At 70.5% G+C, this 46,399-nt stretch carries 35 protein-coding genes, 1 tRNA gene, 2 rRNA genes and 1 pseudogene (1 of these 39 only partly in view); 18 read left to right on the top strand and 21 right to left on the bottom strand.

Annotated features, from left to right (window positions below):
- Window positions 1-50: 50 nt before the first annotated feature.
- The 3 genes from ABL310_RS06700 to ABL310_RS06690 all read left to right on the top strand — a co-directional run bounded on the left by ABL310_RS06700 (window position 51) and on the right by ABL310_RS06690 (window position 3,285).
- Window positions 51-2,856: ribosomal RNA gene (locus ABL310_RS06700) — 23S ribosomal RNA — on the top strand.
- 107 nt (window positions 2,857-2,963) lie between these two features.
- Window positions 2,964-3,079 (top strand): 5S ribosomal RNA (gene rrf / locus ABL310_RS06695).
- 129 nt (window positions 3,080-3,208) lie between these two features.
- Window positions 3,209-3,285 (top strand) — tRNA-Met (locus ABL310_RS06690).
- On the opposite strand, the gene ABL310_RS06685 is transcribed toward ABL310_RS06690, so the two are convergent.
- The 3 genes from ABL310_RS06685 to ABL310_RS06675 form a co-directional block, all read right to left on the bottom strand.
- Window positions 3,264-3,671 carry a hypothetical protein gene (locus tag ABL310_RS06685; RefSeq protein WP_349370914.1) on the bottom strand — a complete coding sequence of 136 codons (408 nt, stop codon included), beginning with the start codon at window positions 3,669-3,671 and terminating at the stop codon, window positions 3,264-3,266. The two genes, ABL310_RS06690 and ABL310_RS06685, sit on opposite strands and share 22 nt — an antisense overlap.
- Before the next feature lie 142 nt (window positions 3,672-3,813).
- The gene (locus ABL310_RS06680; RefSeq protein ID WP_349370913.1) at window positions 3,814-4,089 is read right to left on the bottom strand and encodes a hypothetical protein; all 276 of its coding nucleotides are present in this window, start codon (window positions 4,087-4,089) and stop codon (window positions 3,814-3,816) included.
- A gap of 81 nt (window positions 4,090-4,170) precedes the next feature.
- A complete protein-coding gene (locus tag ABL310_RS06675; protein ID WP_349370912.1) occupies window positions 4,171-4,863 on the bottom strand; it encodes a helix-turn-helix domain-containing protein in 693 nt (230 codons plus the stop codon).
- A 156-nt stretch (window positions 4,864-5,019) separates the two neighbouring features.
- Between ABL310_RS06675 and ABL310_RS06670 the strand changes: the two genes are divergently transcribed.
- The 5 genes from ABL310_RS06670 (at window position 5,020) to ABL310_RS06650 (ending at window position 9,378) form a co-directional block, all read left to right on the top strand.
- Window positions 5,020-6,456, top strand: coding sequence for an FAD-binding oxidoreductase (locus ABL310_RS06670; RefSeq protein ID WP_349370911.1), 1,437 nt, complete (start codon window positions 5,020-5,022; stop codon window positions 6,454-6,456).
- Window positions 6,457-6,495: 39 nt separating this feature from the next.
- Entirely contained in the window at window positions 6,496-7,431 is a 936-nt protein-coding gene (locus ABL310_RS06665) for a carbon-nitrogen hydrolase family protein (protein ID WP_349370910.1), read from the top strand.
- 36 nt (window positions 7,432-7,467) lie between these two features.
- Window positions 7,468-8,037, top strand: a complete 570-nt coding sequence (locus ABL310_RS06660) for a hypothetical protein (RefSeq protein WP_349370909.1) — start codon at window positions 7,468-7,470, stop codon at window positions 8,035-8,037.
- A gap of 81 nt (window positions 8,038-8,118) precedes the next feature.
- On the top strand, window positions 8,119-8,364 hold the full coding sequence (locus tag ABL310_RS06655) for a hypothetical protein (protein ID WP_349370908.1): 246 nt from the start codon (window positions 8,119-8,121) through the stop codon (window positions 8,362-8,364).
- Between the two features lie 417 nt (window positions 8,365-8,781).
- Entirely contained in the window at window positions 8,782-9,378 is a 597-nt protein-coding gene (locus tag ABL310_RS06650) for a hypothetical protein (RefSeq protein WP_349372149.1), read from the top strand.
- A gap of 60 nt (window positions 9,379-9,438) precedes the next feature.
- Here the strand turns inward: ABL310_RS06650 and ABL310_RS06645 are convergent.
- From ABL310_RS06645 to ABL310_RS06630, 4 genes and pseudogenes are all read right to left on the bottom strand, one after another.
- Window positions 9,439-9,519, bottom strand: a pseudogene (locus ABL310_RS06645) (transposase); the annotation flags it as partial.
- A gap of 118 nt (window positions 9,520-9,637) precedes the next feature.
- Window positions 9,638-10,519 carry a hypothetical protein gene (locus ABL310_RS06640; RefSeq protein WP_349370907.1) on the bottom strand — a complete coding sequence of 294 codons (882 nt, stop codon included), beginning with the start codon at window positions 10,517-10,519 and terminating at the stop codon, window positions 9,638-9,640.
- 49 nt (window positions 10,520-10,568) lie between these two features.
- Window positions 10,569-11,324: a polysaccharide deacetylase family protein gene (locus ABL310_RS06635; RefSeq protein WP_349370906.1), complete on the bottom strand. Its 756-nt coding sequence runs from the start codon at window positions 11,322-11,324 to the stop codon at window positions 10,569-10,571.
- Window positions 11,325-11,783: 459 nt separating this feature from the next.
- Window positions 11,784-12,959 (bottom strand): glycosyltransferase, encoded by a 1,176-nt coding sequence (locus tag ABL310_RS06630; RefSeq protein ID WP_349370905.1) that lies wholly within the window; start codon window positions 12,957-12,959, stop codon window positions 11,784-11,786.
- A gap of 309 nt (window positions 12,960-13,268) precedes the next feature.
- Here ABL310_RS06630 and ABL310_RS06625 point away from each other — a divergent pair, with 309 nt between their 5' ends.
- Together ABL310_RS06625 and ABL310_RS06620 are read left to right on the top strand one after the other, a co-directional pair.
- Window positions 13,269-15,068 carry an ABC transporter ATP-binding protein gene (locus ABL310_RS06625; RefSeq protein ID WP_349370904.1) on the top strand — a complete coding sequence of 600 codons (1,800 nt, stop codon included), beginning with the start codon at window positions 13,269-13,271 and terminating at the stop codon, window positions 15,066-15,068.
- A 33-nt stretch (window positions 15,069-15,101) separates the two neighbouring features.
- Window positions 15,102-16,214, top strand: coding sequence for a glycosyltransferase (locus ABL310_RS06620; protein ID WP_349370903.1), 1,113 nt, complete (start codon window positions 15,102-15,104; stop codon window positions 16,212-16,214).
- A gap of 243 nt (window positions 16,215-16,457) precedes the next feature.
- On the opposite strand, the gene ABL310_RS06615 is transcribed toward ABL310_RS06620, so the two are convergent.
- Both ABL310_RS06615 and ABL310_RS06610 read right to left on the bottom strand, forming a co-directional pair.
- Window positions 16,458-17,336 (bottom strand): capsular polysaccharide synthesis protein, encoded by an 879-nt coding sequence (locus ABL310_RS06615; protein WP_349370902.1) that lies wholly within the window; start codon window positions 17,334-17,336, stop codon window positions 16,458-16,460.
- A 107-nt stretch (window positions 17,337-17,443) separates the two neighbouring features.
- Window positions 17,444-18,205, bottom strand: coding sequence for an FkbM family methyltransferase (locus ABL310_RS06610; protein WP_349370901.1), 762 nt, complete (start codon window positions 18,203-18,205; stop codon window positions 17,444-17,446).
- On the opposite strand from ABL310_RS06610, the gene ABL310_RS06605 reads away from it, so the two are divergent.
- From ABL310_RS06605 to ABL310_RS06595, 3 genes are all read left to right on the top strand, one after another.
- Window positions 18,128-19,717, top strand: coding sequence for a glycosyltransferase family 61 protein (locus tag ABL310_RS06605; RefSeq protein WP_349370900.1), 1,590 nt, complete (start codon window positions 18,128-18,130; stop codon window positions 19,715-19,717). The genes ABL310_RS06610 and ABL310_RS06605 overlap by 78 nt on opposite strands.
- 4 nt (window positions 19,718-19,721) lie before the next feature.
- Window positions 19,722-21,674, top strand: a complete 1,953-nt coding sequence (locus ABL310_RS06600) for a glycosyltransferase family A protein (RefSeq protein WP_349370899.1) — start codon at window positions 19,722-19,724, stop codon at window positions 21,672-21,674.
- Between the two features lie 122 nt (window positions 21,675-21,796).
- Complete coding sequence (locus tag ABL310_RS06595) at window positions 21,797-23,173, top strand: polysaccharide biosynthesis/export family protein (protein ID WP_349370898.1); 1,377 nt, start codon at window positions 21,797-21,799, stop codon at window positions 23,171-23,173.
- An 18-nt stretch (window positions 23,174-23,191) separates the two neighbouring features.
- On the opposite strand, the gene ABL310_RS06590 is transcribed toward ABL310_RS06595, so the two are convergent.
- The 4 genes from ABL310_RS06590 to ABL310_RS06575 all read right to left on the bottom strand — a co-directional run bounded on the left by ABL310_RS06590 (window position 23,192) and on the right by ABL310_RS06575 (window position 28,568).
- Window positions 23,192-24,442 carry an O-antigen ligase family protein gene (locus tag ABL310_RS06590; protein ID WP_349370897.1) on the bottom strand — a complete coding sequence of 417 codons (1,251 nt, stop codon included), beginning with the start codon at window positions 24,440-24,442 and terminating at the stop codon, window positions 23,192-23,194.
- Window positions 24,443-24,536: 94 nt separating this feature from the next.
- Window positions 24,537-26,921, bottom strand: a complete 2,385-nt coding sequence (locus tag ABL310_RS06585) for a Wzz/FepE/Etk N-terminal domain-containing protein (RefSeq protein WP_349370896.1) — start codon at window positions 26,919-26,921, stop codon at window positions 24,537-24,539.
- Window positions 26,922-26,936: 15 nt separating this feature from the next.
- Complete coding sequence (locus tag ABL310_RS06580) at window positions 26,937-28,028, bottom strand: glycosyltransferase family 2 protein (protein WP_349370895.1); 1,092 nt, start codon at window positions 28,026-28,028, stop codon at window positions 26,937-26,939.
- A 240-nt stretch (window positions 28,029-28,268) separates the two neighbouring features.
- Complete coding sequence (locus ABL310_RS06575) at window positions 28,269-28,568, bottom strand: hypothetical protein (RefSeq protein WP_349370894.1); 300 nt, start codon at window positions 28,566-28,568, stop codon at window positions 28,269-28,271.
- 469 nt (window positions 28,569-29,037) lie between these two features.
- Between ABL310_RS06575 and ABL310_RS06570 the strand changes: the two genes are divergently transcribed.
- Window positions 29,038-29,712, top strand: coding sequence for a sugar transferase (locus ABL310_RS06570; protein WP_349370893.1), 675 nt, complete (start codon window positions 29,038-29,040; stop codon window positions 29,710-29,712).
- Here ABL310_RS06570 and ABL310_RS06565 read toward each other — a convergent pair.
- The 5 genes from ABL310_RS06565 to ABL310_RS06545 all read right to left on the bottom strand — a co-directional run bounded on the left by ABL310_RS06565 (window position 29,690) and on the right by ABL310_RS06545 (window position 34,780).
- Window positions 29,690-30,667 (bottom strand): glycosyltransferase family 2 protein, encoded by a 978-nt coding sequence (locus ABL310_RS06565; RefSeq protein WP_349370892.1) that lies wholly within the window; start codon window positions 30,665-30,667, stop codon window positions 29,690-29,692. The two genes, ABL310_RS06570 and ABL310_RS06565, sit on opposite strands and share 23 nt — an antisense overlap.
- Complete coding sequence (locus ABL310_RS06560; protein WP_349370891.1) at window positions 30,664-31,857, bottom strand: glucosyl transferase; 1,194 nt, start codon at window positions 31,855-31,857, stop codon at window positions 30,664-30,666. Before ABL310_RS06560 ends, ABL310_RS06565 begins: the two co-directional genes overlap by 4 nt.
- The gene (locus tag ABL310_RS06555) at window positions 31,854-32,864 is read right to left on the bottom strand and encodes a glycosyltransferase (RefSeq protein ID WP_349370890.1); all 1,011 of its coding nucleotides are present in this window, start codon (window positions 32,862-32,864) and stop codon (window positions 31,854-31,856) included. Before ABL310_RS06555 ends, ABL310_RS06560 begins: the two co-directional genes overlap by 4 nt.
- Entirely contained in the window at window positions 32,861-33,670 is an 810-nt protein-coding gene (locus ABL310_RS06550) for a family 16 glycosylhydrolase (protein WP_349370889.1), read from the bottom strand. The genes ABL310_RS06555 and ABL310_RS06550 overlap by 4 nt, the downstream gene beginning before the upstream one ends.
- A 147-nt stretch (window positions 33,671-33,817) precedes the next feature.
- The gene (locus ABL310_RS06545; RefSeq protein ID WP_349370888.1) at window positions 33,818-34,780 is read right to left on the bottom strand and encodes a glycosyltransferase; all 963 of its coding nucleotides are present in this window, start codon (window positions 34,778-34,780) and stop codon (window positions 33,818-33,820) included.
- Window positions 34,781-35,147: 367 nt separating this feature from the next.
- Here ABL310_RS06545 and ABL310_RS06540 point away from each other — a divergent pair, with 367 nt between their 5' ends.
- Window positions 35,148-36,263, top strand: a complete 1,116-nt coding sequence (locus ABL310_RS06540) for an alpha/beta hydrolase (protein WP_349370887.1) — start codon at window positions 35,148-35,150, stop codon at window positions 36,261-36,263.
- A gap of 1 nt (window position 36,264) precedes the next feature.
- Here ABL310_RS06540 and ABL310_RS06535 read toward each other — a convergent pair whose 3' ends face one another.
- Together ABL310_RS06535 and ABL310_RS06530 are read right to left on the bottom strand one after the other, a co-directional pair.
- On the bottom strand, window positions 36,265-36,474 hold the full coding sequence (locus ABL310_RS06535) for a hypothetical protein (protein WP_349370886.1): 210 nt from the start codon (window positions 36,472-36,474) through the stop codon (window positions 36,265-36,267).
- 25 nt (window positions 36,475-36,499) lie between these two features.
- Window positions 36,500-38,161, bottom strand: coding sequence for a methyl-accepting chemotaxis protein (locus tag ABL310_RS06530; protein WP_349370885.1), 1,662 nt, complete (start codon window positions 38,159-38,161; stop codon window positions 36,500-36,502).
- Between the two features lie 390 nt (window positions 38,162-38,551).
- On the opposite strand from ABL310_RS06530, the gene pepN reads away from it, so the two are divergent.
- The 3 genes from pepN (at window position 38,552) to ABL310_RS06515 (ending at window position 44,926) form a co-directional block, all read left to right on the top strand.
- On the top strand, window positions 38,552-41,191 hold the full coding sequence (gene pepN, locus ABL310_RS06525; RefSeq protein WP_349370884.1) for an aminopeptidase N: 2,640 nt from the start codon (window positions 38,552-38,554) through the stop codon (window positions 41,189-41,191).
- 1,334 nt (window positions 41,192-42,525) lie between these two features.
- Window positions 42,526-44,499 (top strand): biotin carboxylase N-terminal domain-containing protein, encoded by a 1,974-nt coding sequence (locus ABL310_RS06520; RefSeq protein ID WP_349370883.1) that lies wholly within the window; start codon window positions 42,526-42,528, stop codon window positions 44,497-44,499.
- A 4-nt stretch (window positions 44,500-44,503) separates the two neighbouring features.
- The gene (locus ABL310_RS06515; RefSeq protein WP_349370882.1) at window positions 44,504-44,926 is read left to right on the top strand and encodes a hypothetical protein; all 423 of its coding nucleotides are present in this window, start codon (window positions 44,504-44,506) and stop codon (window positions 44,924-44,926) included.
- A 235-nt stretch (window positions 44,927-45,161) separates the two neighbouring features.
- Here ABL310_RS06515 and ABL310_RS06510 read toward each other — a convergent pair whose 3' ends face one another.
- On the bottom strand, window positions 45,162-46,399 hold the 3' portion of the coding sequence (locus ABL310_RS06510) for a branched-chain amino acid ABC transporter substrate-binding protein (RefSeq protein WP_349370881.1). The gene runs 28 nt beyond the window's last position; only the last 1,238 of its 1,266 coding nucleotides appear in the window; its start codon lies beyond the right edge, outside the window; it ends in the stop codon at window positions 45,162-45,164.

Raw genomic sequence — 46,399 nt, 5'->3', positions numbered from 1 at the left:
GGTCCGTGGTCGTGTTCCTCTCGAGGGATGCGCGCATGGATCATGGGAGCGATCAAGTGTCTTAAGGGCATTCGGTGGATGCCTTGGCGCTGAGAGGCGATGAAGGACGTGGTACGCTGCGATAAGCCTCGGGGAGCTGCGAACGCGCTTTGATCCGAGGATTTCCGAATGGGGAAACCCACCTTCGATTCCTCGTTGCTTGGATGCGAGCCTGGTGCCCGCATCTGAGTAACGTGGGGTCATGTGAAGGTATCAGATCCTGAATCCATAGGGATTTGAGGCGAACCCGGGGAACTGAAACATCTCAGTACCCGGAGGAAAGGACATCAACGAGACTCCGTTAGTAGTGGCGAGCGAACGCGGACCAGGCCAATGCCGTCTCGATTCTCAACCGGAACCGTCTGGAAAGTCGGGCATGATGGGTGACAGCCCCGTACGGGTTCAGGGATCGAGCGGATACGAGTAGGGCGGGACACGTGTAATCCTGTCTGAACATGGGGGGACCACCCTCCAAGCCTAAGTACTCCTCAGCGACCGATAGCGCACCAGTACCGTGAGGGAAAGGTGAAAAGCACCCCGACGAGGGGAGTGAAACAGATCCTGAAACCGGATGCCTACAAACAGTGGGAGCCCAAGGTTCGTCCTGGGTGACCGCGTACCTTTTGTATAATGGGTCAGCGACTTGGCGTGTCGAGCAAGCTTAAGCCGTGAGGCGTAGGCGCAGCGAAAGCGAGTCTGAACAGGGCGTTCAGTTCGGCGCGCCAGACCCGAAACCGGGTGATCTAGCCATGAGCAGGTTGAAGGTGCGGTAACACGCACTGGAGGACCGAACCGGTGTCCGTTGAAAAGGCCTCGGATGACTTGTGGCTAGGGGTGAAAGGCCAATCAAACCCGGAGATAGCTGGTTCTCCGCGAAAGCTATTTAGGTAGCGCCTCGCATGAATGCTCCAGGGGGTAGAGCACTGGATGGGCTAGGGCTGTCCACAACGGTACCAAACCTAACCAAACTCCGAATACCTGGAAGCACTGTGCGGGAGACACACGGCGGGTGCTAACGTCCGTCGTGGAGAGGGAAACAACCCTGACCTACAGCTAAGGCCCCCAATTCGTGGCTAAGTGGGAAAGGATGTGAGGACCCCAAAACAACCAGGAGGTTGGCTTAGAAGCAGCCATCCTTTAAAGAAAGCGTAACAGCTCACTGGTCTAGTCAAGGGTCCTTGCGCCGAAAATGTAACGGGGCTCAAGCCACGAGCCGAAGCTTGGGGTGCATCTTCGGATGCGCGGTAGCGGAGCGTTCCGTAGGCCTGTGAAGGGAGACCCGCGAGGGCTCCTGGAGGTATCGGAAGTGCGAATGCTGACATGAGTAACGACAAACAGCGTGAGAGACGCTGTCGCCGAAAGTCCAAGGGTTCCTGCGTAAAGTTAATCTGCGCAGGGTCAGCCGGCCCCTAAGGCGAGGCCGAAAGGCGTAGTCGATGGGAATCAGGTGAATAGTCCTGAGCCAGCGGGTGGTGACGGATCCAAGACGTCGTAGGGCCTTATCGGATTGGCTCTGCGGCCGGCGGGTCCCGGGAAACAGCCCCCGCGCGAGACCGTACCCGAAACCGACACAGGTGGACTGGCAGAGCATGCCAAGGCGCTTGAGAGAACGATGCTGAAGGAACTCGGCAAATTACCTCCGTAACTTCGGGATAAGGAGGCCTTCCGTTTGGGCAACCAGGCGGGAGGGGCACAGACCAGGGGGTGGCGACTGTTTAGCAAAAACACAGGGCTCTGCGAAGTCGGCAAGACGACGTATAGGGTCTGACGCCTGCCCGGTGCCGGAAGGTTAAGAGGAGAGGTTCACGCCTTGAATCGAAGCCCCGGTAAACGGCGGCCGTAACTATAACGGTCCTAAGGTAGCGAAATTCCTTGTCGGGTAAGTTCCGACCTGCACGAATGGCGTAACGACTTCCCCGCTGTCTCCAGCATCGGCTCAGTGAAATTGAATTCCCCGTGAAGATGCGGGGTTCCTGCGGTCAGACGGAAAGACCCCGTGCACCTTTACTGTAGCTTTGCGCTGGCATTCGTGTCGGCATGTGTAGGATAGGTGGAAGGCTTTGAAGCGCGGGCGCCAGCTCGCGTGGAGCCGCCCTTGAAATACCACCCTTGGCGACATGGATGTCTAACCGCGATCCGTCATCCGGGTCCGGGACAGCGCATGGCAGGCAGTTTGACTGGGGCGGTCGCCTCCCAAAGAGTAACGGAGGCGCGCGACGGTGGGCTCAGACCGGTCGGAAATCGGTCGTCGAGTGCAATGGCATAAGCCCGCCTGACTGCGAGACGGACATGTCGAGCAGAGACGAAAGTCGGCCATAGTGATCCGGTGGTCCCGCGTGGGTGGGCCATCGCTCAACGGATAAAAGGTACGCCGGGGATAACAGGCTGATGATCTCCAAGAGTCCATATCGACGAGATCGTTTGGCACCTCGATGTCGACTCATCACATCCTGGGGCTGGAGCAGGTCCCAAGGGTTCGGCTGTTCGCCGATTAAAGTGGTACGTGAGTTGGGTTCAGAACGTCGTGAGACAGTTCGGTCCCTATCTGCCGTGGGTGTCGGAGATTTGAGAGGATCTGTCCCTAGTACGAGAGGACCGGGATGGACGCACCTCTGGTGGACCTGTCGTGGCGCCAGCCGCGGTGCAGGGTAGCTATGTGCGGACGGGATAACCGCTGAAGGCATCTAAGCGGGAAACCCACCTCGAAACGAGATCTCCCTCGAGAGCCGTGGTAGACCACCACGTCGATAGGCCGGGCGTGCAAGCGCAGCAATGCGTTGAGCTTACCGGTACTAATCGCTCGATCGGCTTGATCGCCTCCCATGATCCCTGCGCGCCCGAGGCGCGCGGAAACGAGAACGCGGTTCCTCGGAACCGGACCAGAGACACCTCATCACCTATGCGCGCTGTCTGTCCTTCGCCGGCCCGGTGACCGGAGCGAGGAGCATAAAACCCGATCCCATCCCGAACTCGGCCGTTAAACTCCTCAGCGCCGATGGTACTGTGACACAAGTCCCGGGAGAGTAGGTCGTCGCCGGGCCTGCAAAGGACAGACAACGCGCACCCCAGCCGAAAACCCCATCCTCTTCACGACGCCAGAACCCGCCGGCCCCGATCCCGCGAAAGGGACACATCGGGGCCGTTCGCGTTCGAGGCGAAAACGCCCTGCCGCGGGGTGGAGCAGCCCGGTAGCTCGTCAGGCTCATAACCTGAAGGTCGCAGGTTCAAATCCTGCCCCCGCAACCAAAACACGGAGCCCCGCAGGCGAAAGCCGCGGGGCTTTTTGCTGTCCGGGCCCTGCCCTCCCCGGCGATCGCGCAGAGCGTCAGGATCCGCGCCAGATCGCCGTGGAGCGTCAGCGCGACGCCGCCCCCCTCTCTCGGGACGACCACGATCTTCTCGATCATCGAGCGGATCGGCGCCATCGCATCGTCGCGGTGCTCCGCGTCCTCGAGCAGCCCTTCGAGCGCGGCAACGCGCTTCGCGTAGTCGGCGGGGTTGGGATGCACCAGCACCGCCGGCTTCGGCCGGGCGGCGAGTTGCGTCTTCAGGCGCGCCTTCTCGGCCTCCAGCTCGGCGAGGCGCGTCTTCATCGAGGGCTGGTACAGCCCGTCCTCGATCGCGCGCAGCATAGCGGAACGATTGCGCTCGACGCCCGTGAGGGCCGCCCGTGCTCCTTCCACGCCGGCGCGGCTCGCGGCCGCGATCCGGCTCGTCTCCTCCTGGAAGGCGCGCGTGAGCTCGGCGACGAGGGCGGGCGTGAAAAGCACTCCTTCAAGGGGCGCATGCCTCGGTGGCGCGGCGGATGCTCTCCTCGAGTTGCAGGGTGAGTCCGCCAAGCTCGTGATCTCCCCGCGCGCGGATGTCGGCATAGCGCCGCTCGTTCACCCCGAGCCGGGCCAGCCCGTGCTCGTCGAAGAGCGCGCGGATCGCCGTCGCGGTCGCCGGGATTTCGTCGGGCGCGCGTCCGAGGCGGTCGGCGACGACCCGCAGCGCCGAGAGGGTGTCGCGGCGCCGGAGGTCCGGCTCGCCGGCTTCGACGCGCCGCATCACGTCGCCAGGGAGACGCGCCCGCCGGGGCGGAAGACACGCGTCGGATCGCACGACGCCGAGGCCGTCGCGGGATGGCGCTCAGGCCACGTGCTTTCGCTCACGGGCGAAGGGGCTCAGCCCGAGCCACGCCTGCATCGATCGCGCGATCTCCGGGCTGCCGTCGAAATGGATCTTGTCGGCCGCCGTCTCGACCCGCTCGAGCCCCATCCAGATCGCCGTCATGGTCCGCAAGTCCGTCGTGAGGTAGAGATCCACCTCGAAGCCGGGATCGGACGAGCACAGGTCGACCTCTCCGGAAGCCTCGACCACGAGCCACCACGAGCGGCATGAAGGCGCGACGTCGGGATAGCGGACCCGGATCACCGTTCGGGCGCATGGAAGTGGCGTCGGGTCGAGGTTGCGCCGCATGTCCCACATCAGGAGCGAGGGGTCGAGATTGGCGAGCGAGGCCTCGGACTCGACCCATCTCTGTCCCCACAGGCCGAAGATCTCGACCACAGGCTGGAGATCGCGTCCTGCTTCGGTGAGCTTGTAATCGAAGATCCCGCGCTCTCCGCGAACGGCGACTCGGTCCACGATGCCGGCCTGCTCGAGCTCCTTGAGGCGCTGCGACAGCAGCGTGGGCGACATTCGCGGAACGCCGCGCCTGAGGTCGTTGAACCGCGTCGATCCCGCGACCAGTTCGCGTACGAGCACCATGGTCCAGCGCGTGCAAAGCAGCTCGGCCGCCATCGCGACCGGGCAGAACTGCCTGTAGCTTCCCTGGGTCATCGGCACTCCTCCTGGCCCGTCCAGGCTCGGCGCTCCCCATCACCGCGCCAAGTCCAGAAACTGTATCGCGGAGTCCAGTCTCGCCACTGGTCGGGCGGCGTGCGCCGGGTCCAGCGTTCGAGGACTTGAGCCAATCTAGCACGGGGAGCTTCCGCCATGACGACGTCTTTGCGAAGCCTGACGAGCGGCAGCGTGGATATTTCAGATAGCGCCGTCGCCTCACTGAGAGGAAGCCTGCACGGAACGGCGCTCCTCGCCGGGGATCCGGGCTTCGAGGAGGCCCGCACCGTCTGGAACGGCATGCACGATCGCAGGCCGGGTCTGGTGATCCGAGCCCTCGACCGCGACGACATCGCCACCGCGGTGAGCTTCGCCCGCGACAACGGGCTGCTCATGGCGATCCGGGCCGGCGGCCATCAGATCGCGGGACACGCCGTCGTCGAGGACGCCATCATGCTCGCTTTGTCGGGCATGCGTGCGATCCGGGTCGATCCGGAGGGGCGCACCGCCCGCGTCGAGGCGGGCTGCCTCCTGGCGGACGTCGACCGCGAGACGCAGGCCCACGGCCTCGCCGTCCCCGTCGGCATCAATTCCACCACGGGCATCGCGGGGCTGACGCTCGGCGGCGGCTTCGGCTGGATCACCCGCAAGTTCGGCATGACGATCGACAATCTCGTGTCGGCCGAGGTCGTGCTCGCCGACGGCTCGATCGTGCAGGCGAGCGCGACCGAGCATCCCGACCTGTTCTGGGCGATCCGCGGCGGCGGCGGGAATTTCGGGGTGGTCTCTTCGTTCGAATTCGCGCTCCATCCGCTCGGCCCGCAGGTCATGTCCGGCCTCGTCGTGCATCCGATCGCGGACGCGCCGGCTCTGCTCGCCGCCTTCCGGGACATCTGCGCCGGTGCGCCCGACGAGCTGACGGTGTGGGCCGTCATGCGCAGGGCTCCGCCGCTGCCCTTCATTCCCGAGGGCTGGCACGGGCGTGAGGTGCTGATCTTCGCGGCCTGCTACGCGGGCGACATGGAAGCGGGGGAGCGGGCGATGGCCGGCCCGCGCGCGCTCGGCGCGCCCATCGCGGACGTGATCTCGCCGCACCCCTTCGTTGGCTGGCAGGCGGCCTTCGATCCGCTGCTCGCGCCGGGCGCGCGCAATTACTGGAAGAGCCACGATTTCCTCGACCTGTCCGACGACGTGATCTCCGTCGTGCTCGACGCGGTGCACAAGCTGCCCGACCCGATGACCGAAGTCGTCCTCGCCCATCTCGGCGGCGCCATGGCCCGCGTCGCCCCGGACGCGACCGCCTACCCGCAGCGCTCGGCGCATTTCGTGATGAACGTCCACACCCGCTGGTCGGACCCCGCCGAGGACGCCGCCTGCATCGGGTGGGCGCGCGACCTGTTCGACGCGGCCGCGCCGTACGCGGCCGGCAGCGTCTACGTCAACTTCATGCCGGAGGACGATGCCGATCGCATCGCGGGCGCCTACGGCGGCAACATGGAGCGGCTCGGACGGGTCAAGGCGCGCTACGACCCGGCGAACCTGTTTCGGACGAACCACAACATCCCGGCCGCGGTCGCGCTGGCGGCGGAGTAGGCGCAGTCGCCGGGCGAGCGCTCATTCCAGGAGGACGACATGCTCCAGATCGCCGTCGTACAGCAACCACCCGTCTACCTCGACCTGAAAGCGTCCATGGCACGCGCCGTGGAGCTCGTCGCCGAGGCGGCGGCGCGGGGAGCGCGCCTCCTGGTCTTCCCGGAGGCTTGGCTCCCGGGCTATCCGACCTTCGTGTGGCGCCTGGCGCCGGGGGCCGGGATGAGGAAGGTCGACGCGCTCTTCGCGCTGACCCAGGCCAACTCCGTCGATCTCGGCAGGGGCCGCCTTCGTCCCCTGCAGGAGGCGGCGAGAGAGCACGAGATCGTCGTCGTCGTCGGCTACCAGGAGCTCGACGGCGCGATCAGCGGCAGCACACTGTTCAACAGCTGCGCGATCATCGACGCGGACGGGCGCATCCTGAACAATTACCGCAAGCTGATGCCGACGAACCCGGAGCGGATGATCTGGGGGTTCGGCGACGGCTCCGGGCTGAACGTCGTCGAGACCGCAGTGGGCCGGATCGGAGCGCTGATCTGCTGGGAGAGCTACATGCCGCTCGCGCGGTTCGCCCTCTACGCGCAGAACCTCGACATCTACGTCGCGCCGACCTGGGACAGCGGGGACACCTGGATGGCGACGATGCAGCACATCGCGCGCGAAGGCGGCTGCTGGGTGATCGGCTGCGCCACGACGCTGGAGGAGGCGGATATCCCGCCGTCGCTGCCCTACCGGGACGAGCTGTTCCCGACCGCCGGCGAATGGATCAATCCCGGCGACGCCGTGGTCTACGAGCCCTTCGGAGGCGCCGTAGCGGGTCCGATGCGCAAGGAGAAGGGCCTGCTCGTCGCCGGGATCGACGTGTCCGCCGCGCACGCGTCGCGCCGGAAGTTCGACGCGAGCGGTCACTACGCGCGGCCCGACGTCTTTCAGCTGAGCGTCGACCGCCAGCCCCGCAGCGCGATCAGCCTGAACTAGCGATTTTGCCGAGAACCCCACGAATGGGAGGATACCATGCACCGACCTTGTCTCGTCGCGATCATCGTCCTGGCGGCCACCCCGGCGCTCGCGCAAACCCCGCCACCGGCTCCGGCTGCACAGGCCCGGATCGCGGAGGCGCTCGCGGCCGCGCCGGCTCAGGTTCGCCCAACCGCGACGGTGGTGGATCTCGACGGAACCGTGCTGCGCGAAGGTACCGGCGCCTTCACCTGCATGCCGGCGCCGGATGGCTTCGGCGGCGCGATGTGCCTCGACGCGCCGTGGACCGCCTTCATCGGGGGCCTGACGAGCGGCGCGCCCGTCGAGGTCGATCGCCTGGGGATCGCCTACATGATGGCCGGCGACAGCCCGACCGGCGGCGCGAGCAACATCGACCCTGCCGATCCCATGCCTACCGCCGACAACCAGTGGATCGTCGAGGGACCGCACGTGATGATCCTCGCCCCGGAGCCCATGCTCGCGGGCCTGCCGACGACCCCGGTCGCCGACGGCCCCTACGTGATGTGGCCGGGCACGCCCTACGCCCACGTCATGCTCCCCGTCGGCGCGCGTCCCGAGCAGCGCGCCATCTCGACGCCGAACTGACGCCGCCGCCCCCCTCTGCCGGGGCGCGGATCCTGCCTCCGCACCCGGCATCGCCCACTCGCACGCGGAGCCACGAACGACATGCCGACATGCTATCTGCTCACAGTCAGCCGCCTCTCCGCCGCGGAGAAGCCGATGTGCTTCGTGTCGGTCGCCGAGACCGAAGCCGATGCCGTCGCGAACGTGGTCGAGGGGTACCGGGACTTCCTCGGACGAGAGCAGCGCCCCTTCGTCTCGGGAAGCCTCCTGCCCGATGCGGCGCGACGTCTCGCCATCCCGATCGATCGAAGCGGGCACGTTTCGTGCGCCTCCGCGTACATCGGCTGAAGATTCGCCGGAGCGAGGGTGAGCGCCGGGGCAATGGAACCTGGGTTCGGACCGGCGGCGGGACCGAGTGCGACGCCGAGGTCACTGACGACACCAGCGGTCGCGCTGCAGAAGCAGGCCGCGCCCGAGCCCCTCTCCTCGCCCGCCGGTGACCATCCACTGCTCCGGCATCCACGCCGCCGTCTCCGCCTCAACCCGGAAAAGGGCACCGCCCGCAGTGGCTCGCGATCCCGCAAGGTCGCCAGCGTAGAGCCCGAGAGCCGAGGATCGCCGTCGTCCGTGCCGGCAAGCCGTCCTCATGTCCACGGTCTCCAGGCGTCGTCATGGAGCAGAGCCTACGTCGAAGAGGAACTCGCCGGAACTGTCGGGAGGCACACGTGTTAGCCGGCTCACCTCTCAGAGGGGAGACGGCCTTTGTTGGTCATGCCGAAACGTTATGCGGTTGCATTTCTCAAACGCTCCCGCCGCATCTTGCGTGAGTTCGTCCCCGAACGGCTCCACGTCACCAGCCTTCCTCACCGTCTGCATCTTCGCCGCGAGGGCGCGACAGAGGGGCTCGTGGACATCAGTGTCAACCTTCCAGCATGTTGGGCGTCGGCGACTGACGACGAGAAGGCCCTCCTGCGCCGCTATCTGCCGGTGAAACGCCCTGCCGCGTCACCTGAAGACTGCGCTATCGCCAAGGTATCGGCCAGTGTTCAATGGCGTATGCCGAATAAACGCGGGGACGCGATGATTCGAGCCTATCGCGCACGCAGCATTGCACAGGGCCGATCGCAGGCTGACACCGACCTCAGGATCGAGCGCATTATCGACTACGCTGACGCGGTGCAAGCGGGCGCGTGTTTTCCTCCAATCATCCTCTACGTCGACGGAAGGCATCTGATCATGCTTGACGGTGCCCGCCGCGCGCTCGCCCATCTCTTGGCTGACTGCTCGAACATCGACGCTATCGTCGCCATGCCGACGATGTGCCTTGGAGAGACACCGCATAGGCTCGCGCGTCCGACTTAACGAGTGCTGATTGATGTCACCCTTCGTTCCAGCAGGAAGGCTCTGGCCTCGTAAGCGGCAAGCGGCGCGCCCGTCGCCGCGGTCGGAGCCGGCGAAGAGCCATGCCTTGCGCCCGACGGCCACGCCACGGAGAGCGCGCTCGCAGCGGAAGGCGAGACGCTCCGCGGCGGGTCGGCCGTTGACCAGCCCCCGATCACACGCCTGTCTGTTCGACGAACCGCCTTGCACAGACGGGGGCATCCATACATGAGTCCGCACCCTAGCTACGTCGACCGCGAGACCTGACCCACGCGAGCAAAGCGACGCGAGGCCAGATCAAGCTGTACGATGCTGGCTTGTAGGCGCCTTCTTCGATCAGCGCCCTGCGCGTCGGCGACTTCGCGGCAGCGCGCTCGGCGTCGAGGCGTGTGGCGCAGATGAAGAGCCGATAGGCGCCATGCTCCAGGGGCCTCTGCAGATAGGCGAGCCGCGGGCTGATGGCGGGCAGGGCGGGATCGTAGAACCAGCTGGTGGCGATCATGCCCGCCCTGGTTCGATCGCGTGCGAGCAGATCGGCCACTCTGCGATAGACGGCCTCGCGACCCGCCTCGTTGAAATCTGCCGTGTCACGAGCATCCAGATGGATCTGCAGCATCGGCCGGAAGCTGCCGGCGGTCAGATACCGGGCCAGGCTCGTGACGCCATCCCGATGGCCGATCTGGCGCAAGGCCAGCCTCGGACCGATCCGTGAATACAGGTCGACGATCTCCGCTCCGCCGGGCACGCTCGCGCCCAGCGCAAGCCGCGCGTCCTTGGCGTAATGATCGAGGTCGTATTCCGGCTCGTCCTCCCGGAGGAAACGCGCCATCTTTCCGACGGCGTCGGGATAGAGCTCGAGGATCGACCCGGGCAGCCGCAGCGCGGGGATGCGCTCCGGCAGCCGCAGGGCGAGCGCGGCGACGATGCGCCTGCGGGCGGCGCCGCGGGGCCGGCCTGGATCTCGCACCTCGACGACGCGATCGAGGACCCGCGCCGGCGCCGTGAAGTCCCAGTGCCGCGCAGCCGCTTCGGCGCGGGCGATGATGTCTTCGTAGTCCGCTCGCGACAGCGTGAGGTCGCCGGCGACGTGCTCCAGGGTCTCACGATCGTCCGGTTTGATCACGGTACGGCTCCTCGCTCCGACGGCCGACGACCCCCGCTCCGGGACCGGTTCATGCTCGGCCGGCTTCCGGCTCGCCCCGCGCGACGTCGACGACCGGCAGGATCTCCAGCCCGGCCTGCTTGGCGTTCACGATGAGCTCGTCGAGATCGCGCGCTCGGCACCCCCAGGGCGAGGGCCTGTCGCTCACGTCGTGGGTGAAGACGCTCAACCATCGTCCGCTCGAGGCGGCCTCGCCGATGAGACTCGGGATGTCGTGCTCGGCCATCTGTCGCTTCTCGAAGGCGACGCTCTTGATCTCGCTGGCGTCGATCCAGGGACCATTCGAGCCCGGCGCGATGCCCCGCCCCACGCGATAGCGCGCGGCGATCGCCATCTTGGCACCCACGGACACCGAGCCGAACGGATAGGCGAAGGTCTCGATCCTCGTCTGCGGAAGAATCGAGCGGAGGAAGCTTTCGTTCCGGGCGACGGACGCGACGAAGTCTCGCCTGCTTCGATCGAGCACGGAGGCGTGCTCGAAGCCGTGGCTGCCGACCTCGTGGCCGCAGGCGGCAACGGCTTCGAGATCCTCGGGCGTGAACTGGTCGAGATCGAGGTATCTGCGGCCGCACAGCCCTCCACTGGCGTAATAGGTCGCGCGCACTCCGTGGCCGGCCAGCACCGCGCCTCCTTCCGACCACGCGCTTCTGGGAAAATCATCGAAGGTGATGCTCAGGGCGCCCCGCGCCGGGCGCAGTCGTCTCGGCTTGACCGGAAGCGACCGGGCCAGCTTGGCTCGCGCACGCGAGAGCAACGCGCCGCTCATCGTCGCGACCTCTGCGTGGAGCCCTCGCGGGCTGGACCACAGGCCGGAGGCCATTGCGCCGACGTCGTGTCGCCGCCCACGACGAAGACGAGGGCGGCGAGCGAGGCGGTTTCAAGGGTGCTCGGCCGATACGTCCCGATTTTCCAGAATGGTCGTGGTTTCCAGCTCATGACGGACCCGACGCAGGGCCGACGCCTTCGATGACGCCGGTGATCGCCGTCTCGTGCCGCGGCCCGATAGGGGGTGGGAGATCGTATGGAGCGAGGCTGCGCAGTGGCTGCGGGAACGGCAAGCACGCATTCTCGGCGGTGTTTACGAGGCAGACGACTCGCCGCAAAAGGAGACCTCGGCGCTTCGGGCGTCCGCGTGGGAAACAGGCGTGATCAACCGTGGTTCCCTCTGCGGATTCCGCCTGCTGCCGACCGCGGGCATGGGTGATGGCGAGGAGCGCGGGACGGATCATGACGCAGGCGAACGAACGAGGGCCGCGAGCTCCCGCTCGAGCTTCTCCGTCTGACGCATCACGTCGAAATCCTCCTCGACGCGCCGCCGCGCCGCCCGCGCCATCGCGGCCCGTCGCTCCGGCGCCATGTCGGCGGCCTCGATCAGGCGATCGGCCAGCGCTTCGACGTCGCGTTCCGGGGCGAGCAGCCCGGTCTCGCCGGCGGCGACGAGCTCGGGGATACCGGAATGCACGGTGCTGACGACGAGGGCACCCGAGGCCATGGCCTCCATGATCGAGACCGGTATGCCCTCCGCGTCGCCGTTGCGCGCGGTGACGCTCGGCAGGAGGAAGACCTCGGCGTCGGCCAGGCGCTCGCGCACCGTCGCGGCGGGGCGAGACCCGAGGAACGTCACCCGATCGTCGAGGCGAAGAGCCCGGCCGAGCGCTTCGAGCTCCGCGCGCCCCTCCCCGTCGCCGATGATCCGATAGCGCCAATCGTGCTGCGGCCGGCGCGCCTTCATCACTGCGAGGGCCCGCAAGGCGTAGGCGATCCCCTTCTTCTCGGTGAGCCGGCAGACCGAGAGCAGATTCAGGGGCCCCTTACCCCGATTGCGCGGCGCGAACGGAATATGGTCGAGCCGCGCGCCGACATGGTGGACCCGCATCCGCTCGGCCGGCGCCCCCGCGGCGACGAGCGCGGCGCAAAAGGCGGCGTTCACGGCGAGGTGGCGCGCGCCGTGAGCGAACAGATCGGCGTAGAGCGCGCCGATCCGCTCCGGGGGAACCGTCGCGACGTCGTGGCCGTGAAAGATCGTGACGAGAGGCGGCAGGCCGTTCACGCGCCGCATCAGCCGCGCGACGCGCGCGCCCTCGTAGCCGAAATGCGCGACGATCACGTCGACCTTTGAGAGCCGTCGCGCGGAGAGGAGATCGAGCGCTGCGCCGGCGCGGTGCCGCCAGCGGGGCGGGAGCCGCGCGACGGCTCCGTCGAGCGGGCTCGCGGCCCTCCACCACGTGCGCGTCCGCGGCGCCGCCGCCCGGAGCTCCTCCGGAATGGCGCCTCGGCCGCCAGCGCGCCGCCGGCAGAGCACCTCGACATCGTGGCCACGCTCGCGCAGGCACAGCGCCTGATCCGACACGAAAGTCTCGGACAGGCGGGGGAACTCGTCTGCGACGATGCAGATCTTCAAGGGCCGTCCTTCCTGGGTGCGTGCCTGGATGCACGCCGGGGTGTGACACGCGCCGCGGCTGCCGGGCCGGCGCGGCCGAGACCGGCTCTATCAAGGACGAGAGGGCGGGAGAGTTCCCGCCCTGCCGGCCGTCGCGGCGACCACGACGGAAAGCGGACCGCGGGACGACGCGTTGCGCCAACGAGAAAACACGCGCGCGCTCGCCGGCAATGGAACCTTGTCGCGGACCGTCGCTTTCCGACGAGCGCTTCACCGCGCCACTTCGGTCGCTCCGGCCGCCGTCCCCCGGGAACCAGGACCTGCCCCAACGTGAAGAACTCGCTCGCTCAGCTTCTCGCGCTGCTCCGCCCGAAGGACAAGCGCAACGGCCTCGTTCTGCTCGCGATGATGCTCGTCAGCGCCGTCCTGGAGGTCGTCGGCCTCGCAGCGGTGCCGGCGTTCGTCGGCGCTCTCGTCGATCCCGAGCGGCTCGGGACCATTCCGTTCGTGGGCGAAGACCTGCGCGAACTCGGCAGCGAGTCCCCGAAGACGCTGGTCGTCTGGGGCGCGGCCGCGTTGTTCGGGATCTTCGCCGCGAAGAACGCGTTCCTGGCGCTGAACCACTACTCCCAGATCCGATACACGCTCAACCGTCGCGTCGAGCTCGCCAACCGGCTGATGCGCGCCTACATGCGCGCGCCGTATGTGTTCCACCTGAGGCACAACACGTCCGAGCTCCTGCGCAACGTCGAGCACGAGACGAACGTGATCGCGCAGCAGATCATCGGGGCCGTCCTGGACGTGGCCACCCGCATCGTGGTCCTGGTCGCGATCCTGGCCTTCCTCCTCGTCGCCGAGCCGGTGATCACGATCTTCTGGGGCGCGCTCTTCGCGTCGTGCATGCTCGGCGTGCTGCTCGCGACGAGCCGGCAGTTGCAGGGTCACGCGCTGACCGAGCAGCGCCATCGCAGCCGCTTCGTGCAGGCGCTCTACCAGGCTTTCGGCTGCATCAAGGAATCGCGGGTTCTCAACCGCGAGGCGCTCTTCGCCGAGCGCTTCGGAGACGGCCTGGCGCGCACCGCGCATGCGATACGCTACAAGAACTTCCTGAGCCGCATGATCCCGCCCCTGACGGAGATGGTCGCCATCACGGGCCTTCTCGTGCTTGCGGTCGCCCTGGTGCTGCTGGCGCGTCCCGTCGAGTCGATCCTCGTGACGATGTCGCTCTTCGTCGTGGCGCTCGTGCGGCTGCGGGAGGGGTTCTCCTCGCTGCTCTCGCGGCTCACGGGGCTGCGCTACAGCAGCGTCTCGCTCGCCCCGGTCCACCGGCACCTGATGGAGCTGGAGCGCGAGGGCGACCGGCAGGACGCCCTGGCTCCCCCCGAGGGCGAGCCGATGCGGCTGCGCTCCGAGATCCGCCTCGAGGACGTCTGGTTCCGCCACAGCGGCGCGGACCGCCCGGCGCTGCAGGGCCTCGACCTCGTCGTTCCCGCGCGCTCGGCAGTGGCGCTGGTCGGCAGCACCGGAGCGGGCAAGTCCACAGCGGTCGACGCCATTCTCGGCCTGCTGGAGCCCGACCGCGGCGCCGTGCTCGTCGACGGCGTGGACATTCGCGTGTCGGGCGTCCGGCGCTGGCAGCGCGCGATCGGCTACGTGCCGCAGACGATCTACATCCTCGACGACACGATTCGCCGCAACATCGCGCTAGGCGTTCCCGACCGGGACATCGACGAGGCCGCCCTGGCGCGTGCGATCGAGGCGGCGCAGCTGCAGCAGTTCGTCGCGCGCCAGCCGAGCGGGCTCGAGACCCAGGTGGGCGAGAACGGGCTGCGTGTGTCGGGCGGCGAGCGCCAGCGGATCGGCATCGCCCGCGCCCTCTACAACGACCCTTCGGTCCTGATCCTCGACGAGGCGACCTCGTCCCTCGACACGGTGACCGAGAGCGCGGTGATCCGCTCGGTCGAGCAGATGCGGGGCGAGCGCACGATCGTCATGATCGCGCATCGCCTGACCACCGTGCGCAATTGCGACCGCCTGTACTTCATGCGCGACGGCCGGGTGGAGGCGCAGGGGACCTACGAGGAGCTGCGCGAGCGCCACCGGGACTTCGCGCAGATGGCCGCGGAATAGCACCGCGATCGTGCCCCGCCCGAGGGAGGCGAGATGAGAATTCTCTTTGCGAGCGCGCATCCCTACATCCCGCAGATCGCCGGGGGCGCGCAATCCAGCACCCACGAGCTCGCGGGAGAGCTCGTCGCCCGCGGCCACGAGGTCGCCGTCCTGGCCGGGCTGACCAAGCCCGGCGCCGTCGGCTTGCGCGCCCGGGTCGCGCTGAAGCTGACCGGCCGGGGCTACGCGGTCGATCGGGCGCTCGGCTACCCCACCTTCCGGGCCTGGCATCCGCACGAGGCGGTCGCGCGCGTTCTCGCGGCGTGGCGGCCGGAGGTCGTGGTCACGCAGTCGGGCTTTCCCGTACCGATAGCGCGAAAGTCGCTCGAGTGCGGCGTGCCCGCGGTGCTCTACCTGCGCAATGTCGAGTTCGAGGATCTCGGCGGCGACCCGGCCGGGCTCCCAGGCGCGCGCTTCATCGCCAACTCGCGCTTTACGGCGCAGCGCTACGCGCAGGCCTACGGGCTTTCCAGCCGGATCGTCCATCCGCTGTTTCGGCCGGAGCGCTACCGCAGCGAGACGACCCGCGAGACGGTGGTGTTCGTCAATCCGCATCCGAGCAAGGGGCTCGACGTCGCGCTCGCCCTCGCGGCGCGCTGCCCCGACATCCCCTTCGCCTTCGTGGAAGCGTGGACCCTCGACGCGCAGGCGCGCCGAGCGCTGAAGGCGCGGCTCGCGGATCTTGCGAACGTCGATCTGCTGCCGCGGTCCCGCGACATGCGGCGCATCTACGGGATCGCGCGCGTGGTCCTCGTGCCGAGCCGATGGGACGAGGCGTTCGGCCGGGTTCCGGTCGAGGCGCAGTACAGCGGCGTACCGGCCCTCGCCTCCCGCCGGGGCGGCCTGCCCGAGGCCGTCGGCGACGCGGGGCTACTCGTCGATCCGCAGGCCGGGATCGATGCGTGGGTGAGCGCGTTGCGCCAAATCTGGGACGATCCGGAGTTCTACGAGCGGCTCTGCGTGGCGGCGCGCGCCGGCGCCTCGCGACCCGAACTCCAGAGCGAGCGACAGATCGCGGACCTGCTCGACGTGCTCGAGGGCGCGGTGACGGCGGGCGCGGCCGGTCGGGATGCCGGGGCGCCGCCGATGCGAGCGCAGACCGCATGAGGACGAGCCGGAGCGCCGCCGGCCGGCCCGAGCGGCGCTGCGGCATGCCGCGGCTGAGCGAGCGGCCGGGCTCGCCCCTGCTTCCGACCACGGGGGACCGAGATGCGGCAGTCGACGAGGACATCCGAGAGATTGGCGAACCGGATCTCGTTCCGCGGCCGGGTCCGGAGGTCGAAATTCCGAGCGCTCTATGACTATGGGCAGTAGCCGCCGCAAGGTTTTTCCTGGTTGACCAATCTGCAGTCAGGCCCCTGCCGCCGATCGTCGGTATCGAAGGATTTTCCTGTCGGCGTACAAGCGGGCCATCGCGGCGGCGAACGCGAGGCTTCCCTTCGACAGCATCCGGTGCCTGTGCGTGAAGCTCCGCTTCGACATCTGCACCGCGAAATAGCCATTCGAGCGCTTCGCTTCGTCGGCCGCAACGTCCGGAAATATGTCGGCCCATCGCTTCCACCACAGCTTGAGAATGTAGGGAGGCTTTTGTTCCAGGATGGATTTGACGCCGTCGTCGCTCGACGTGGTCCCGCCGGGATAGGCGAGCATGTGCGCTTGACCCTGCCAGCTGCAATAGAGGTAGGGCGCGCGTTTCCAGCATTCCCGAAAGTCTTTGTCCGACTCGAAGAGCTTGCGAAACAGCGCGTCAAGCCAAAAGTAGTTCTTCACAGAATCGTTGCTGCGCCAGTACGAATCGCATGCGGTCTTCCACTTCTCGATCATTAGCCCGTTCTTATGAGAGACTATGAACCAGCTGGCCGGCCCCTGCGTCGGCCGCATGCCGCCCCCCGAGCCATGATACATCCACAGCCCTGCCGGTTTCGCGGCCTCCTCCACCCAGGGCTCCAGTGGCTGCATGCACAGAAGGGTCGCGTCCGCCCAGACGCCGCCGTGGTTCTTCAGCAGGCTGAGGCGGATGATATCCGATTTCGCTTGCGGGCTGATATCCTTGTCGTCGCTGTGGATGTAGTCGATGTCATTGACGTAGCGTCCGAGATTTCCCTCGCTCAAGAACTCGATGTTCCAGCCAGGATTGTTGATCTTCCACGATTCGGCGACCTGACGGACGAGCCAGGGGGCGGTGTCCCAACCCTGCAGCCAGAGCAGCCAGACCGTCTTGTTCAACATTGCGGTTCGCCTCCGGGAAATGGGCGGGCCTGAAACGGGCGGCCGATGGAAGCGTTCCCCTATCGAAGCGCCGAACGGCGCCTGTGGATCGGGACGCCGAACGCCCTCTACATCAAGGCCGGCTGCGGCGATCTCTTGTTTCCGGTGTAGATGTAGACGGCGTCCGCATAGCTGAGCCGATGGGGGCTGTAGCCGGCCGTCGAGGCGTAGCGCCAGTCATGGGCGAACTCCGTCCCGCAATGGCATTGATTGTACAGGCCCACCAACTCGTAGCCGAACGGGCCGAGGAAATCGTGGATGCGCTGCAGTCCTTCCTCCGCATTCAGGTGGAACTCGGCTTGAACGATGCCGATTCGCGCAGCCCCGAGGGCGTCCGCAGCGCCCTGGAGGACCTGCAGCTCGTATCCCTCCGTGTCGATCTTCAGGAAGTGCACGAAGCCGACGTCGAACTCCCTCATGACACGGTCGACCGTCTCGATGCGGACGGTTTCGCGCCCGCCTCCGCTCGGAGAGTCGGTGATGAGCGAGTTGTGCGTCGATAGCTCGTGCAAGTTGATTTCCGCCTCTCCCGCGACGTCGCCGAGCGCATAGGGATGCACGGAGACGTTTCGGAGCCCGCTCATCCTGTCTCGCAGAACGCCGAACGTCTCGGACACCGGCTCGAAGGCGAAGATTCGAGGAGATGGGAGATAGGTCTGCAGCAACTGCACGGTTCTGCCGTCGTTGGCTCCGACGTCGAACACGATGTCCGCCTCCGACCAGCGCCGCATCGTTGCCAATGTGGGGTAGAAGTGCTTGCTCGGAGGCTTGCGGTATATCTTGACGTTGAGCGTGGCTTCGACGAGCCGCTTCAGCGTGCTGCGCATCATGCGTATTGCCCTCCACCCGAAGAACGTCCGACGAGCGGCAACCCGGAACGGGGTCGCGACGTTCCGAGCCTGCACGGCGGGACAGGCAGGCCGATCGACCGGCGCCTCCTCCCGCCCTCGCGGCGTCTCGATCTCGCGCGGGCAACCTGCCGCGCCCCGGCCGTGGTTGCTGGCGAATTCGACGGGGCGCTCATTCAGCGGCCTCCTTCGGCGGTCTTGCCCGCCATGCACGAGCAGGGATGCGACACGATGCGAAGCACGAGCGACGGAGCGGCGGCGGCGAGCGCCGAGGGCCTCGGGCCGGGTCGGCGCCTGGCGGCGCGCGCGCGGCGTGGCGTCCGCGAGGCCTGCACGATCGGCGTGAGGGCGGGCCTGCCCCCGTCATGGGTGGGCTATCGCCATGTCGTCCCGGTCTCGGCTCAGGATCACGTGGCGTCCATGCGGGCGAAGGGCGTCGCGTTCGCGCGCTGTGAAACGATCCACGCGCGGGCGGTCGCACGCAACCCGCTTCCCTTCAACGTCGCCGACCGAGACCTCCTGCCAGCCGATGCGGGCTGGTGGGGCTATTCCATGCGCGATGTGCCGGCCCGGACGAGCGAGGAGACGTTCATCGCGACGATCCCGGATGCTCGCATCGTTCCCGTGCACGACTGGCGCGGCGAGTTCTTCCCCGCGCTCCTCACCCGCGATCAGCGTGCCCTGAACCTGAGGGAGATGAAGTTCCGCGACGCGCACGCCGCGGCCCTGCGCCGAGGCGCGCCGCCGCAGCGCTTCGAGCGCGCGACCTGGATCTGCGAGCGGGTCTATGACAACCACTCGCATTGGTTGACCGCGCACCTGCCGAAGCTGGTCCTGCTGCGCGATCGCGGCGCGCTCGGCGAGGTTCTCCTTCCCCGGTCGCCGACCCCGGCGATGCGGGCTTCGTTGCGAATGATGGGGCTCGACCCGGACGCGTTCCGCACGGTCGATGGTGACCGCCCGATCGAGGTCGCCCGGCTGACGATCCTCGGAACGGATCGGTTCCGGCCGGAATTGCTTCGGCCGGTTCGAGAGGCGCTCGCGCCCGTCGCGGCCGCCCCGACGCGGCGCGTCTACGTGAGCCGCGAGCGGGCGCGCATGCGCAAGCTCGCCAACGAAGACGAGATCTGGCCGCTCTTCGAGGCGGCTGGTTTCCAGCGCGTCTTCATGGAGGAGCTCGACTTCCCGCGGCAGGTCCGGCTGATGAGCGAGACGACGGTTCTCGCGGCGCCGCACGGCGCCGGACTGACGAACATGATGTTCTGCCCGCCCGGGGCCCGCGTTCTCGAGATCGCCTGGCTCGGCTTCCCTAATCCCAACTTCTACGCTCTCGCTTCCGCGATGGGGCACCGCTGGGGCATCGTCGCGGCGCAGCCGCGCGGCCCGGGTTCGCCGCTCGAGCGAGACATGTACGTCGATCCTGCCGCGGTGGAGACGGCCCTCGACGCGCTCGCCCGCACCGCTGCGGCGCCCGCCGGGCCGGACCCGGTCTGAGCCGATGCGGGTCTCGGTCGTCATCCCCGTCCGCGACGGCGAAGCCTATCTCGCCCAGGCCGTCCGCTCGGTGCTCAACCAGACGGCGCCGGCATCGGAGGTGATCGTCGTCGACAACGGCTCGCGCGACCGCAGCGCGGAGATCGCGACGCGCTTCGGCCCGTCCGTTCGGCTCCTGCGCGAAGCGCGTCCCGGCGCCGCCGCGGCGCGGGCGACCGGCGCCGCGGAGGCGGTCGGCGACGCGCTTCTGTTTCTCGACGCCGACGATCTGGTCGGGCCGACGGCGCTCGATGCGCTCTGCGCCGCGCTGGTGACACGGGGCGACGGCGTGGCCTGCTGCCCCTGGCGCCGGTACGAGCTCGTCGGGACGCGCTGGTCGGAGGCGCCGGCCTCCTGCGTCCCGCGCGCGCCCGGCGGCGATCCGGTCGCGGCTTGGTTGACCGGCTGGTACTTCCCGCCCTGCGCGGTGCTCTGGTCTCGTGCCGCCTATGCGCGCAGCGGCGGCTGGGATCCGCGGATCGGCGTCAACGACGACGGTCACCTGATGATGCGCGCCCTCCTGCGCGGCGTGCCTCTCGTCGAGACCCCCGACGGGCTCGCCTTCTACCGCCGCCCGCCGCACGGCGTGCAGACCCTCAGCGGACGGCGCCTCACGCCGGAGGGGCTGATGTCCAGCCTCGCGGTACTCGAGAGCATCGAGCGGCTCGTGGTCGAGGCGGGCCCGTCTGCGGAACGCGAGGCGGCACTCGGCGGAGCCTACCGCCGCCTCGCGGCCGAATGCCCCCCGGGGCACGAAGCCTTGCGCGCGCGGGCCGAGGACGGAGCGTCTCGCCGCCCCGCGGGCGCCCGCGGAGGCTTGCCGTCCCGCAGGCGCAGGCTCCTGCGCGCGCTGCAGGATCTGGCGGACACGTCGCGTCGCGCGCCGAGCGCTCGCGCGACTCCGCGTCCGCCCGTGGCCGATCGCACCGCCCTCGCCTGCGCCGAGCCGGTCGTCAGCGTGATCGTGCCGACCTACAATCGGGCCCGGACGCTCGCGCGCGCTCTCGACGGCGCCTTGGCCCAGACCTATCGCCACCTCGAGGTCATCGTCGTCGACGACGCCTCGACCGACGCGACGGAGGCTTTGGTGAGGTCGCGCACGGACACGCGCCTGCGCTATCTGCGCCAACCGGCGAATGCGGGCGTCGCCGCCGCTCGCAACCGGGGTGTGCGCGAAGCGCGCGGAAGCCTCCTCGCCTTCCTCGATTCCGACGACGCCTGGATGCCGCGGAAGTTGGAGCGGCAGGTCGCGCTGTCGCGCCGCCGGCCGGATCGCGTCGGGCTGTTCTACACCGGGCTCGCCGTCGAGGAGGCGAACGGCGTCTCCACCACCTGGACCCCGAGGGCGCGCGGTGACGTGTGGCGCGACATGCTGCATACGAACGTCGTCCATTTCGGCACGAGCAGCACGCTCGTGCGGCGCGAGGCGCTCGAGGCGGTGGGGCTCTTCGACGAAAGCCTGCCGGCGAACGAGGACTACGATCTCTGGCTCCGGATCGCCCGCTTCTACGAATTCGACTTCGTCCCCGATCCGCTGACGGCCTATCGCAACGCCGGCGGCGACGGCGGACCGGACGAGCGGCGCTCGCGCAACTTCGACGCCAACATGCGCGCGCGCCAGACGCATCTCGACCGCTGGGGCGCCGAGATGCGGGCGGCGGGCGTCAAGCACCTCTTCCACCTCGACTGCGCGCGCCGGCATCTGGAGTCGCCCTACGGGAGCGGCTGGGCGGCGCGCCTGCACCTCCTCAAGGCCGTTCGCGCCGCGCCGCGCGAGCCGCGGCTCGCGCTCTGGCTCGCCTTCTCGATGCTGCCCGCGGGGCTGCGGCGTCGCGCGCTGTTCCCGCTCGCCCGCGCGCGCCGGATCCTGCCCGACCGGCTCTGGCTCGGCCGACGGGGCGGCGCCGACGTCGCGTGAGGCGCGCCGTCGAGAAAAGCCCGGCGCGGCGGGACATTCCGCGCCGCTCGCGCGTTGCGCAGGGCGTCGAGACGATCGTCAGACCCCACCGTCGAAACCAGAGCTCGAACTGCGGAGTCCTCATGCAGCGCGTCGCGAGAGCCCTCTTCTTCGCCCTGTTCCTCGCCACGTGCCTCGGCGTCGGGGTCGGCGTCGGCGCCCGGGCGCCGGCGCTCGCGCAGCAGGAGCCGGCCGACGTCGAGGCCGGTGTCGTCGGCGCCGGCGACACGCTGCGCCTGCGCGTCTTCGAATGGCGTCCGTCCACCGGCGAGGCGCATGCCTGGGAGGCCTTCGACGACGAGTTCGTCGTGGGCGCCGACGGGCGGCTCTCGCTGCCTCTGATCGGCCCGCTCGACGCCGCGGGCAGGTCGACGGGGGCGATCGGCGAGGAGATCGCGACGCAGCTGCAGGAGACCGCCGGCCTGCTCGAGAAACCGAGCGCGGTCGTCGAGATCCGCGCCTACAGGCCCTTCTACGTCGTGGGCGCCGTCAGCCGGCCGGGAGAATACCCCTACCGCCCTGGGCTGACCGTGCTCCAGGCGATCAGCATCGCCGGCGGCATGCGCCGGGGACCGGACGCGTTCGACCGCTTCGAGCGCGACGCGATCTCGGGCCGCGGCGAGCTGCGCGTGATCGCGCTCGAGCTCGACCAGCTCGCGGCGCGGCGCGCCCGGCTGGAGGCGGAGCTCGAGGACGCCGCCGAGATCGCCTTCCCCGAGCGCCTCGTCGAGCGACGGCCGACGGATCCCGCGGTCGACCTGATGCTGCGCGAGGAGGACCTGATCCTGCGCTCCCGCCGCGAGAGCCTCGAGCAGGAGGTCGACGCCAACGAGCGGCTGCAGGCGCTGCTCGCCGGGCAGGTCGCGCAGCTCGAGGAGCAGATGGCGCTCAAGCAGAGCCAGGTCGACTCGATCGCGGAGGAGGTCGAACGGGTCCGCGGCCTGGTCGAGCGCGGGCTCGGCACCGCCTCGCGCCTGTCGGATCTCGAGCGACGCCTCGCAGACTACGAGTCGGATCGCGGCACCATCACCCGGTCGCTGATCCGGGCCCAGGTCGACATCAACCAGGCCGAACGCAACATCATCGCCCTGCACGCCGCGCGGCGGCGCGAGGTCGCCCGGGAGATGCGCCAGACCCAGGCCGAAATGGAGAAGATGCGCGAGCGCTTCGCCACGGCGAGCGCCATGCTCCAGGAGGCCGAGGTGATCGCCCCCGCAAAGCGCGAGGCCGCGAATCGCCGGGACCTGTTCGAGCCGATCTACTCGATCGTGCGCACCACGGACGGCGAGACGAAGGAGGCCGTGGTCGAGGAATTCACCCCGATCCGGCCAGGCGACACCGTTCGCGCCATCGTGCCCATGCCCGACATCGGCGGCGGCGAAGAGGTGGCGCCGTCGTCGAACGCCGCGCCCGGGGGCAGCGCCAGCTACGCGGCGTCGGAGGCGACGGGCGCTCGGTGAGGTGCGGCGCCCGGCGCGCTACGGTGCGAGGCCGCGCGCGGGCCGCGACGACACGCGACCGGCCGACGGCGCGGCCACGCGGCTCCCGGCGAGGTGGGCTCCGAGGGCGACGAAGAGCATTTGATAGAGGCTGTGGTTGTAGAACAGCGGGGTCTCCGCGAGCGCGACGACGAGTATGTGCGTCATCGCCATGAGCGCCCATGCATCCTCGGCGCGGCGGCTCGTCAGGAAGCGCGCGACGGCGATCACGGCCGAGACCGCGAGCCCGATCGCGAACAGCGCGAGCCCGACGCTGCCGAACGCCACCGCGACCTCGATCGCGTTGTTGTGGAAGGTCCAGATCGCCTGGCCGAACCAGTAGATCAGGTAGGCGCTTGTGGTCGCCGGGGAGTCCCAGTACGCCTTGTAGCCGATCCCCAGGATCGGGTTCTCGGCGAAGGACGCGAGCCCGAACTGCCACAGCAGCGTGCGGCCCGTCAGCGTGCGGTCCTTGCCGAGCGCGTCGAGCGCGACGGTGTAGGGATCCGTGCCGGCGACCACGAAGGCGATCCCGGCGAGCGCGGCGAGGCTCAGGCCGCAGGTGGCCACGAGCAGGGTCGGGTGCGCGCCCAGGCGGATGCCGACGAGGAGCGGCGCGACCGCGAGCACGGCCACGAAGGCGACGGTCGCCGCGCCCGATCCGCTCGCCGCCAGCGCGACGACCGCGAGCACGGCGACGCCGCCGCTGATCCAAGGCCGCCAGCCGGCCCACGAGAGGGCGCCCGCGGTATAGGCCAGGACGACCATGGCGGAGCCGAGCGTGTTCTTGTGGCTGAACACGCCCTTCCACTCGCCGGCGTAGTTGCGCGTACCCGGGAGGCCGGCGGCGACGCTCAGGAACGAGAGCGCCATCGCCACCGCGAGCGCGACGAAGACGAGCTTGGCGAGGCCGATGAGGCCGAAGCGCCGGCGCAGCACGAGCCCGACCAGCATCGTCATGAGCAGCTGGGCGCCGTGATACGCGCTCAGCCCCGGCGTCAGCGACCAGAGCGCCGAGAGCATTGCGAGAAGCGGCCAGGAAAACAGGTGCAGGTTGCGCCAGATCAGTGTGGCGTAGAGCATCGGCGACAGGGCCACGATGCCGAGCGCGAGGAGATCGCCGCCGAGCCAGAACACCCGCTCGCCGAAACCCGTACCGAGCGGCAACGCCAGCCCGCCGCTCACCGCCAGGACGAACGCGATCCAGAACAGCGGCTCCAGCCGGGCGATCAGCGCGAAGGGATCGAGCACGGGGCGGCCTCCTCGGCGAAGGATCGCGATACGGAACGGCCCGGCCCCCGTGGAATTTTCCGCGCGGCGAGCCCGATGGTAAGGCGCGCGCGCCTCACGCGGCGGTCTCGCGCGCGGGCGTCTCCATGCCCGCGGCGCGGCCGGACGCCGCGGTCCGCCGACGCGGGCGGTAGCCGAGGTCGGTCGGGCGGTGCCCCATCGAGCGCATGGCCCGCAGTCGCGCCTTGTTGAGGATCGCGCCGACGATCTGGGCGCCGTGCCGGCGCAGATCCGCAACCGCGTCCTCGAGCCCCGGCCGCGAGGCCCGGCCCCATTCGGCGACGAGCACGATTCCGTCGAGGTAGGGCGCCACCGCGCCGGTGTCCGGCACGCTCTCGAGGGCCGGCAGGTCGAGGATCGTGATCTCGTATCGCTGGCGCGCCTCCTTCATGAACTGGCGCATGCGCGTCGAGGCGAGGAGATCGGCGGCGCTGGGGAGCGCCGTCGGGTCGTTGTCGGCGGGATCGCGCAGCTGCTCGAAGAGCGCCTCGCCGCCGACGACCTGCAGCCGCTTGGCTCCCGCGAGCGGCTCCGGCTCGACGCCGACGCCAGCTTCGGTGAGCGTGCCGTCGTGGAGGTTCGCGTCGACGAGAAGCGCCGTGCGTCCTGCGACCGCGTAGAGGCGCGCGAGGTTGGCCGCGATCGTGGAGGCGCCCTCGCCGGGGCAGAGCCCGGTGACCCCGATGACGGCGCCGCCGGCCTCTCCTTCGGGCAGCGCGTGGGCGACCTGGGTCTTGACGCGCCGCAGGCCGTTGGCGAAAGGCGATCCGGGCGCGCTCGCCACCAAGGACAGCTCGGCGCGCGCCGCCATCGCGTTCGCGCCCCGCGGCGCACGGCCGAACAGGCGGCGCCCGCGAAAGACACCGACCGGCTTCGCCAGGGGAACGATGCCCAGCGAGCGCACGCCGATGGCCTCGAGCTGCCGCGGCAGGCGGATCGTCCGGTCGAACCCCTCCAGGAGCACCGCCGCCGCGAGGCCGAGCCCGCCGCCGAGAATGGCCGAGAGGATGAGGACCAGCGCCTTCCTGGGTCCCGTCGGGCCGCTCGGGACGAGGGCCGGCGAGATCGTGCGTGCTTCCAGGAAGGGCGCGCTCTGCTGCTGGATCACGTCCGTGTAGCGCTTCAGGTAGCTCTCGTAGGCGGTCTGGAGGACCTCGGCCTCGCTCTCGAGCTGCAGGAGACGCACGCGCGCTTCCTCGGTGACGTTCGAGCGCTCGACGAGGCGCCTCAGCTCGTCGCGCAGATCCGCCTCACCGGCGGCGGCGATGTCCTGCTCGGTCCGCAGGCGCTCGGCGACGCGCCGCAGCTCGCCGCGGATCGCGTCCTCGGTGCGGGCGAGCTCGCGGCGTATGGACGTGAGCGCCGGGTTGTCGGGCGCGAGACGCTCCGAGAGGACGTCCTCCTCGGCGGACAGCTCGATGTAGCGGGACCGCAGCCGCGTCACGAGATCGCTCTCGCCGGCGTCGACGCGCTCGAGCGAGAGGTCGTCCTGCGCAAGGGCGCGCTGGACCCGGGCGTAGCGCGCGCGCGCCTCGGCGGCGTCCGAAGCGGCCCGCACGAGGCTCTCGTTGACCTGGGCCAGAGCCTGCTGGTTGATCAGCCCTCGCCCACCGCCGGTATCGATGATGTCGTTCTCGGCGCGGAACGCCTGAACCCGGCGCGCGGTATCGGCGAACTGATCCTGCAACTCGGCAATGCGACGGCGCAGCCAGGCGCCAGCGTTGTCGGCCGCGTCGAAGCGCGCGTCGATGCGGTCCTGGATGTAGGCTTCCGTGACGGCGTTGGCGATCGCCGCCGCGATTTCCGGATGATTGCCGGTATAGCGCACATCGATTGCCCGGGAGGCGCCGAGGCGGTAGACGTCGAGACTGGACCGGACGGCGACGGCCGCGCGCTCGCGCGGGGTGACCGCCGGGGCCGCTTCTGCATCGGCCTCGGCGCTGGTGCGATCGACCGGCGGGCTCGGCGCAGCGAACAGCGCATCCAGCGCGTCGCGCGCGCCGCTACGCGCGGCGCCGATGGCGGCGGTGACGACGTTGGGACGGTCGGGGATGAAGAGCGGGTTCTCGGTGAGGTCGAGCCTGTCGACGACGCTGAGCGCGACGTCCTGCGAGCGCAGGATCTGGATCTGCGTGGCGATGGCGACGAGATCCTCCGCAGCGGGAGCGCCGCCGGGGGACACGCGCGCGAGCTCGCCTTTCGTCTCGTCGATGACGAGCCCGGCGACGGCTGCGTATTTCGGCTGAGCCGTGAAGGCGTAGAGCGCGCCGATCACCACAGCGACCGCGACGCCGGCGGCGATGATCCAGGCCCGCCGCCAGAGGAATGCGACGAGCGTCGGCAAATCGAGCTGGGTCTCCAGGCGCGCGGTCTCGGGCGGCGGCTCGGGCGTCCGGCGGTACGCATCGCGGCGGTGGGCATCTGCGTCGTGACGAGCCATCGTGATCTTTCCGGCTCAGAGGCGGTCGGGGCGGACGCCGGGACCGTCGCCCGGGCGCGCGTCGAGGTGCGCCGACGCCGGCGGGCGAGCGATCGAGAAGCCGCCCGCGACGCTGCGCAGGAAGCCCGCCGACCAGGCGAAATGCATGATCGTCGCGGCGATGCCCGCGGCGAGGAGGGCCGGATCGCGCCGGCGCGCCGCGAGAGCGATCGCGAAGGCGTGGCAGAGCGCCAGATAGGCGGCTGGGATCGCGAGGAAGAGCGGCTCGAGCGGGGCCAGCGCGAGCCCACCGGTCGAGCCGAGGAGCGCCGCGGGCGGCGCCAGCTGCCGGAGCGCGGGCCGGATGCGATGGCGCATGACCGTGCGCCCCCGCCCCCTGCCGTGATTGTAGTATTGCCGCGCCAGCGCGGTCGGCCGCTCGCGCGGAAAATAGGAGATGGCCGCGGCGCGGCACATCCAGATCCGGAAGCCCGCGCTGCGCAGGCGATGGTCGTACTCGGCGTCTTCGTTGTGCGTGAAGCTCTCGTCGTAGCCGCCCAGCCGCAGGAAGACCGACCGGTCGAAGGCGGCATGGTGGCCGTGGTCGACCCAGCGCGACGGCCCCCCGCGTCGGTGTGCGGACCCGCCGTTGCCGAGGAAGCTGCCCTGGACCGCCGCGACCGCGCGCTGGAACGCCTTTTCGCCGACCGTGCGCATCGGCACGACGGCGGACGCGGCGTTTCGCGCCTGCAGGGCCGCGACGACCTCGGCGACGAAGTTGGGCGGATAGTCGGCATGGGCGTCCGCGCGTATCAGCACGTCGGCCTGCGGCGAGGCCGTCCGGGCGGCGAGATTGATCGCGGCCGCCTGGATCCGCGCCGGGTTGTCGACGAGGCGCACGGTGGGATGATCCCTGGCGATCTGCGCCACGATGGCGCGGGTGGCGTCGCGGCTGCCGCCGTCCAGCACGAGGATCTCGCTCGCCTTCGGATCGAGCTGGACGAGGAGCGAGGCGAGGCAGGCGCGGATGTGCGTCTGCTCGTTCAGCGTCGGGACGGCGATGCTGACGAACGTCTCGGAACGTGGCGACGGCGCGCAGCCGGTCTGGCCGGCTTCGGCTTCGAACATGGGCGATCCTTCGGCGAATCCTCGTCGACACGGGGCGAAGCTGCGCGCACGGCGCGCGGCCGGACACGTCGGGGGGCGTCGGCGCCGGGTCGAACGCGGCTTCTCCGCAGGGGTTCCACTTCGGCCGACCGAGGCGGCTGGAGCATGATCCACACGTGGAATCCGGTCGCGATGGACGACACGGTGCGTCGAGAAGAAGTCTGGAGCGCCCGACCCGCTCCCATCGGGCCGGACCGCGCTCTAGCGGTCGCGCCGACCCGCCTCGCGCTCTGCGGATCCGCCGCGGCGGGCACCGTTTCGCTTGCGCAGCGCCGGGACGTTCGCCCGCGCGACGAGGCCGATGGCGTAGGCGATCTGGAGGGAGACGGCGAGCGCGAGGAGACGCAGAGCCGTTTCCCCGAAGCCGCTGCCCACGGCGATCTCGAGGACGAGCAGCGCCCCGACGGCCAGGGCGCTGCCCAGGGCGAACGCCGGCAGGCCGAGGAATACGCCCGCCGCCATGCCGAAACAGCACCCGATGACCAAGATCGTCGCGAACATGGAAATCGCCCCCTCGCGACCGTCGGATCGCGCGTCACCCCGAATGGAGCATGGCGCAAAGGGGTGCTCATGTAAACGTCCGGTAAGCGAAAGCAAGTCGCGGCCGAGCCGTCACCGAAGCCCCATCGAGCCGCATTATGCTGCAGTCTTACGACCAAGCTCGACAGTAAGGAGTCGCCTGCGCAGCAGCCGCTCCACTGCGGAATGCGCGCGACTGTTGCCGAGAGGCTCCGCTGCGGGGTGCATGCGACGTCGGCCGGAGAGCCCGAACGCGCCGCGCCCGTTTCGGTTCGCACTGGAGACCGGCGACGCAACCTGTCTCATTGCGGCGCAAAAAGGGCCGGAACCAGCTCCCGCATTCGTGGTTGGGTGGGGCGTCGGACCCGGGGCGCCCCGCCGTTGAGGTCCGCACCCGCTCGCCGATCGCGACCGGGCCTCCCCCTCCCGTGCCCTCATGGAGACGCGACGGATGCAGGACGTGCATGAGGAACTCGGTCGCCACGCGTCGAACGCGAGGACGCTCCGGCGGCCGGTCGGCGGTCTTGCCAAGCGCGCGCTCGACGTCGCGATCGCCGCCGCCGCGCTGCTCTTCCTGCTGCCGCTCTTCCTGGCCGTCGCAGCGATCGTACGCGGCTCCGACGGCGGCCCGGCGCTCTACCGGCACCGGCGGATCGGGTTGGACGGACGGGAGTTCCATTGCCTCAAGTTCCGCACCATGGTGCCAGACGCCGAGGCGGCGCTCCAGAACCATCTGCGCCGCGATCCACTGGCCGCCGCGGAATGGCGCCGCACGCGCAAGCTGAAGCAGGACCCGCGGGTCACGCGCCTGGGCGGCGTCATGCGCCAGACCAGCGTCGACGAGCTGCCGCAGCTCGTCAACGTGCTGCGCGGCGAGATGAGCATCGTCGGCCCGCGGCCCATCGTGCACGACGAGATCCTGAAGTACGGCGGCGCGATCGAGCACTACTTCCGCGTCCGGCCCGGGCTCACCGGCCCCTGGCAGATCAGCGGCCGCTCGGACACGGGCTACGACGAGCGGGTCTCGCTCGACACGGACTACGTCTCGAACTGGTCGGTCGAGCGCGACATCGTCATCATCGTCAAGACCGTCCCCGCCGTCCTCAGCCGCCGCGGCTCCTATTGATCGGCGAGCGCACCAGGCGCACCCCGCGCACGACGGCCTGGCGCAGGCACTGCACGGCGATGTGCGCGAAGACGGCGGGGCTGTGCGCCGCGGTGCGCGGCAGGGAGCCATAGTCGCGCGCCTTGAACTGCGCGATGAAGGCCGCCCAGCGCTCGCGCTTGCGCGCGGCGAGGAGGTGGTGCACCAGGGCATTGCGCAGCCGCGGATTTTCCCGGGCGGGCTCGCCCTCCAACGCACGCTCGTCGACCCGGCACAGAAGCGCGAGGTCGCCCGCCGTGTGCGAAGCCGTGAGCGAGTTGCCGTGCACCGCGTACGAATAGAGCGGCGCCGGGTCGGTGACCCAGACGGCGCCGCGCAGAAGGCAGCCGAGATAGAGGCCGTAATCCTCGGCGAAGCGCATCTCTTCATCGTAGGCGAGGCCCTGCTCGCGCAGGAAGCTCCGGCGCAGGATCGGCTTGAGGAAGCCGTAGCCGCGGCGTGGTTCGCGCGGATCGGGAAGATTGCCGGCGACGAAAGCCGCGGCGTCGATCCGCTCCGGCAACGGCGCGCGCGCGAACATCGCGAACAGCTCGCGCCCGCTGTCCCGGTCGAAGACGGCCAGATCGTCGCAGGCCATGTCCGCGCTTGCGGCCTGTGCGCGCGTGACGAGCCGCTCGAGGCGGGTCGGCGCGAAGCTGTCGTCGGCGTCGAGCACGGCGATCCACCGGCCCCGCGCCGCCTCGATGCCGCGATTGCGCGCGGCCGACGGGCCGCGGTTCTCCGCGAGGGCGACGATGCGCAGGCGCTGATCGCCGGCGGCGGCCTCGCGCGCCGCCGCCGCGGTCGCGTCTCGCGAGGCGTCGTCGACGACGATCACCTCGATGTCGGGCAGGGTCTGGTCGAGAGCCGAACGCACCGCGCGCCCGATCGTCTCGCGCCCGTCCTTTACGGCGATCACGACGCTCGCCGCCGTCATGCCTGCCGCGCCCCCGGCGCGATCCGCTCGAGCAGCGCGGCGGTATCGGTCTCGTCGACGAAGAGGGACGCGGGCAGCGCCAGGATCTCCGCCCGCCGCCGGGCGAGATCCCGCAGGTCGCAGCCGACGAGATAGGCGCAGGCCTCCTCCTCCAGCGGCTCGGGCAGGGCGACGCCGAGGCCGAGCGCCTCGACCTTGCGCCCGGCGGCGGTCCGCGCGCGGGCGATCGCCGGCGCGCCGTAATAGCCGCCCTCGTAGAGGCGGTTGGGCAGGAGCCAATCGGAATTCGTCCCCGCGTCGGTGTAGTCCACCGCCCAGGCGAGGTGGACGCCGCCGTACAGCGCTGCGAGATCGTCGGGGTTCGCGTAGGGGCCGCCGTGAACGATGTTCGGCCGCCGCGCGAGCACCGCCTCGAGCTTCTCGGGGGGGATGTCCTCCGGCGAGACCCGCCCGCGCAGGACGACGCGCACCCGCTCGCCGAGCCGCTCGGCGATGCGGTCGAGAAGAGCGAGGCTGCGGGCGCATCGCAGCACGCCGAACCAGCCGAGCACGAGCGGTCCCTCGAGGGACGGGGAGACCGCACCGGGCGGCGAACGCGAGGGCGCGCGTGCGAGCCGGCCCGCGTCGATCTTGTTCTCGAGCAGAAACCAGGGTCCGCGGTAGCGCTGGACCGGCACGAAGTAGCGCTCGATGAAATCCGGTGCGCTGACGACGAGGAGGCCGCTGCGCGCGAGCAGCCGGCGTTCTGCGAAGCGAAGCAGTGCGCCCGAGGGTCCCCGCGCCAGGAACGGCCGCTGCACGTCGAGCACCTCGTAGACGAGGCGCCCGCGCGCGCCCGTGAGGGCCTTCGCCGCGGCGGCGAGGACGAGCATGTCGATGTTGCGCGCGTAGAGCGCGTGCGCCTTCCGCAACGCCCGCCGGTGCCTCAGGATACGCGGGAGCGCGGCCGCGAGCCGCGGCAGGCGGGCCGCGTAGTTGCGGTCCCGGGTCGCGCCGAGCGGCACGTCGCGCCAGAACGGCGCCGGTGCGGGCCCCGCCTGCGGCGGACGCACGCGTGTGAAGGTGAAGCCGTCCACGCTCCACCCGCAGGCCTGGAACGCCGACACGCGCTTGCGCACCGTGCTTTCGTGCGCATCGTGGGCGAAGACCGCGATGGCGCGCGGCGCCCCGCGCGAGTGTGCTCCGCTCATGGGCGCCGCTCTTCGGGCCCGCGGGGCGCGCCGCGCGCCTCGACCTGAGGCCGGGCGTACTCGCGGTATCCCAGGCCGAAGGCGGCGGCGAGGAGCCCGCCGCCGCGGGCGACCGTGAACAGCCGCGCGACGATGCGGGCGGGGTCGCGCCACCCGGCCCACAGCGTCGTCAGCACGAGGCGCGCCCCGCCGCCGCCGATGCGCACGAGACCGCGCCCGGCGTTACGCAGGCGCGCATGCGCCCGCCTCGCGCCGAGCTCGGCGCCGAGGAGCCGGGCCTCGACGCCGCCGGTGCGGAACCAGCGCCGCACCAGCCAGCCGGGGCGCACACGGTCGGCGGGAGTCCACTCGTGCACGACCGCCTCGGGCGAGACCGCGATCACGTGCCCCATCTCGGCCAGCGCGCGGAAGAAGGCCGTGTCCTCGCCGCCGATCTCGTCGAAGTCCGGATCGAACCGCAGACCGGAGGCCGCCAGCGCCGAGCGCGAGAGGACCACGTTCCCGCTATAGGCTTCGCGGGCGCGCAGCACGCCCGCTCCGTCGACGGCGGCGTCGCGGTCGACGGCGGCGAAGAAGCCGCCGCGCCGCGCCCACAGGGGCGGCGGGCTCGCGAAGACGGGGTAGACCGGACCCACGCTCGCGGCTGCGCCGGTGGCCTCGAGCGTCGCGAGATGGGCCGCGAGCCAGCCCGGCTCCGGAGCTTCGTCGTCGTCGATGAAGGCGATCCAAGCGGCTCCGCTGGCAAGGCCCGCCTCCAGCGCCGCGTTGCGTGCGCTGGCGAGGCCCTTGCGCCGCTCGTGGACGTAGGAGAGGGCGAACCGCGCGTCGGGGGCGCGCCGCGCCACGATCGGTTCGGCGGACCCGTCCGGCGCGTTGTCGACGACGACCACGCGCAGGGCCGCGTCGGGAAGGTCGCCGAGGCGCAGGAACGCGAGCGCCCGCAGGAGGCCGTCGAGGCCCTGCGGGCGCCGGTACGTGCAGATGCACAGGCAGACCGCCGGCGTCATCGCGGCGCCTCGCAGGCGATCGACCCCTCGAACTGGCACGGCTCGCCCGGCGCGGTGTACGCGATGCGCGCGATCCGAGCGACGAGCGGCTCTCCCGGGTAATCGAAGCGGCCGAGCCAGTCCTGCATCGGCTCCGTGCCGTTGAAGATGCTCGCGAAGATCTTGCTCGGCGTCTGCGGGATGCGGGCCGGGTCGGTGATCTCGCGCACCAGCTCGCCGTCGACGTACCAGCGCAGCGAATCCGGCGCCCAGACGAAGGCGTAGTCGTGCAGATCCGCGCTCGCGTCGAAGCCGAGATCCTGCTTCACGCCGTCGTCGTCGGCGTCCTCGCCGTCGACCCAGTTGTTGAGCTCGACCGTCCTCGGCCGCGCGCCGGGGAACTCGATATCGATCTCGTCGTGCGGATCGCCGAAGTGCGGGCCCGTATAGGTGAAGAAGGCGGAGATGATCCCCGGCGCCGCCGCGCCGCTCATGCGGACCTCGTAGGCGCCGTGGTGGTAGACGTCGGTGGTCTGGATCTCGCCGCAGGAATACGGGCGGTCGTCCGTCTCCGTGTCGTCGAGGATCAGCGCGAGCTCGCCCCCGCGCATCTCGACGTTCCGTCCGTTCCAGCTGCAGCCGTGCCAGTCCCCGTTGACCCATCCGTCGGAGACGAACCAGAGCGTTCGATCGAGCCGGTCGCCATCGAACTCCTCGAGGAAGGACCCGCCGGTGCGCGCCGCGTCGTCCTGCGCGCCGGCCGGGATACCGCCTGCGATGCCCGCAGCCGATGCGGCGAGCGCCGCCGTGATGATCGTCCTGCTCATTGCGAGCGCTCCCGCTCTCGAGATGTCTGCGCCGGAAGCGCCGGACGCGAACGAGACGCTGCGCCGGCGGTCCCACGCCGGCCCGCGTCGCGCATTTGAGAATGGCGAGCCCCCGCCGATGTTCCCCATGCGAGCGGCCTCTTCCGGTCAGTCCCGCGCACGGGCGCGCCGGCCCGGCATGCGCTTGGCGAGAGCCTCCCCCCCGTAGCGCGCGACGAGTGGCCAGACGTCCGGCCGCGCACCCGCCCGCGCGAGCGCGTCGATCACCACACCCGCCTTGGCGCTCTCGACGACGCCGAGAAAAGCGCACGTGCTGGCGAGGCCCGCGTGATAGCGCGCCAGCGCCGCGCGGGTCGGGGCGTCGAGCGAGGCGCCGCGGCGCGCCTCGAGGCGGCGCAGCCCCGCGGCGAGCGCGTCGGCGCGCGCTCGCGTCAGGCGATGCGACAAGGATCCCTCCCTCATGCCGTAGAGATAGCCGGGCCGCGAGGTGACCGCGTAGCGTGCACCCGTCACGAGCGCCTCGAGCACGAACAGGAAGTCCTCGCCCGTTCGCACGTCGGGATCGAACGCGACGCCGTGGCGCGCCAGATGCTCGGCCGAGACGAGGGGCTTGAGGTAGCCCCAGCCGAAACCGCCCTTCATCATGACGTTGTCGTCGACGAAGCGCGGGGCGTCGAGCATGAAGCAGAAGGGCTGGGGGCCGGTCTCGAAGGCGAGCGCACCCGCGCGGCCCGAGGCGTCGCAGAGCGTGAGGTTGTCCGCCACGATCTGAACCGAGAGGCTCTGCGCCAGGTCGAGGAGCCGGCGGGTCCGATCCGGCGCGATGGCGTCGTCGGCGTCGAGCATGCCCACGAAGCGGCCGCGTGCCGCGCGTATGGCGGCGTTGCGGGCGCCGGACGGCCCGCCGTTCCGCGCGAGCCGAACGAGCCGCACGCGCGTGTCCCGCGCGGCGAAGTCCTCGACCACGGCGGCGGTCGCATCGGGCGACGCGTCGTCGGCGACGACGACCTCGACACGCACGTCGCGCTGCTCCAGAGCCGAGCCGACGGTCCGCGCGACGGTCTCCTGCGCGCCGTAGGCCGGGACGACGTAGCTCACGTCGGGCGTCATCGGCGCGCCCTCCAATTCGGCGGGGCGTCGACGCGCGCGGGGACAAGATCGGTCATGGGGGATCCCGGGCAGTGTCCGAGGGGTGCCGGCGGGTAAGATCAAGTCGGGCCGGAAAGTTCCGCCTGGTCGCCGGGGTGGCGCCGAAGCTCGTCTCGGCTCTTCGACGAGACGACGAGCCGACGGTCCCCTCGCGGCGGGTGCGGATCGGCGCCGGCCTGACGCGCCGATCGGCGCGGGGCAGCACGTGGTCGCGGAGCGAGGGGGGGGACCCGGATTCCGATGAAGTCTCGGTCGCTTCACGCCGCCGCAATCAAGAAACGAAGCCCCGCAGGCGAAAGCCGCGGGGCGTCTCGCGTCGGCAGGCGACATGACCGCCGCCGGCGCGGACCTCGCCTCGCGCCGGTCCGGCGCGATCTGGTGCGCGAGCGGCGGACCGGGCTATAGGCTGGACGCGGCTCCGATCGCGGCCCGGAGGCGACCGCGCGAGATCGTCGGCGCCGAGCGGCACGGGGCCGCGCCAGAAAGCGAGGACGTCATGGACATCGAGCAGAGCGAGCCCGGCGATTTCCCCGGCTTCGAGGGCTTCTCCGTACGGGACGCGCAGGTCCCCGACCGCGGCTTCGGCCCGGCGCGGATCCGCTTCCGCATCGGCGGTAACGGACCGCCTCTCCTCCTCCTGCACGGCAACCCGATGAGCCACGTCACCTGGCACGAGCTCGCCCCCGCCCTCGCCCGGCGCTTCACGGTCGTCGCCGCGGACCTGCGCGGCTACGGCGACAGCGTCGGCCCGGAGGACGGCGGGCCGGAGCACGTGAACTATTCCTTCCGCGCCATGGCGCAGGACCAGGTCGACCTGATGGAGATTCTGGGCTTCCCGCGCTTTCAGGTCGTCGGCCACGACCGCGGCGCGCGGACGGCCCACCGCATGGCGCTCGACCATGCCGCGCGCGTCCTGCGCGCCGCCCTCATCGACATCCTGCCGAGCCGGTTCATCTGGCGCAACGCCGACAAGGAGTGGGCGCTGAAGATGTGGCATTGGCCGTTCATGGCTCAGCCCGCCGATCTGCCGGAGCGCATGATGGCGTCCGTCCCGGCGCGCTGGTTCATGGAGAGAAAGCTCTCGAAGCCCGGGATCGGGCTCGGCTTCTTCCATCCCCGCGCCTTCGACGAATACGTGCGCTGCTTCACCTGGAAGACGATCCGCGGCTCCTGCGAGGACTACCGCGCCTGCGCGACCTCCGACCTCGCCATGGACGACGCCGATTTCGACGCCGGCAATCACGTGCGCTGCCCGGTTCTCGTGCTCTGGGGCGCCAAGAGCCATACACAGACCGTGCACGGCGACGTCCTCGGGCATTGGCGCGCCTATGCCGACGGGGACGTCGCCGGGGCCGCCCTGCCTTGCGGGCACTACGTGCAGGAGGAGGCGCCGGAGGAAACGCTGGCCTGGCTGGAGGGCTTTCTCGACCCGTCCGCGGCCTAGATCAGTCCACGAAGAACGGAGCCTGTCCCGCCTCGGCGCCGCGCGCGAGCGTCTCCAGCAGCTCGACGGCGGAGCGGCGCGTCTCCGGCTCCATCGCCTCGAGGGCGCGCACCGCGCGGGCGATGTCCTCGGCGCGGTCGTCGTCGGCGGGGCGACCGGGCGAGACGGCGACGCGCTCGCGCGCGTCGCTCCTGGAGGTGTGGTTCGACATGGCTGATCGCCTCCCCGACCTCGCTTCACGCCGCGCGGACGTGGGCGAGGAAGCTCTCCATCTCGTGGGCGAGGTCGTCCGCGCCGCGCGAGAGCTCGTTCGCCGCGGAGAGGACCTGCGCGGCGGCGCTTCCGGTCTGCGAGGCCGCGCCCTGCACCCGCCCGATCGTGCTCGTCACCTCCTCGGTGCCGGTGGCGGCCTGGGAGACGTTGCGGGCGATCTCCTGCGTCGCCGCCTGCTGCTCGTCCACCGCCGAGGCGATGGCCGTGGCGCTCTCGCTGATGCGCACGATCACGGACCCGATGCCGCCGATGGCGTCGACCGCGCCGCGCGTGTCCTCCTGGATCCGCGAAATCCGCGCCGAGATCTCCTCCGTCGCCTTCGCCGTCTGCTCGGCGAGGCCCTTCACCTCCGCCGCCACCACGGCGAAGCCGCGGCCGGCCTCGCCGGCGCGCGCGGCCTCGATGGTGGCGTTGAGCGCGAGCAGGTTGGTCTGGGCGGCGATGTCGCCGATCAGCTCCACCACCTCGCCGATCTTCTGGGCGTTCTCGGCGAGGGACTTGACGGTGACGTTGGTCTGCTCGGCGTCGCTGACCGCCTGGCGGGCGATCTGGGCGGAGGTGGTCACCTGCCCGCCGATCTCGCGGGCCGAGGCGGCGAGCTCCTCCGTCGCCACCGCGACGGTCTGGACGTTGGCCGAGGTCTGCTGGGCCGAGGAGGCGACGGCGCCCGATTCGCGTTGCGCCACATCGGCGGTCGAGGTCATCGACCGCGCCGTCGCCTCGAGCTCGCCGGCGGCGCCCGACAGGGCCCGGACCAGCGAGCCGACCTTCGCCTCGAAATCGTCGGCGAGCTTTTGCGTCGCACGGCGCTTCTCCGCCTCGGCTCGCGCCTCGCGGTCGGCGCGCTCGGCTTCCATGGCGCGGTTCTTCGCCAGCGCGTCCTTGAACACGCCGAGCGCCGCCGCCATGGCGCCGACCTCGTCGGCGCGGCCGCGGAACGGCACCTCGGTGTCGAGATCGCCCTCGGCGATCCGCTGCATGGCGCCGGTGATGCCCGCGAGCGGGCGGACGATGGCGCGCCCGAGCAGGAAGGCGAGGACCGCCCCGATCATGAGGCCGGCGCCGGTGGCGGCGATGGCGAGGATCTCCGCGGCGACGATCGTCGCCTGGATCTCCGGCCCGATCGCATCGCGGCGCTGGTCGAGCACGGCGGCCGCCCGGTCGATGGCGGCGAGCGCGTCGCGACCGTTGTCGCGCAGCCGCGCATAGGCCGCCGCGTCGCGCTGCCCGGCGGCCAGCGCCTCGGCGAAGGACCGCTGGTAGGCCTCGACGCCGGGCTTCAGGCCGTCGAGCTCCGCGCGCAGCTCCGGCGAGCTCGCGATCTCGCGCGCCCGCTCATAGGCGGCGAGCGCACCCTCGAAACGCGGGCCGACGAACTCGCGATGGCTGTCGTCGCCGGTCAGCATGTAGCTCTCGGCCGCGACCCGCGAGCCGTACATGTCGGCGCGCAGGTCCCCCACGGCGCTCGCGACGCGGGCGAGCTCGCGGTAGCTGTCGAACAGGCCGCCGGCCTGGAACAGGGAATAGGTCGTCTTGCCGGCAACCCCGGCGAACAGCAGCAGCACCACGGCGAAGCCGCAGGCGATCTTGGCGCGAAGCGAAAGCGCGGCGAAGCGTCGAAGCATGAGGAGCCCCCGTTTGCCGTGGAATGGCCCGCCGGTCAGGGCGGGTGGAGCTGCCGAACCGAGGATACAGCGGCCCGAACTTCGAGAGTTTCGCATTTGTTTAATAATGAAATCTGAATTTACGAGCATAACTATGTATATTAGGCTGAAGTGGCATCAACTTACCTTACGTCCACCCAGGGCTGAACGGAATGCTACTGCAGGCCCTCGTCTCGACCGAGGAGTCCGGCTTCTGCTTGCGATGCGGCAGGCCGGCGGCGATGTCGACCGAAGACCGGCATCTCGTGCGGAAATACGTGATGATCCTGTGCAAATCATCACAGAACGCCCGCCGCATTGCGGCACCGCCCCCCACGACGTACAACGAAGGGGATCAGACGCGAGGCCCCGATGCGCACCGAGACCGCTCAGACCGTCAAGCTTTCCGAGTACCGCCCGAGCGATTTCCTCATCCCGGAAGTCGCCCTCGACATCGCCCTCGACCCGCACGCGACCCGTGTCGTCGCGCGGCTCACGGTCGAGCCGAACCCGGCCGGGCTGCCGGACGCGCCGCTCGCGCTCGACGGCGACGACCTGACGCTTGTCTCCATCGCGCTGGACGGCGCGCCGCTGTCCCCCGACGCCTATGCCGCCAACCGGGACGGGCTCGTGATCCACGCGCCGCCGCGCCGACCCTTCTCGCTGACGATCGAAACGCGCCTCGACCCCACCGGCAACACCAAGCTGATGGGCCTCTACCGCTCCCGCGGCGTCTATTGTACCCAGTGCGAGCCCGAGGGCTTCCGCCGGATCACCTACTTCCTCGACCGGCCCGACGTGCTCTCCGTCTACGAGACGCGCATCGAGGCGAACGTGGCGGAGGCGCCGGTCCTGCTCGGCAACGGCAATCTCGTCGAGAGCGGGCCCGTGGGCGACGGGTCGCGCCATTTCGCCCGCTGGGTCGACCCCTTCCCGAAGCCCACCTACCTGTTCGCGCTGGTCGGCGGCGCCCTCGCCAAGGTCGGCCGGCCCTTCAGCACAATGAGCGGGCGCGCGGTCGATCTCGCCGTCTACGTCGAGCCCGGCAAGGAGGGGCGCGCGGATTACGCGCTCGACGCGCTCGAGCGCTCGATGCGCTGGGACGAGCAGGCCTTCGGCCGGGAATACGATCTCGAGGTGTTCAACATCGTCGCCGTGTCGGACTTCAACATGGGGGCGATGGAGAACAAGGGGCTGAACATCTTCAACGACAAGTACGTCCTCGCCTCCCCCGAGACCGCCACCGACACCGACTACGCCAATATCGAGGCCATCGTCGCGCACGAGTACTTCCACAACTGGACCGGCAACCGCATCACCTGCCGGGACTGGTTCCAGCTCTGCCTGAAGGAGGGCCTCACGGTCTTCCGCGACCAGGAATTCTCCTCCGACATGCGCTCGCGGCCGGTGCACCGGATCTCGGAGGTGCGCGCGCTCAGGCTGCGCCAGTTCGTGGAGGATTCGGGTCCCCTCGCCCACCCGGTGCGGCCGAGCGAATATCGCGAGATCAACAACTTCTACACGGCGACCGTCTACGAGAAGGGCGCCGAGGTCATCCGCATGCTCCAGACGCTGATCGGCGCGGAGGCCTTCGCCCGGGGCATGGACCTGTATTTCGCGCGCTGCGACGGCACGGCGGCGACGGTGGAGGACTTCGTCGCCTGCTTCGCCGAGGCGAGCGGGCGCGACCTCTCGCAGTTCATGCTCTGGTACGAACAGGCCGGCACGCCGCGCCTCGCGGTCACCGGCCACTACGACGCGCAGGCGCGGACCTACCGGCTCGACTTCGCCCAGTCGATCCCGGCGACGCCGGGCCAGCCGACGAAGAGCCCCGCGGTGATCCCGATCAGGCTCGGCCTCGTCGGCGAGGACGGCGGCGAGATCGCCGCGACCTCGCCACGGCTGCAGGCGGACGGCGTCTTCGTGCTCGACGAGGCTTCCGACAGCCTCACCCTCGAGAACGTGCCGGTGCGGCCGGTGCCGAGCGTGCTGCGCGGCTTCTCCGCGCCGGTGCGGGTCTCGCGCGACCTCGGCGAGGCGGACCTGCTCACGCTGCTGCGGTCGGATACAGACCCGTTCAATCGCTGGCAGGCGGCGCAGACGGTCGCGATCCGCATCCTCACCCGCGCCGCCACGACGGGCGCGCTGGAGGAGCCGGCGGCCCGCGCCTATGCCGCGGCGCTCGCGGTCTTCCTCGACGCCGAGGGCGAGGCGGACCCCGCCTTCGCCGCCCTCGTCCTGGCGCTTCCCGGGGAGCCGGACGTCGCCCAGGATATCGGCGCCGACGTCGACCCGGACGCCATCCACGCGGCCCGCGATCGCCTCAAGGCGCTGATCGGCGCCACGCTGACGGGGCGCCTCGAGACCCTGCGCGCGCGCCTCGCCGCGCCCGGGCCCTACAGCCCGGACGCCGCGAGCGCCGGGCGCCGCGCCTTGCGCAACGGCGCCCTCGACCTGATCGCCGCCGCCGATCCGGTTGCCGGCGTCGAGCGCGCGGCCGGGCAGTACGAGGCCGCCGACAACATGACGGACCGCCTCGCGGCGCTCGGCGTCGCCGCGCTGACCCCGGAGACGCCGAAGCGCGAGGAGATGCTCGGCGATTTCCGCAGCCGCTTCGCCGACGAGCCGCTCGTCCTCGACAAGTGGTTCGCCCTCCAGGCGGCGATGCCCGAGGCCGGCACGCTCGCGCGCGTCGAGCGGCTGATGGGCGATCCCGCCTTCTCGCTGACGAACCCCAACCGCGTCGGCGCGCTCATCGGCGCCTTCGCCCTGTCGAACCCGACCCAGTTCCATCGGGCCGACGGCGCGGGCTACGCCTTCGTCGCCGACAAGGTGACGGCGATCGACAAGACGAACCCGCAGGTCGCGGCGCGTCTGCTCACCGCCTTCAACACCTGGCGCACCATGGAGCCCGGCCGCCGCGCCGCGGCCGAGGCGGCCCTGCGCGCGATCGCCGGGCGCAGCGACCTCTCCCGCGACGTCTCCGACATCGTGGGGCGCACGCTGGGGTGAGCGCCGGGACACATCCCTGCACCCCCTGTCATGTGTGGACGGCGAAGCCGATCCGGGACCCGGAACCGCCGACGCCCCTCTTGCGACCTTCAGGTCGCATCGCGAGCCCTGTGCGAAGGCGGCCCCACACCCGCTGCATGAATGGCGGAGGGACGCGGCATATACGCCGCTCGGGACGCGCCGGCGGTTCTGGGTCCCGGGTCGCCGTTCGGCGCCCGGGATGACACCCTTCCCCCGTCATCCCGGACGCCGAAGGCGATCCGGGACCCAGAACCGCCGACGCTCGTTTTGCGACCTTCAGGTCGCATCGCGAACCTTGAGCGGAAGCGGCCCCACACCCGCTGCATCGGGGGCGGAGGGACGCGGCGTATACGCCGCTCGGGAGACGACGGCGGTTCTGGGTCCCGGGTCGCCGTTCGGCGCCCGGGATGACACCCTCCCCCGTCATCCCGGACGGCGAAGCCGATCCGGGACCCAGAACCGCCGCCGTTTATCTTGCGACCTTCAGGTCGCATCGCGAACCCTGAGCGGAAGCGGCCCCACACCCGCTGCATGAATGGCGGAGGGACGCGGCGGATACGCCGCTCGGGAGACGACGGCGGTTCTGGGTCCCGGGTCGCCGTTCGGCGCCCGCGATGACACCCTCCCCCGTCATCCCGGACGGCGAAGCCGATCCGGGCCCCAGAACCGCCGACGCCCCTCTTGCGACCTTCAGGTCGCATCGCGAGCCCTGTGCGAAGGCGGCCCCACACCCGCTGCATGAATGGCGGAGGGACGCGGCATATACGCCGCTCGGGACGCGCCGGCGGTTCTGGGTCCCGGGTCGCCGTTCGGCGCCCGGGATGACACCCTTCCCCCGTCATCCCGGACGCCGAAGGCGATCCGGGACCCAGAACCGCCGCCGTTTATCTTGCGACCTTCAGGTCGCATCGCGAACCCTGAGCGGAAGCGGCCCCACACCCGCTGCATGAATGGCGGAGGGACGCGGCGTATACGCCGCTCGGGAGACGACGGCGGTTCTGGGTCCCGGGTCGCCGTTCGGCGCCCGGGATGACACCCTCCCCGTCATCCCGGACGGCGAAGCCAATCCGGGACCCAGAACCGCCGCCGTTTATCTTGCGACCTTCAGGTCGCATCGCGAACCCTGAGCGAAGGCGGCCGCGAAATGGCTGCATGATCGGCGGAGGGACGCGGCGTATACGCCGCTCGGGACGCGCCGGCGGTTCTGGGTCCCGCCTCGCCGGTCGACGCCCGCGATGACGGCCGAACGAGCCCCTTGACCTCGCGCGCGCGGCGTTCTCCAAAGGAGCCCCGTTCTCGCGAGGAGGTCCCCCGTGCTCTCATCCGTGCTCATCGCAAATCGCGGCGAGATCGCCGTGCGCGTCATCCGGACGGCCCGCCGGCTCGGCATGCGCACGATCGCGGTCCATTCGGACGTCGACGCGGACGCGCTGTTCGTGCGCATGGCAGACGAGGCGCATCGGATCGGCCCGGCCCCGGCCGCGGAGAGCTACCTGCGCATGGAGGCGATCCTCGAGGTCGCGAAACGCACCGGCGCGGCCTGCATCCATCCGGGCTACGGCTTCCTCTCCGAGCGCGCCGCCTTCGCCCGCGCCTGCGCGGATGCGGGGATCGTCTTCGTCGGCCCGCCGGCCGCCGCCATCGAGGCCATGGGCCTCAAGGACGCCGCCAAGGCGCTGGCGCAGAAGGCGGGCGTGCCCGTCGTGCCGGGCTATCACGGCAATCGCCAAGAGCCCGACTTCCTGCGCCAGAAGGCCTACGAGATCGGCTATCCCGTGCTGATCAAGGCCGTCGCCGGCGGCGGCGGCAAGGGCATGCGCCGTGTCGACAAGGCCGCCGATTTCGACGCGGCGCTGGCCTCCGCCCAGCGCGAGGCGCAAGGCGCCTTCGGCGATCCGCGGGTGCTCGTCGAGAAATACGTGCTCGCGCCCCGCCACGTCGAGATCCAGGTCTTCGCCGACGCGCACGGCAACGTGGTCCACCTGAACGAGCGCGACTGCTCTCTCCAGCGTCGCCACCAGAAGGTGATCGAGGAGGCGCCCGCCCCCGGCATGACGCCCGAGGTGCGCGCCGCGATGGGCCAGGCCGCCGTCGAGGCCGCCCGCGCCGTGGGATACGTCGGCGCCGGCACGGTCGAGTTCATCGCCGACGGGCGCGAGGGCCTGCGCGCCGACCGCTTCTACTTCATGGAGATGAACACCCGTCTCCAGGTGGAGCACCCGGTCACCGAGGCGATCACCGGGCTCGACCTCGTCGAGCTGCAGTTCCGCGTCGCCGCGGGCGAGCCCCTCCCCTTCTCCCAGGAGGAGGTGCCGCTCGTGGGTCACGCCGTCGAGGCGCGGCTCTACGCCGAGGATCCCGAGCGCGGCTTCCTGCCCTCCACGGGCCGGCTCTTCGCGCTCGCGCTGCCGCAAGGCGCGGACGTGCGCATCGACGCGGGCGTCGAGGCGGGCGACGAGGTGACGCCGTTCTACGATCCGATGATCGCCAAGATCATCGCCCGCGGCGAGACCCGCGCCGAGGCGCTCGACGCGCTCTCGCAGGCGCTGGGCGAGACCGTGGTCGCGGGCCCGCGCACCAACGCCGCCTTCCTCAGGCGCCTCGTCGACGCCTCCGCCTTCCGGGCCGAGACGTTCGACACGGGCTTCATCGACGCCAACCTCGAGGCGCTCGGCGCGATCCCGCAGGGCCGCGACGCCGCCGCGACCGCCGCCGGCGCGCTCGCCCTCGTCGAGCGCGACATCGTGCGCAACCGCGACGCGGCCCTCTCCGCCGTCGCCGACCCCGCAGGCCCGTGGTTCGCCGAGGACGGCTTCCAGCTCCTCGGCCTGCGCCGCACGTCGCTGCCCCTCGTCGTCGACGGGGAGCGGCTCGACGTCCTCCTCACCCTGGACGCGGAAGGCCCCGCCGTGGAGATCCCCGGCGAGACGCTGCCGACGGGCGCCATCGACGCCGCATTGATCGAGGCGGACGAGGAGATGCTCGTCCTCCACGAGGGCCGCCAGACCCGCATCGCCCTGTTCGACCCCTCGGGCGTCGATCTCGAGCATCTCGACGCCGGCGGTCTCGTCAAGGCGCCGATGCACGGCAAGGTCGTCGCGCTCTTCGTCGCGGCCGGCGATGCGGTCGAGAAGGGCCAGCGCCTCGCCGTGGTCGAGGCGATGAAGATGGAGCACCCGCTCACGGCGCCGGTCGCCGGCACGGTCTCCGAGATCGCCGCCGCGCCGGGCGACCAGGTCGCCGAGGGCGCGCGCATCCTCGTCATCGAGCCGGCCGAGGAGGGTTGATCCCATGCGCAAGCTCGCCATCGCTCTCGGAATCCTCGTCCTTCTCGGCGGCTTCGGGACCTATCTCGGGTTCCAGCTCCAGCAGCATGCCGGCGAATGCGATTCGGCGCTGCGCCATTGCGCCGTCGAGCGCGAGGAGATCGCCTTCCTCGAGGGCGACTGGTGCCTCGCCGCCGACCCGGCGAGCCTGCGCGAGGAGATCCGCTTCGAGCCCGAGCGCATCCTGGTGCGCCAATCCGGCCCCCGCGCCGGCGGCGAGCGCCTGCTCGAGGCGCGCGTCTTCCGCTCCATGGGCGAGCTCGTCTATTTCGAGCACGACGCCGAGACCGGCGATCGCATCTCCACCGAGCTCACGCTCCGCCGCACCGGCGAGACCACGCGCGACACGGTGGTCGGGCCGAACCGGGTGTCGTGGGCGCGGTGCTGAGGGGGGATCTCCCCTCTCCCCCGTGGAGAGGGGCCGGGGGTGAGGGGCGCACAGAACGGTCTCGGCGGTGAGGACGCGCCGCCCGACGCCGAATGAGCTCGAGCCGGCCGAAGACTTTGCATCGAGGTCCCGATAGGTCTGCTCGCCCCTCACCCCCAACCCCTTTCCACGAGGGAGAGGGGAGCCCGTCGGCGCTCTCCGCTTCCGGTCGCGGCTGTCCGACAACAGCCTCCCCTCACTCCACCACGTTCCCCAGATAATCCAGCCCGCCCAGCGGCCCCGCCCGCCATTCGTGCACCGCGAGCCGCGGGGTCGTGACGTCGCCGGCCTCGTCGAAGACGATCGGTCCCAGCACCGTGTCGACCGGCGCCTCGCGCAGGCGCGCCGCGACCGCGCGGCCGTCGAGGCCGACGTCGTTCGCCGCCGCGGCGTAGGCCTCGAGCGCGGCGTAGGCGTTGAGCGCGACGGGGTGGAGCGTCTCGATCACGCCCTCGGGCGCGAGCACCGGCACGATGCTCGCCGGCGCCTCCGCGAGGGCGACCGGCTCCCCTTCTCCTGCGCCGTCTGCGCCGTCTGCTCCCTCCGCCCCCTCCCCCGCGGTCGCGGCCTCGGCCTCGGCGAGAATGGCGCCGGCGATGGTGGTGGCGGCCGGGATGTCGGCGCTGGCCGCGACGGCCGTCATCAGCGTGCCGCCGGCGATCTCGGATGGAAGCGCCGCGAAGCCCGGCGAGACGATGGCGTCGGTCGCGACCAGCGTCGCGTCGGAGCCCGCGGCGCGCAGGTCCCGCAGCAGGACCACCGCCTCCGCCGCCAGCCCGCCGAAATAGACGGTGTCCGGCTCCGCCGCCGCGATGCGGGCGGCGAGCCCGCGATAGTTCGGCTCGCCCGTGTCGAGGCCGCCGTAGAACACGTCGACGATCCCGGCCTCGTCCAGCGTGGCGCGCACGTCGTCGGCGACGCCCTTCCCGAAGCCGGACTTGTCGTGGACGATGGCGACGCGGGCATTCGGGTCGCGCGCGGCGATGTGGCGGGCGGCGACGACGCCCTGGCGCGAATCGTCGGCGGCGAGGCGCAGCACGTTCCAGGCGGGCTCCTCCGTGAGCCGCGGCTCGGAGACGGCGGGCGTGATCATCACGATTCCCGCCTCGGCGTAGAGCGGCGCGGCCTCGAGCGAGGGGCCGGCGGTGAAATGCCCGATCACCGCCGCGACCTCCTCCGCCGCGAGCGCGCCCGCGACGGTGCGGGCGCGGGCCGGGTCGCCGACGTCGTCGCGCACCAGGATCTCCACGGGCTCGCCGCGGATCCCGCCGCGGGCGTTGATCGCCTCAGCGGCGCGGCGGGCGCCCTCCCCCATCATCGCGCCGAAGACGGCGAGCGGCCCGGATTGCGGGCCCGCCACCGCGACGCGGACCTGCGCCGCGGCCGGGGCGACGAGACCGGGCGCGAGCGGTCCCGCGAGGAGGAGGAGTGCGG

This window comes from Salinarimonas sp., from assembly GCF_040111675.1.
Classification (GTDB): domain Bacteria; phylum Pseudomonadota; class Alphaproteobacteria; order Rhizobiales; family Beijerinckiaceae; genus Salinarimonas.
This window is presented reverse-complemented; position numbering and strand designations above follow the sequence as displayed.

Bases quoted from the DNA above. Each gene is read 5' to 3' on its own strand.
- ABL310_RS06560 (WP_349370891.1), bottom strand. From the start codon at position 31,857: ATGAGCGGAGCACACTCGCGCGGGGCGCCGCGCGCCATCGCGGTCTTC.
- ABL310_RS06565 (WP_349370892.1), bottom strand. From the start codon at position 30,667: ATGACGGCGGCGAGCGTCGTGATCGCCGTAAAGGACGGGCGCGAGACG.
- ABL310_RS06555 (WP_349370890.1), bottom strand. From the start codon at position 32,864: ATGACGCCGGCGGTCTGCCTGTGCATCTGCACGTACCGGCGCCCGCAG.
- ABL310_RS06635 (WP_349370906.1), bottom strand. From the start codon at position 11,324: ATGAGCGGCGCGTTGCTCTCGCGTGCGCGAGCCAAGCTGGCCCGGTCG.
- ABL310_RS06675 (WP_349370912.1), bottom strand. From the start codon at position 4,863: ATGACCCAGGGAAGCTACAGGCAGTTCTGCCCGGTCGCGATGGCGGCC.
- ABL310_RS06665 (WP_349370910.1), top strand. From the start codon at position 6,496: ATGCTCCAGATCGCCGTCGTACAGCAACCACCCGTCTACCTCGACCTG.
- ABL310_RS06655 (WP_349370908.1), top strand. From the start codon at position 8,119: ATGCCGACATGCTATCTGCTCACAGTCAGCCGCCTCTCCGCCGCGGAG.
- ABL310_RS06660 (WP_349370909.1), top strand. From the start codon at position 7,468: ATGCACCGACCTTGTCTCGTCGCGATCATCGTCCTGGCGGCCACCCCG.
- ABL310_RS06515 (WP_349370882.1), top strand. From the start codon at position 44,504: ATGCGCAAGCTCGCCATCGCTCTCGGAATCCTCGTCCTTCTCGGCGGC.
- ABL310_RS06535 (WP_349370886.1), bottom strand. From the start codon at position 36,474: ATGTCGAACCACACCTCCAGGAGCGACGCGCGCGAGCGCGTCGCCGTC.
- ABL310_RS06680 (WP_349370913.1), bottom strand. From the start codon at position 4,089: ATGCGGCGCGTCGAAGCCGGCGAGCCGGACCTCCGGCGCCGCGACACC.
- ABL310_RS06685 (WP_349370914.1), bottom strand. From the start codon at position 3,671: ATGCTGCGCGCGATCGAGGACGGGCTGTACCAGCCCTCGATGAAGACG.
- ABL310_RS06580 (WP_349370895.1), bottom strand. From the start codon at position 28,028: ATGTTCGAAGCCGAAGCCGGCCAGACCGGCTGCGCGCCGTCGCCACGT.
- ABL310_RS06570 (WP_349370893.1), top strand. From the start codon at position 29,038: ATGCAGGACGTGCATGAGGAACTCGGTCGCCACGCGTCGAACGCGAGG.
- ABL310_RS06575 (WP_349370894.1), bottom strand. From the start codon at position 28,568: ATGTTCGCGACGATCTTGGTCATCGGGTGCTGTTTCGGCATGGCGGCG.
- ABL310_RS06550 (WP_349370889.1), bottom strand. From the start codon at position 33,670: ATGAGCAGGACGATCATCACGGCGGCGCTCGCCGCATCGGCTGCGGGC.
- ABL310_RS06545 (WP_349370888.1), bottom strand. From the start codon at position 34,780: ATGACGCCCGACGTGAGCTACGTCGTCCCGGCCTACGGCGCGCAGGAG.
- ABL310_RS06610 (WP_349370901.1), bottom strand. From the start codon at position 18,205: ATGATGCGCAGCACGCTGAAGCGGCTCGTCGAAGCCACGCTCAACGTC.
- ABL310_RS06600 (WP_349370899.1), top strand. From the start codon at position 19,722: ATGCGGGTCTCGGTCGTCATCCCCGTCCGCGACGGCGAAGCCTATCTC.
- pepN (WP_349370884.1), top strand. From the start codon at position 38,552: ATGCGCACCGAGACCGCTCAGACCGTCAAGCTTTCCGAGTACCGCCCG.
- ABL310_RS06615 (WP_349370902.1), bottom strand. From the start codon at position 17,336: ATGTTGAACAAGACGGTCTGGCTGCTCTGGCTGCAGGGTTGGGACACC.
- ABL310_RS06585 (WP_349370896.1), bottom strand. From the start codon at position 26,921: ATGGCTCGTCACGACGCAGATGCCCACCGCCGCGATGCGTACCGCCGG.
- ABL310_RS06595 (WP_349370898.1), top strand. From the start codon at position 21,797: ATGCAGCGCGTCGCGAGAGCCCTCTTCTTCGCCCTGTTCCTCGCCACG.
- ABL310_RS06540 (WP_349370887.1), top strand. From the start codon at position 35,148: ATGACCGCCGCCGGCGCGGACCTCGCCTCGCGCCGGTCCGGCGCGATC.
- ABL310_RS06670 (WP_349370911.1), top strand. From the start codon at position 5,020: ATGACGACGTCTTTGCGAAGCCTGACGAGCGGCAGCGTGGATATTTCA.
- ABL310_RS06620 (WP_349370903.1), top strand. From the start codon at position 15,102: ATGAGAATTCTCTTTGCGAGCGCGCATCCCTACATCCCGCAGATCGCC.
- ABL310_RS06530 (WP_349370885.1), bottom strand. From the start codon at position 38,161: ATGCTTCGACGCTTCGCCGCGCTTTCGCTTCGCGCCAAGATCGCCTGC.